At 62.2% G+C, this 56,008-nt stretch carries 56 protein-coding genes and 1 other RNA gene (2 of these 57 cut by a window edge); 45 read left to right on the top strand and 12 right to left on the bottom strand.

Going from position 1 to position 56,008, the window contains the following annotated elements; all coding sequences use genetic code 11:
- The 6 genes from B9Z34_RS05760 to B9Z34_RS05735 form a co-directional block, all read left to right on the top strand.
- Positions 1-121: the final stretch of an ABC transporter ATP-binding protein gene (locus tag B9Z34_RS05760; RefSeq protein ID WP_108427138.1), read on the top strand. 599 nt of this gene lie to the left of the window's left edge; only the last 121 of its 720 coding nucleotides appear in the window; the start codon falls outside the window, past its left edge; it ends in the stop codon at positions 119-121.
- On the top strand, positions 118-822 hold the full coding sequence (locus tag B9Z34_RS05755) for an ABC transporter ATP-binding protein (protein ID WP_108427137.1): 705 nt from the start codon (positions 118-120) through the stop codon (positions 820-822). The genes B9Z34_RS05760 and B9Z34_RS05755 overlap by 4 nt, the downstream gene beginning before the upstream one ends.
- A 71-nt stretch (positions 823-893) precedes the next feature.
- Complete coding sequence (locus B9Z34_RS05750; RefSeq protein ID WP_108427136.1) at positions 894-2,081, top strand: ABC transporter substrate-binding protein; 1,188 nt, start codon at positions 894-896, stop codon at positions 2,079-2,081.
- Positions 2,082-2,181: 100 nt separating this feature from the next.
- On the top strand, positions 2,182-2,703 hold the full coding sequence (locus tag B9Z34_RS05745) for a PaaI family thioesterase (protein WP_108427135.1): 522 nt from the start codon (positions 2,182-2,184) through the stop codon (positions 2,701-2,703).
- Positions 2,704-2,725: 22 nt separating this feature from the next.
- Positions 2,726-3,712: a MaoC family dehydratase N-terminal domain-containing protein gene (locus B9Z34_RS14805; RefSeq protein WP_108427134.1), complete on the top strand. Its 987-nt coding sequence runs from the start codon at positions 2,726-2,728 to the stop codon at positions 3,710-3,712.
- Positions 3,713-3,790: 78 nt separating this feature from the next.
- Positions 3,791-4,246 carry an SET domain-containing protein gene (locus B9Z34_RS05735; RefSeq protein WP_233249427.1) on the top strand — a complete coding sequence of 152 codons (456 nt, stop codon included), beginning with the start codon at positions 3,791-3,793 and terminating at the stop codon, positions 4,244-4,246.
- Between the two features lie 66 nt (positions 4,247-4,312).
- Here the strand turns inward: B9Z34_RS05735 and B9Z34_RS05730 are convergent, their stop codons facing one another.
- Together B9Z34_RS05730 and B9Z34_RS05725 are read right to left on the bottom strand one after the other, a co-directional pair.
- A complete protein-coding gene (locus tag B9Z34_RS05730; RefSeq protein WP_108427132.1) occupies positions 4,313-4,639 on the bottom strand; it encodes a DUF883 family protein in 327 nt (108 codons plus the stop codon).
- A 94-nt stretch (positions 4,640-4,733) separates the two neighbouring features.
- Positions 4,734-4,988, bottom strand: a complete 255-nt coding sequence (locus tag B9Z34_RS05725; protein ID WP_108427131.1) for a VF530 family DNA-binding protein — start codon at positions 4,986-4,988, stop codon at positions 4,734-4,736.
- Between the two features lie 124 nt (positions 4,989-5,112).
- Between B9Z34_RS05725 and B9Z34_RS05720 the strand changes: the two genes are divergently transcribed.
- The 4 genes from B9Z34_RS05720 to B9Z34_RS05705 all read left to right on the top strand — a co-directional run bounded on the left by B9Z34_RS05720 (position 5,113) and on the right by B9Z34_RS05705 (position 9,600).
- The gene (locus tag B9Z34_RS05720) at positions 5,113-7,581 is read left to right on the top strand and encodes a Lon protease family protein (RefSeq protein WP_108427130.1); all 2,469 of its coding nucleotides are present in this window, start codon (positions 5,113-5,115) and stop codon (positions 7,579-7,581) included.
- Positions 7,582-7,805: 224 nt separating this feature from the next.
- Positions 7,806-8,441: a response regulator transcription factor gene (locus tag B9Z34_RS05715; protein WP_108427175.1), complete on the top strand. Its 636-nt coding sequence runs from the start codon at positions 7,806-7,808 to the stop codon at positions 8,439-8,441.
- Positions 8,442-8,460: 19 nt separating this feature from the next.
- Positions 8,461-8,769, top strand: a complete 309-nt coding sequence (locus B9Z34_RS05710) for a hypothetical protein (RefSeq protein ID WP_108427129.1) — start codon at positions 8,461-8,463, stop codon at positions 8,767-8,769.
- 186 nt (positions 8,770-8,955) lie between these two features.
- On the top strand, positions 8,956-9,600 hold the full coding sequence (locus B9Z34_RS05705) for a response regulator transcription factor (protein ID WP_108427128.1): 645 nt from the start codon (positions 8,956-8,958) through the stop codon (positions 9,598-9,600).
- 26 nt (positions 9,601-9,626) lie between these two features.
- Here B9Z34_RS05705 and B9Z34_RS05700 read toward each other — a convergent pair whose 3' ends face one another.
- Positions 9,627-10,223 carry a Crp/Fnr family transcriptional regulator gene (locus tag B9Z34_RS05700; protein WP_233249425.1) on the bottom strand — a complete coding sequence of 199 codons (597 nt, stop codon included), beginning with the start codon at positions 10,221-10,223 and terminating at the stop codon, positions 9,627-9,629.
- 224 nt (positions 10,224-10,447) lie between these two features.
- Positions 10,448-10,945, bottom strand: a complete 498-nt coding sequence (locus B9Z34_RS05695; protein ID WP_146179623.1) for a Crp/Fnr family transcriptional regulator — start codon at positions 10,943-10,945, stop codon at positions 10,448-10,450.
- Positions 10,946-11,352: 407 nt separating this feature from the next.
- Between B9Z34_RS05695 and B9Z34_RS05690 the strand changes: the two genes are divergently transcribed.
- Positions 11,353-12,003 (top strand): hypothetical protein, encoded by a 651-nt coding sequence (locus B9Z34_RS05690; RefSeq protein WP_108427125.1) that lies wholly within the window; start codon positions 11,353-11,355, stop codon positions 12,001-12,003.
- Between the two features lie 2 nt (positions 12,004-12,005).
- On the opposite strand, the gene B9Z34_RS05685 is transcribed toward B9Z34_RS05690, so the two are convergent.
- Together B9Z34_RS05685 and cysK are read right to left on the bottom strand one after the other, a co-directional pair.
- On the bottom strand, positions 12,006-13,841 hold the full coding sequence (locus B9Z34_RS05685; RefSeq protein WP_108427124.1) for an NAD(P)/FAD-dependent oxidoreductase: 1,836 nt from the start codon (positions 13,839-13,841) through the stop codon (positions 12,006-12,008).
- A 56-nt stretch (positions 13,842-13,897) separates the two neighbouring features.
- Positions 13,898-14,815, bottom strand: a complete 918-nt coding sequence (cysK, locus tag B9Z34_RS05680; protein ID WP_108427123.1) for a cysteine synthase A — start codon at positions 14,813-14,815, stop codon at positions 13,898-13,900.
- Between the two features lie 155 nt (positions 14,816-14,970).
- Between cysK and rnpB the strand changes: the two genes are divergently transcribed.
- An RNA gene (gene rnpB, locus B9Z34_RS05675) (RNase P RNA component class A) lies at positions 14,971-15,290 on the top strand.
- A gap of 61 nt (positions 15,291-15,351) precedes the next feature.
- Here rnpB and B9Z34_RS05670 read toward each other — a convergent pair.
- The 3 genes from B9Z34_RS05670 to B9Z34_RS05660 form a co-directional block, all read right to left on the bottom strand.
- Positions 15,352-15,873: an Rrf2 family transcriptional regulator gene (locus B9Z34_RS05670; protein WP_108427122.1), complete on the bottom strand. Its 522-nt coding sequence runs from the start codon at positions 15,871-15,873 to the stop codon at positions 15,352-15,354.
- Between the two features lie 166 nt (positions 15,874-16,039).
- Positions 16,040-16,735 carry a S4 domain-containing protein gene (locus B9Z34_RS05665; protein WP_108427121.1) on the bottom strand — a complete coding sequence of 232 codons (696 nt, stop codon included), beginning with the start codon at positions 16,733-16,735 and terminating at the stop codon, positions 16,040-16,042.
- A gap of 8 nt (positions 16,736-16,743) precedes the next feature.
- On the bottom strand, positions 16,744-18,390 hold the full coding sequence (locus tag B9Z34_RS05660; protein ID WP_108427120.1) for an MBL fold metallo-hydrolase: 1,647 nt from the start codon (positions 18,388-18,390) through the stop codon (positions 16,744-16,746).
- A 61-nt stretch (positions 18,391-18,451) separates the two neighbouring features.
- Here B9Z34_RS05660 and dapF point away from each other — a divergent pair, with 61 nt between their 5' ends.
- From dapF to B9Z34_RS05640, 4 genes are all read left to right on the top strand, one after another.
- A complete protein-coding gene (dapF, locus tag B9Z34_RS05655; RefSeq protein ID WP_108427119.1) occupies positions 18,452-19,321 on the top strand; it encodes a diaminopimelate epimerase in 870 nt (289 codons plus the stop codon).
- A 24-nt stretch (positions 19,322-19,345) separates the two neighbouring features.
- Positions 19,346-20,032: a DUF484 family protein gene (locus B9Z34_RS05650; protein ID WP_108427118.1), complete on the top strand. Its 687-nt coding sequence runs from the start codon at positions 19,346-19,348 to the stop codon at positions 20,030-20,032.
- A 3-nt stretch (positions 20,033-20,035) separates the two neighbouring features.
- Positions 20,036-21,007 carry a tyrosine recombinase XerC gene (locus B9Z34_RS05645; protein ID WP_108427117.1) on the top strand — a complete coding sequence of 324 codons (972 nt, stop codon included), beginning with the start codon at positions 20,036-20,038 and terminating at the stop codon, positions 21,005-21,007.
- 119 nt (positions 21,008-21,126) lie between these two features.
- Positions 21,127-22,236 (top strand): GTP-binding protein, encoded by a 1,110-nt coding sequence (locus B9Z34_RS05640; protein ID WP_108427116.1) that lies wholly within the window; start codon positions 21,127-21,129, stop codon positions 22,234-22,236.
- A 229-nt stretch (positions 22,237-22,465) separates the two neighbouring features.
- Here the strand turns inward: B9Z34_RS05640 and B9Z34_RS14605 are convergent, their stop codons facing one another.
- Positions 22,466-22,891 (bottom strand): hypothetical protein, encoded by a 426-nt coding sequence (locus B9Z34_RS14605; RefSeq protein WP_108427115.1) that lies wholly within the window; start codon positions 22,889-22,891, stop codon positions 22,466-22,468.
- 28 nt (positions 22,892-22,919) lie between these two features.
- Between B9Z34_RS14605 and dksA the strand changes: the two genes are divergently transcribed.
- The 23 genes from dksA to rodA all read left to right on the top strand — a co-directional run bounded on the left by dksA (position 22,920) and on the right by rodA (position 48,767).
- Positions 22,920-23,612, top strand: coding sequence for an RNA polymerase-binding protein DksA (gene dksA / locus B9Z34_RS05630; protein WP_369907582.1), 693 nt, complete (start codon positions 22,920-22,922; stop codon positions 23,610-23,612).
- Positions 23,613-23,964: 352 nt separating this feature from the next.
- On the top strand, positions 23,965-24,393 hold the full coding sequence (mraZ, locus tag B9Z34_RS05625) for a division/cell wall cluster transcriptional repressor MraZ (RefSeq protein ID WP_108351518.1): 429 nt from the start codon (positions 23,965-23,967) through the stop codon (positions 24,391-24,393).
- A gap of 5 nt (positions 24,394-24,398) precedes the next feature.
- Positions 24,399-25,328: a 16S rRNA (cytosine(1402)-N(4))-methyltransferase RsmH gene (gene rsmH, locus B9Z34_RS05620; RefSeq protein WP_108427114.1), complete on the top strand. Its 930-nt coding sequence runs from the start codon at positions 24,399-24,401 to the stop codon at positions 25,326-25,328.
- Complete coding sequence (gene ftsL, locus B9Z34_RS05615; protein ID WP_108427113.1) at positions 25,325-25,615, top strand: cell division protein FtsL; 291 nt, start codon at positions 25,325-25,327, stop codon at positions 25,613-25,615. Before rsmH ends, ftsL begins: the two co-directional genes overlap by 4 nt.
- Positions 25,612-27,345 (top strand): penicillin-binding protein 2, encoded by a 1,734-nt coding sequence (locus tag B9Z34_RS05610; protein WP_108427112.1) that lies wholly within the window; start codon positions 25,612-25,614, stop codon positions 27,343-27,345. Before ftsL ends, B9Z34_RS05610 begins: the two co-directional genes overlap by 4 nt.
- Entirely contained in the window at positions 27,345-28,877 is a 1,533-nt protein-coding gene (locus B9Z34_RS05605) for a UDP-N-acetylmuramoyl-L-alanyl-D-glutamate--2,6-diaminopimelate ligase (RefSeq protein WP_108427111.1), read from the top strand. Before B9Z34_RS05610 ends, B9Z34_RS05605 begins: the two co-directional genes overlap by 1 nt.
- Entirely contained in the window at positions 28,874-30,328 is a 1,455-nt protein-coding gene (gene murF / locus B9Z34_RS05600) for a UDP-N-acetylmuramoyl-tripeptide--D-alanyl-D-alanine ligase (protein WP_108427110.1), read from the top strand. Before B9Z34_RS05605 ends, murF begins: the two co-directional genes overlap by 4 nt.
- Positions 30,318-31,496 carry a phospho-N-acetylmuramoyl-pentapeptide-transferase gene (mraY, locus tag B9Z34_RS05595; RefSeq protein ID WP_108427109.1) on the top strand — a complete coding sequence of 393 codons (1,179 nt, stop codon included), beginning with the start codon at positions 30,318-30,320 and terminating at the stop codon, positions 31,494-31,496. Before murF ends, mraY begins: the two co-directional genes overlap by 11 nt.
- Before the next feature lie 3 nt (positions 31,497-31,499).
- Entirely contained in the window at positions 31,500-33,254 is a 1,755-nt protein-coding gene (gene murD / locus B9Z34_RS05590; protein ID WP_108427108.1) for a UDP-N-acetylmuramoyl-L-alanine--D-glutamate ligase, read from the top strand.
- A gap of 56 nt (positions 33,255-33,310) precedes the next feature.
- Positions 33,311-34,552: a putative lipid II flippase FtsW gene (gene ftsW, locus B9Z34_RS05585; RefSeq protein ID WP_233249440.1), complete on the top strand. Its 1,242-nt coding sequence runs from the start codon at positions 33,311-33,313 to the stop codon at positions 34,550-34,552.
- Positions 34,549-35,613, top strand: a complete 1,065-nt coding sequence (gene murG / locus B9Z34_RS05580) for an undecaprenyldiphospho-muramoylpentapeptide beta-N-acetylglucosaminyltransferase (RefSeq protein ID WP_108427107.1) — start codon at positions 34,549-34,551, stop codon at positions 35,611-35,613. The genes ftsW and murG overlap by 4 nt, the downstream gene beginning before the upstream one ends.
- Complete coding sequence (gene murC / locus B9Z34_RS05575; RefSeq protein WP_108427106.1) at positions 35,610-37,019, top strand: UDP-N-acetylmuramate--L-alanine ligase; 1,410 nt, start codon at positions 35,610-35,612, stop codon at positions 37,017-37,019. The genes murG and murC overlap by 4 nt, the downstream gene beginning before the upstream one ends.
- Positions 37,016-37,981 carry a D-alanine--D-alanine ligase gene (locus tag B9Z34_RS05570; RefSeq protein WP_108427105.1) on the top strand — a complete coding sequence of 322 codons (966 nt, stop codon included), beginning with the start codon at positions 37,016-37,018 and terminating at the stop codon, positions 37,979-37,981. Before murC ends, B9Z34_RS05570 begins: the two co-directional genes overlap by 4 nt.
- Positions 37,978-38,766: a cell division protein FtsQ/DivIB gene (locus tag B9Z34_RS05565; protein WP_108427104.1), complete on the top strand. Its 789-nt coding sequence runs from the start codon at positions 37,978-37,980 to the stop codon at positions 38,764-38,766. Before B9Z34_RS05570 ends, B9Z34_RS05565 begins: the two co-directional genes overlap by 4 nt.
- Positions 38,767-38,806: 40 nt before the next feature.
- The gene (gene ftsA, locus B9Z34_RS05560) at positions 38,807-40,036 is read left to right on the top strand and encodes a cell division protein FtsA (RefSeq protein ID WP_090044934.1); all 1,230 of its coding nucleotides are present in this window, start codon (positions 38,807-38,809) and stop codon (positions 40,034-40,036) included.
- A 133-nt stretch (positions 40,037-40,169) separates the two neighbouring features.
- The gene (gene ftsZ, locus B9Z34_RS05555) at positions 40,170-41,384 is read left to right on the top strand and encodes a cell division protein FtsZ (protein ID WP_108427103.1); all 1,215 of its coding nucleotides are present in this window, start codon (positions 40,170-40,172) and stop codon (positions 41,382-41,384) included.
- 291 nt (positions 41,385-41,675) lie between these two features.
- Entirely contained in the window at positions 41,676-42,599 is a 924-nt protein-coding gene (lpxC, locus tag B9Z34_RS05550) for a UDP-3-O-acyl-N-acetylglucosamine deacetylase (protein ID WP_108427102.1), read from the top strand.
- On the top strand, positions 42,599-43,186 hold the full coding sequence (locus B9Z34_RS05545; RefSeq protein WP_108427101.1) for a YqiA/YcfP family alpha/beta fold hydrolase: 588 nt from the start codon (positions 42,599-42,601) through the stop codon (positions 43,184-43,186). Before lpxC ends, B9Z34_RS05545 begins: the two co-directional genes overlap by 1 nt.
- A gap of 44 nt (positions 43,187-43,230) precedes the next feature.
- Positions 43,231-45,285, top strand: a complete 2,055-nt coding sequence (locus B9Z34_RS05540) for a ribonuclease catalytic domain-containing protein (protein WP_108427100.1) — start codon at positions 43,231-43,233, stop codon at positions 45,283-45,285.
- A 28-nt stretch (positions 45,286-45,313) separates the two neighbouring features.
- Positions 45,314-46,198 (top strand): energy transducer TonB, encoded by an 885-nt coding sequence (locus tag B9Z34_RS05535; protein WP_108427172.1) that lies wholly within the window; start codon positions 45,314-45,316, stop codon positions 46,196-46,198.
- Positions 46,199-46,240: 42 nt separating this feature from the next.
- Positions 46,241-46,975 carry a monofunctional biosynthetic peptidoglycan transglycosylase gene (mtgA, locus tag B9Z34_RS05530; RefSeq protein WP_108427099.1) on the top strand — a complete coding sequence of 245 codons (735 nt, stop codon included), beginning with the start codon at positions 46,241-46,243 and terminating at the stop codon, positions 46,973-46,975.
- Positions 46,976-47,004: 29 nt separating this feature from the next.
- Entirely contained in the window at positions 47,005-47,553 is a 549-nt protein-coding gene (ruvC, locus tag B9Z34_RS05525) for a crossover junction endodeoxyribonuclease RuvC (protein ID WP_108427171.1), read from the top strand.
- A gap of 59 nt (positions 47,554-47,612) precedes the next feature.
- Positions 47,613-48,767, top strand: coding sequence for a rod shape-determining protein RodA (gene rodA / locus B9Z34_RS05520; protein WP_108427098.1), 1,155 nt, complete (start codon positions 47,613-47,615; stop codon positions 48,765-48,767).
- A gap of 43 nt (positions 48,768-48,810) precedes the next feature.
- Here rodA and B9Z34_RS05515 read toward each other — a convergent pair whose 3' ends face one another.
- Entirely contained in the window at positions 48,811-49,140 is a 330-nt protein-coding gene (locus tag B9Z34_RS05515; RefSeq protein WP_108427097.1) for a cytochrome C, read from the bottom strand.
- Positions 49,141-49,305: 165 nt separating this feature from the next.
- On the opposite strand from B9Z34_RS05515, the gene tldD reads away from it, so the two are divergent.
- Complete coding sequence (gene tldD, locus B9Z34_RS05510; protein WP_108427096.1) at positions 49,306-50,766, top strand: metalloprotease TldD; 1,461 nt, start codon at positions 49,306-49,308, stop codon at positions 50,764-50,766.
- A gap of 231 nt (positions 50,767-50,997) precedes the next feature.
- Positions 50,998-52,119: a 3-deoxy-7-phosphoheptulonate synthase gene (locus B9Z34_RS05505; protein ID WP_108427095.1), complete on the top strand. Its 1,122-nt coding sequence runs from the start codon at positions 50,998-51,000 to the stop codon at positions 52,117-52,119.
- A gap of 102 nt (positions 52,120-52,221) precedes the next feature.
- On the opposite strand, the gene mpl is transcribed toward B9Z34_RS05505, so the two are convergent.
- Positions 52,222-53,601 (bottom strand): UDP-N-acetylmuramate:L-alanyl-gamma-D-glutamyl-meso-diaminopimelate ligase, encoded by a 1,380-nt coding sequence (gene mpl, locus B9Z34_RS05500; protein WP_108427094.1) that lies wholly within the window; start codon positions 53,599-53,601, stop codon positions 52,222-52,224.
- A gap of 75 nt (positions 53,602-53,676) precedes the next feature.
- On the opposite strand from mpl, the gene B9Z34_RS05495 reads away from it, so the two are divergent.
- The 4 genes from B9Z34_RS05495 to accC form a co-directional block, all read left to right on the top strand.
- Positions 53,677-54,261, top strand: coding sequence for a hypothetical protein (locus tag B9Z34_RS05495; RefSeq protein WP_108427093.1), 585 nt, complete (start codon positions 53,677-53,679; stop codon positions 54,259-54,261).
- A complete protein-coding gene (locus B9Z34_RS05490) occupies positions 54,258-54,818 on the top strand; it encodes a TlpA disulfide reductase family protein (RefSeq protein WP_108427092.1) in 561 nt (186 codons plus the stop codon). Before B9Z34_RS05495 ends, B9Z34_RS05490 begins: the two co-directional genes overlap by 4 nt.
- A gap of 161 nt (positions 54,819-54,979) precedes the next feature.
- Positions 54,980-55,429, top strand: a complete 450-nt coding sequence (gene accB / locus B9Z34_RS05485; protein WP_108427091.1) for an acetyl-CoA carboxylase biotin carboxyl carrier protein — start codon at positions 54,980-54,982, stop codon at positions 55,427-55,429.
- A 14-nt stretch (positions 55,430-55,443) separates the two neighbouring features.
- On the top strand, positions 55,444-56,008 hold the 5' portion of the coding sequence (accC, locus tag B9Z34_RS05480; protein WP_108427090.1) for an acetyl-CoA carboxylase biotin carboxylase subunit. 785 nt of this gene lie beyond the right edge of the window; the window shows 565 of its 1,350 coding nt (coding positions 1-565); its start codon is at positions 55,444-55,446; the stop codon falls past the right edge of the window.

The following is a 56,008-nucleotide window of genomic DNA, read 5'->3' as shown; positions in this document are numbered from 1 at the left end:
GTTCGGCATCTCGGATGCCGTCACCGTTTTTGAGTTGGGCCGCGTCATCGCCAGTGGCGAGCCAGCCCAGGTGCGCGCCGACCCCCGTGTGCGCGAAGCTTATCTGGGAAGCGCAGCATGACCCGACTCCTCGACCTTCACAACGTCAATGCCTTTTATGGCTCGGCCCACATCCTGCACGGCCTCAGTCTGCATGTGAACGCAGGCGAACGCGTGGCCCTGATCGGTCGCAATGGCGTGGGCAAGACCACGGTGGTCAACACCATCCTGGGCCTGGCCCAAATGAAAGGTGGCCACATTCGCATGGGCAGCCAGGAAATCACTCGACCGCGACCCTACACCGCCGCCCAGCACGGCATGACCGTGGTCCCGCAAGGCCGTCGCATCGTGGCCAACCTGACGGTGGAAGAAAACCTGCTGCTGGGCGCCGCCACCGGCCGCAAAGGGCCCTGGAATGTGCCCGAGATCTACAAGCTGTTCCCTATCCTGCAAGAGCGTGCCCACACCCCGGGCACGGCGCTCTCTGGCGGGCAGCAGCAGATGTTGGCGGTGGGCCGTGCGCTCATGGCCAACCCGGACCTGATCTTGCTGGACGAACCGACCGAAGGCCTGGCCCCGGTCATCGTGGACCAGCTGGCCGACATCTTCAAGCGCGTGGCCGACCAGGGCACGGCCTTGTTGCTGATCGAACAAAACCTCAGCCTGGTGGTGCGTGTGGCGCATCGCTACCTGGCCATGGCCAAGGGCAACGTGATTGCGCAAGGCCAGGTCGAGAACACCCCGCAAGGGCTCAAGGACATCGAACAACACGTTTTGGTGTGAAGCCCGTACTTCCGGGCATCGTGTGTAAGCAGTGAAGCCATTTTTGGCATTTTTTAAATCAAGGAGACATCATGTTCAAACCCACTCGAATCCAACAACTCGTGGCCATTGCCACCCTGGCTGCCGCGTTGCCCCTGGCCGCCCAGGCGCAGGGTAAGGACCCAGTGCGCGTGGCGCTGATCACGTCCAAATCGGGCGGCTTTGCCACCATGGGCGCTGACGTGGCCAACGGCATCCGCTTTGCGGTGGAAGAGGCCAACGCCCGTGGCGGCGTGGATGGCCGCAAGGTGATCCTGGCCGAAGGCGATGACGAGAGCACGCCCGATGCCGGTCGCCGTGCCGCCGAGAAACTTTCGCGCGAAGGCCACAACCTGATCATCGGCCCTATCACTTCGGGCATCTCGCTGACCATCAGCCAGAACCTGGCGCGCTGGGACGCCGCCCTGATCGGCACCATCAGCAAGGCCGATCGCCTGACAGGGGACGCCTGCAACACCCGCTTCATCCGCACCAACCACTCTGATGCGATGGACCTGGCCATGATCAACGACTGGCTCAAAGGCATTCCGGGCAACAACTTCGCCATCATGGCGGCCGACTACATCTGGGGCCAGGACTCGGCCAAGTCCTTTGAACAGGCCGTGACCGCACAGGGCAAGAAAGTGTCGCTCAAGCTGATGGTGCCCATGGGCACCAAGGACTACGCGCCCTACATCCAGCAGCTCAAGGCCGCCAAGGTGGACGCCATCTGGACTGCCGAAGTGGCCGGTGCCATCGCCTTCACCAAGCAGGCGGCCGACTTTGGCCTGATCCCCCAGACCCCACTGATTGGTCATGCCTTGCTGTCGAACTTCGTGATCAACGCCACCGGCAATGCGCTGACCAATGTGCCGGGCAACGTGGGCTTCACCCCTGACATCGACACGCCCCAGACCAAGGCCTTCGTGAACGCTTTCAAGGCCAAGTTCAACCGTCTGCCCTCTGACACCGAAGGCCAGGCCTACAACGGCGCCATGGTGTTGTTCCAAGGTGTGACTTTGGCCAAGAGCGTCAAGCCCGAAGACGTCACCAAAGCCCTGCGCGGTGCCACGGTGGACACGCTGTACGGCAAGGCCCCCGTGCGCGCTGCCGACAACCAGATGGTGATCCCCAACTATGTGGCGCGAGTTAAAACTGCCGATGGCGTTCTGCGCCCTGTCATCGAGCGTTCGTTCCCGGCTTCGATCACACCCGCCGCATCGCCTGCCTGCAAGATGTAAGACACAGAGCCACCCTCAGGTGGCTCTGGCCACTTGTGCCCGCCTGCCCCCGAACTCTGGGGTGTTGGCGGCACAAGTTTTGCGACGAAAGGATTGGCGCATGACCGACGTGACGCTGTCATTGCAAGAACGCGCTGCACCCCAAATGCAGTGCTTTTGCTGCGGTCCGGCGCACCCCACGGGGCTGCGCATCCGCAGTTTCTGGGACGACTCGGGCGAATTCGTTCTCATGCGCCATACACCGCGCCCGGAGTTCCTCGGCTTTCCGGGTCTGGTCTATGGGGGGCTGCTGGCCATGCTGGTGGACTGCCACAGCGGTTGGACCGCGATGGCTTGGCATTACCGTCAGGAGCAACGCCCACCCGAGAGCAGCCCCGCCATCCAGTGTGTGACGGGCAACATGAACATCGATTACCTCAAGCCCACGCCCATGGGCGTGGAATTGCAGCTCAAGGCCTGGGTTGATGGGCCTGTGACGCGTAAATCACGCGTGCTTTGCGAGATCTGGGCCGGTGATGTGATGACCGTTCGGGCTGACACGCTGTTTGTGCGTGCCGACACCGACCGCTTGCGCGCCCAAGCGCACTTGCCCTCAAGTTTGGTCAGCAGCTTGGGTCGCTGACCGTTGAAGCCCTTTACTGATCATGCTGGACAAAAGCCTTGAAGGCAGTGCTTTGAGCCCGTTTTCGGTGCCGGTCGACCCGGCCCTGCTGCAGGCTTTTGCACGGGCCACCGGTCAGACCGAGCCGCAGTACCTGGACGTTGCCGCTGCGCGTGCCTACGGACATCCGGACTTGCCCATCCCGCCCACGTTTTATTTCTGCCTGGAAATGGACGCGCCCCAGCCGATGGAGCTGTACGAGCGCTTGGGTGTGGACTATGCGCGGGTATTGCACGGCGAGCAGCATTTTCAATACCACCGCATGGCCTTTGCCGGTGAACGCTTGCGCTTTTTGCCACGCATCACAGCGCTGTACGCTCGAAAAGGCGGCGCGCTGGAATTCATCGTGCGTGACACGCGCGTCGAAACGGCGGGCGGCGAGTGTGTCGCCGATCTGCGAAGCGTGCTGGTGGTGAACAACGCCCTGGTCGAAGGCCGCAGCGCGCAGGCTTCTCGCGCGGCACATCCAGGGTTCCCTCAGGCGATGGCATCATCCACCTCCGGCCTGGACCTCCGCCTGGCCACCGAGCACGATGACCTGGCTGACATGTCAGGCACACGCCTGCCGGCACTGGTCATGCCGCCCATCACGCGCGAGACGCTGGTGCGCTACGCCGCCGCCTCGGGCGACGACAACCCGCTGCACATCGACCCGGCCTACGCCCGCCAAGCCGGTCACCCTGATGTGTTCGCCCATGGCATGTTGTCGGCCGCCTACTTGGCAAGGATGTTGACCGACTGGGTGGATCAGGTGGCTATTCGCCGCCTGCAATTGCGCTTTGTGGCCATTACCCGCTTGGGCGATGCCGTCCGTGGTCAGGCCCAAGTGCTGGAGGCCCCGATGCAAGCCGCAGGTCCACGAGCGGGAGTGCCAGGAGATGACAACAGCGCTGCGCACAGGACACTGTCCTTGCAAGCGCATAACCAGGCACATCAGGTCAAGGTTACCGGAACAGCCGTCGTGGGCTAACCACGCGCTTGAATGGGCCGAGACGCAGCGCAGAGCGTCGGTAAAATCCGTGGCTCCAACCATGGCCAATTTGTACCTGTGACCTCCAGCCTCGGCAGCCCGATTTGGGTGCATTCTTCTGCCGTGCACGGCCAAGGCGTGTTCGCTACGCGCCACATCGCTGCAGGCGAGACGGTCATCGAGTACGTGGGCGAGGTCATCACCATGGCTGAGGCGATCGCTCGCCACCCGCACGACGCGGCCAACCCCGACCACACGTTTTATTTCCATCTGGACGATGGTCGGGTGATCGATGCACTCGCGCACGGCAACGCTTCCAAGTGGATCAACCATTCGTGCGGACCCAACTGTGTGCCTGATGAGGTTCAGGGGCGCATCTTCATCCAGACGCGCAGGCCCGTGTTCAAGGGGGAAGAGCTGACCTTTGACTATGGGCTGTTCAGCGACGAGCCCATGAGCGAAGCCCTGAAGGCCCGTTATGCCTGCCGCTGCGGGGCCAAAAAGTGCCGAGGCACGATGCTGGCCTTGCGTTGACAGATACCGGGCTTCAGGCAGCTTGTCGCTTGGCGGGGTGTTCAGGCCCCGCGTGATGGCCAAATCTCAATGGTCGCGCGGGCGCATCAGCCAGCTCACCAGCGTGGCCGCCACCGCGCCTACCCCGACGGCAATGAACACGGATTTGAAGGGTGCCTGCTGGATGCAGTGTTCGGCCGTGGAGGTGGCTTGCTTGGTTTTTTGCGCCAACAATTGGCGGGTTTCAATTGCCGTGTCGCGGCTGTGCTGTGCCATATCGCTGATGCTGTCCGAGAGCCGTTCGGCCAAACGCTCGAAGGCAGGTTTGGCTTCGTGTGCGGCCTCTTGCACAGAGGCCGAAACGCCAGCAGCGACGGTGGCCATTTTGTCGATGGGGCTTTGAGGGTCGGTCATGTGCGCTCGCTTTCTGGGTGGGTGAAGAACAGGGCTTCACCATAAAAGCGGCCAAAGCGTTTGTCTGTGGTCTGCCGCACCCGTCTCAGGGCGCTCACATTTCCTGGCGTTTGATCTCCCGAAGCATGAAGAGGTAAAGGCTCTCTACTTTGTCCCGTGCCCAGGGCGTCTTGCGCAGAAATTTCAGACTGGAGCCCACACTGGGCTCATGGGTGAAGCAGCGGATCGGGATGCGCACACCCAGATCGGCCCAGCCGTAATGGTCGGCCAATCGGGTGACGATGGTCTCCAGGGTCAGACCATGCAGCGGGTTGCGTGGTTGGGGGTTGTCGTGGGCAGAGTTGGGCATGACCCGATTGTCTACTGATTTGGGCAGGGTGCTGCAGCGCACAGAAGACTGTGCATCGGCCGCCTAGATTGGGGGAGGCTGAGCGCAGCTGGTTTGGCTGCGGGTCGCTCACGGAGAACTTTTCATGCACCCTGCAACGTCGGGGCCGACAGGTCCCTGGGCCGAGTTGACCGCCGATCAGCTGCGCAAAACGGTCGATGCGGCCACGCTCGGCTTTGCGGACACGTCCGAGTTGTTGCATAAGTCCTTGCCATGGATAGGGCAGGAGCGTGCCCAACAAGCGGCCGAATTCGGCATGGCCATGACCGAGGCGGATTACAACCTGTTTGTCTTGGGTGAGGTGGGCAGTGGCCGAACCACACTGCTGTGCCAGTTGATGTATGCACAGGCGGAACACCGTCCCGTCCCGCCAGACCTGTGTTACCTGCACAACTTTGACGAGCCGGGCCGGCCCAGGGCCTTGCGCCTGAAGGCGGGGCAGGGGCGTGTGTTGCGCCTGAGCATGCTGGAGCTGGCCAAGCGGCTGCAAAGCGAAGTGCCCAAGCGTTTGGCCCAAGACGATTACAAGGCCGAGAGCAAACGGATTGAGGCCACCTACAAAAGCGAAGAAGACCGAGGCTACCTGGCCCTGAGCGCCTATGCCGAGGCCCACCACTTTGCCTTGATGCGCGATCAGGGGCACATGGTGTTCACTCTGAAAGACGCGCAAGGTGAGCCCGTGACGGCGGGCAAGGCCCTGACCTTGAGCCGGGAGCAACGTGCCCAGATCGATGAAAGCGAAGAGGCGCTGCGCGCAGAGATCAGCCGTTATCTGGAGAAAACGCGGGCGTTGGAGCGCGTGATGAACGAGGGCCTGTCGGCTTTGCGCAGACAGACCCTCAAACCCATGCTCGTGCACGAGATGCAGTCGATCTCCCATGTGCTGGGGCAGCCCGTGACCGACAAGGTCAAGCTGGCTGCGTTTCTCGAGCAGGTCCAGCAATGTGTGCTGGACAACGTGGAGTTGTTCGAGCCCAGTGAAGAGGAGGATGTGCGGCTGGAGGCGCTGGCGTCTGTTTTGAGCCTGTTTCGTGTGAATGTGGTGGTGGACAACCATGGACTGCAGGGCGCGCCCGTGTTGGTGGAGGACAACCCCTTGTTCAGGATGCTGTTTGGCAGCATCGAATACGCCGCGGACGAAGGCGAGCTGGTGACCGATTTTTCGCGCATCCGTGCAGGCAGCTTGCTCAAGGCGCATGGCGGGTTCTTGATGCTGCACCTGCGGGATTTGCTGGCCGACCCCCATGTCTGGGAAAAGCTGCGCCGGTTCATGCGCAATGGTCGCCTGCAGATCGAGGAGCCCGGCATGATGTACGCGCCCATGGCTGCCGAGTCCCTGGAGCCCGAGGCGGTGGCGGTGGATGTGAAGCTGGTGCTGGTGGCGTCGGTGGACGAGTACTACGCGGTGCAGGAAGCGGACCCCGAATTTGCACGGCGTTTTCGCTGCAAGGTGGACTTTGCCGAAAGCTTTGCAGCGACCGCCGCATCGGCCGAGGCCACCGCCATTTTTGTGGGGCACACCTGCCAGAAACGGCAGTTGCCGCATTTTTCTGCGCAAGCCGTGGCGGCTTTGATCGAAGAGACACACCGCGAAGCCGATGACCAGCATCGGCAAAGCGCCATCTTTGCACGGCTGGAGGCCTTGGTGATCGAGAGTGCGGCGCGGGCCAGGCAGCAGGGCAAAGCCACGGTGGCGCTGGCCGATGTGCAGGGTGCCAAACAGGCCCGGCTTCACCGACACAACTACCCCGAGCAACGGTTGCAGGAAACCCTGCTCGATGGCGAACGCTTGCTTCAGGTCAGCGGTGAGCAGGTGGCGCAGGTCAATGGCCTCACGGTGGTGGACCTGGGGGACTACCGCTTCGGGTTTCCGGTGCGGGTGACGGCTTGCACCTATGCCGGAGAAGAAGGCTTGCTCAACATCGAACGTGAGGTGGAGCTGTCAGGCCCGATCCACGACAAAGGCGTGCTGATTTTGCACAGCTATCTGTCAGCGCTTTTTGCCCACCTGGCACCTTTGGCCATGAATGCGGCGGTGGTGTTTGAGCAGGAATACAGCGGTGTCGAAGGCGATTCGGCTTCGTGCGCCGAGTTCTACGCTTTGCTGTCGAGCTTGTCAGGTATGCCGCTCAAGCAAGGCATCGCCGTGACGGGCGCAGTGAACCAGCATGGTGAACTGTTACCGGTGGGCGGCATCAACGAAAAGATTGAAGGCTTCTTTCGCAGCTGTGAAAACCTGGGCCTGGATGGTCATCAAGGCGTGTTGATGCCCCGACGGAACTGCCGGCATTTGATGCTGGACGCACGTGTGGTCGAGGCGGTGGCTGCCGGGCGTTTCCATATCCATGTGGCCGATACAGCCGCCGAGGGCATGGTGCTTTTGACGGGTGTGAAGTTTGGCACCCTGGGGGTGGGGGGCTACGAGGCGGGCAGCGTGTTGGGGCGTGCGCAAAAAACATTGCAGCGCTTTCGCCATGCGTGTGAGCACCTGGGCAACAAGCCGACGCTCAAGCCGAACCACTTGCGACACCTCAAGCACAGCGTTTTGCGCTGAGCCTGCAGGCATTGTGTGTGGGCGCATGTGCGGATCAGCCATTGAAATATGCCGATGGTGTTACCGGTTTTTGTGGGCTTACTGGTTTGGATGTAGTGCGCCTCACTAATTCTGAGGATGCCGCAGTCAACCGCTGAGGCCTATTCTGATGGCAGCGATCAGGTCATGGTTTTGAGAGGTCGATATGGACCTTGGGCCTGGTAAAAATGAAAAGGATCTCATTCATGTGCATCGATCTCGTGCTGGCCGATCCGTATCCTGTGATGCTGGAAGGGCTCACCCATGTCTTCCAGGATTCCTCCGACTTTTCAGTCAAGTCTTGCGTCCGCAACGGGGATGAGGCCTTGCAGGCCTTGCAACAGTTTCAGCCCCACATCCTGGTGATGGACTTGTCCTTGTCGCAAAGAAATGGCCTGGCCTTGCTCGAAGAAATCAAGGCGCAGAACTTGCCCACACGCCCTGTGGTGTTCACGGGCGCACCGATTGGTGAGGTCATGCGGGCGCTGGATCTGGACGTTCCGGGTTTGGTGTCGAAAGAAAAATCACGCCAAATTTTGACCCGTTGCATCAAGTCGGTGCACGAGGGTGGCAAGTGGCTGGACCGTGACCTGTCGGTCAGGACCATGTCGCTTCTGCTGGAACAGCAAAAGAAAAAAGCGAATGCCTCACAGCTGTTGACGCCACGTGAATTGACGGTGGCGCGCATGGTCACCGAGGGCTGGCCCAATAAAAAAATCGCCAGCAAGCTGTTCATCAGCGAGGGCACGGCCAAGCTGCACTTGCACCACATCTATCAAAAACTCAACTGTCCCGGGCGCATGTCACTGCAGCGCTACATGCAGGAGCATGGCTTGCTTTGAGGGTCTGCAATGTATTGAAATGAACGAACAAGGAAACTCGATGTCACAGGAAAATCAAATTCTCGAAAAAGCATATGCAGAGCACATTGGTGAGCATTACCGACGTGCATCGGATGAGCTTTTGCACGCCTATCAGCGCAACAAGGAGGCTGGCAGACACCACGAGGCGGGTGCATTCAAGGCCGCCCTGCACCATGCTCAGCTGTCCAAGCACCACGCCTTCAATGCCCACGAGCATTTGAAGGAGGTGTTGGTGATGCACGAAAAAATGAAAGCCACGCAGACGACTGCGTTGCCGGCTTCATTGGGGGGTGATTTGCTTCAGTGATGCAGAAGTTAAAAATTGATTGAGTTTATTTTTGATATGTGCCGTACCGCACAGACTGTCAAGCAGGGTGTGAATAGACTGTTTCAACAACCGTCAGCGCAATGGTTGTGAAGCAGGGGGAGCCCGAAGTGAGTGGTTTGTCTTGGTCAATGAAGGGCCTTGGTGCCCCTATCTGGAGACGTTGATATGTCAATTCGAGTCCTGCTTTCTTCCAAACACAAAGTCGTGTCTGAGGGCATCGCTGCCGTGTTACGAACACACCATGACATGGATGTTGTGGGGGTGTCCGACCATTCCGAGAAGACAAATGCCTTGTGCGACGAGGTGGACCCTGATGTGGTGTTGATCGGCATGCAGGCCAATGATGCGCAAGACCTGAGGCTGATGCAACAGATTGCTCACCACCAGCCTTCCAAGAACATGGTGGCTTTTTCAAGCGATACCGATCGCCATTCGATCATCGAAATTCTGGATGCGGGTGCCAAAGCCTATGTGTCCACCACCAGCAGCATGGACGAGTTGATGTCTGCGATCCGTGCGGCAGCGGCTGGGCGGGTCTATCTGTGTCAGGCAGCAGCCTCAGAGATGATGGAGAGCGTGCGCAAGGCACGCTCAGGTGACATCACTGTCAAAGGCCATCTGGGTGGGCGTGAAGAGCAGGTGCTGCGTTTGATTGCCGATGGTTTTTCTTCCAAGGAAATCGCCCGCAACTTGCAGATTGCCCCCAGTACGGTCGAGGTGCACCGGCGCAACATCATGCGCAAGATCGGTTTGCATAAGGTGGCCGATCTCACGCGCTACGCCATCCGCAATCAGATGGTGTCGGTCTAGCCTTCAGACCGGTTGCTTGCCGTCTTTCATGGCGTGAGCAACCGGCGTTCTTCGTCTCGGATGACCCCGTAGCATTCGCAGGCACGTTGTGCCAACGCCGATCGGTTCAGCACCGTGATGCGGCCTCGGCTGTAGCTGAGGATGCCGTCGTCCATCAAGCGCTTGGCCGCTTGGGTCACACCTTCCCGCCGCACCCCCAACAGATTGGCCATCGATTCATGCGTCAGTCCGATGCTGTCGTCGTCCTGTCTATCCAGCATGAGCAGCAGCATGCTGCACAGTTGTCGCTCCAGCGTATGGTGCCGATGGCACACAGCGCCTTGCGACATTTGCGTGATCAAGGTTTGTGTGTAACGCAAGAAAAGCTGTTGTACCGGGTTACCTTGGTTGAAGCTGCCCAGCACCACGCTGAGCCTCAGGCGCAGAGCGGTGCCTGCTTTTTGGACCACGGCACGGTTGCGTGTGTGCGCCGCGCCCATCAGCAGGTAAACGCCGATGACCCCTTCCTTGCCGGTCATGGCGACTTGCGTGGCATCGCCGTTTTCCAGAAGGCGAATCCAGGAGACGATGGCGGTGAGCGGAAAGTGCAAATGACTCACGATGCGGCCAGGTTCGTGGAGCACCTGCCCCAGCTTCAAATCAACCCACTCCAAATGCGGTGTCCACTCCTTGAAAATATCTGACGGTAATAAATCAATAATCTTATTTAATTTGTAATTAATTTTCATAAATTTCATTTTTTACAATCGATGCCCATGAAATTTAGCAAATATTCGGAGTGTTTCTGTACGGCACCGAACACAACTATCCCCAATCAGGGATTTAATTTCTGTAACCTTGATCCACGTCAGACGTGCGCTGAAAGCATGGCCTGTTGGGGGTGTGCACATTCGCGCAAACCGGCCATGTCCAGGATGTTGACCACGCCTCTTTGGTAATCGATCAAACCCTTGGTTTTGAGATCACCGGCAGCCAAAGTGATGCTGACGCGTCGAACACCGAGCATCTGCGCCAGGTGCTCGTGGGTCAGAGGCAAGCGGACGCTTTGCGCGCGTTCGGCAGACAACACCAGCCAATGGGCCAATCGGGTGCCGATGTCATCGAACTGGACAGAGGCCGACATCGTGGCCACATGCTCGGCCAGTTGCCACAGGTATTGAGAAATCACCCACAGCATGCCGGGCCGCTGGTGCAGCAGCATGGCCAGATCATGGCTGTTGGCCGCCCAGGCGCTGCCACCGGTTTGGACCCGGCAGCGCAAACGGCCGGGAACCGGACTCAGCACCGAGCCCAGGCCAATGGCCCCCTCTGATCCGACCAAGCCCACAGCCAGTGTGTGCTGCACAGGGCTTTCGACCAGCAGTGCGACCGAGGCACCGGTTAAAAAATAGATTTTTGAATGGCCGTCTGCACAGGGCAGGCCCAGTGACTGACCTGCTTTGAGTGCCACCGGTTGGCAAATGCTTTGCACCCGGTTCTGATCTTCCCTGGCCAGTTGAAAGATGAGTCCGTTTGTCGAGAGCGTCACTGAAAATTACCCGGTTGCACGGTGGTCAAAAAGTGTTCCAGCGTTGAAAAAAGCCAGCGAAAAATGAGGATTTTTTGAGTTCGCAAAGTATATGTCGCGCGTTCATCAAGTGGATCACAGTAAAAATGGCTTGTGTGTTCGACAAAGAACATAAAATCAACAAAATGCCCAGAAGGCATCCGGAGCGCACCCATTTGTCTACACAAAAGATTGAGAACTCATCCTTGGCCCTGATGCTGGCCAGTGGCCCCAGGGTCGGCAATGTGAACCGTGCGCTCGTGTATTTGCAGGCAGGCCCCTTGGTTCGGGAGGCCGGAGATGCTGGTGTCTGGGCTTATTTCCCGGTGGATGCGCTCATTGGCCTGGTGCCGGTGCATTCGGCAGCGGCTGCCGTGGCCTTGGTGGGGCGGCATGGTTGTATCGTCTGGCCCGATGCGGCGGCTGCGTCTGTGCAGGCACATGTCGTATCGCCGGGGCGGGCGTACCGCCTCGACTGGGCGACGGTGAAAGAAGACCCGGACCGTTTTGCGCCCTGGCTGTGGCACGCCGCCGCCGCCGCACAAAGCCTGATCGGCCAAATGGCCCAGTGGTCATTTTGTGCGCAGCATCACAGCCCATCGCAGCACCTGGCCAGTTGGCTGCTGTATGGCTTGGCCCAATCGCCCAACGCCGAGTTGACCATCCGTTTGCAGGGCTTGCCGCCGATCATTCGGCAGCAGCTGGCCGCATCGGTCCTGGCTGTACCAGAGGTCTTGGCTTCATCCGCTTATGTTTTGGATGGCGACGTTTTGTGCATCACCGACCCAGAGCAGCTGGCGGCAGGGGCTTGCTCGTGTCACGCACGCATGGCCCATCCGAAGCTTGCCCAGCCCTGAGCTCAGGCTTGTGCGCTGGGGCTCCATCCGGCGGTGATGTCCCGAGCCAATGACTCGGCCACCTTGATGCCGTCTACACCTGCCGACAAAATGCCGCCCGCATAACTCGCGCCTTCGCCTGCCGGGTAAAGGCCGCGGGTGTTGGTGCTCTGGTGGTCGTCACCTCGCGGGATACGCAGGGGCGAAGAGGTGCGTGTCTCCACCCCGGTCATCACCGCGTCCGCCATGTCGTAGCCCTTGATCTTGCGGCCGAATGCGGGCAAGGCTTCGCGCATCGCGGCCACCGCGTAGTCGGGCAGCACGTTGGCCAGGTCGGTCAGTTTCACGCCGGGTTTGTAGGAGGGCAACACACTGCCCCAGGTGGTGGAGGGGCGCTGTGCCAGAAAGTCGCCCACCAGCTGGCCGGGCGCTTCGTAGTTGCTGCCACCCACTTCGAAGGCGCGGGTTTCGAGTTGGCGTTGCAACACGATGCCGGACAGGGGGTGCGCTTGGGGAGGTTGTTGCGCGGCCAAAGCGTGCGCTTCCTGTGCGAGCTGGGTGCCGTCTTGCTCGCCAAAGGCGGCCTGCCAGGCGGCGGTGTCCAAGGGGTAATCTGGCGGGTCGATGGCCACCACCATGCCCGCGTTGGCATTGCGTTCGTTGCGCGAGTACTGGCTCATGCCGTTGGTCACCACGCGGCCCGGCTCGCTGGTGGCGGCCACCACGGTGCCGCCGGGGCACATGCAAAAGCTGTAGACAGCCCGGCCGTTTTGCGCGTGGTGCACCAGCTTGTAATCGGCCGCGCCCAGCAAGGGGTGGCCTGCATGGCGGCCCCAGCGGGCCTGGTCGATCACGCTTTGCGGGTGCTCGATGCGCACACCAATGGAAAACGCCTTGGCCTGCATGGCCACGCCACGGCGGTGCAGCATGACAAAGGTGTCGCGCGAACTGTGGCCCAGCGCCATGACGGCGTGGCGTGTGTGCAGGGTGTGGTGTTCGCCCGTGCGCAGGTCTTGCACCTGCAGCCCGGTGAGTTGCTGGCCACCAGCGGCGGGCGAAAGCAGCACGTCGCTCACGCGTTGCTCAAAGCGGATCTCGCCGCCCAACGCGATGATCTGTTCGCGGATGTGTTCCACCACTTTGACCAGCTTGAAGGTGCCGATGTGCGGGTGTGCGGCGTACAGGATGTCGGCGGGTGCGCCTGCATGGACGAATTCATCAATGACCTTGCGGCCCAGGTGGCGTGGGTCCTTGATCTGGCTGTAGAGCTTGCCGTCAGAGAAGGTGCCCGCACCGCCTTCGCCAAACTGCACATTGCTCTCAGGGTTGAGCACCTTTTTGCGCCACAGGCCCCAGGTGTCCTTGGTGCGTTCACGCACGGGCTTGCCACGCTCCAGCACGATGGGCTTGAAACCCATTTGCGCCAGCGCCAGGGCAGCGAACATACCGCACGGCCCAAAGCCCACCACCACAGGACGCTCGCCTGGCGTTGCACCAAAATTGGCGGGGGCCTGGCAGGGCGGGTGCCAGGTCATGTCGGGGGTGGGCTGGATGTGGGGATGCTTGTCAAACTGCTGCAGCAGCGCTGTCTCGGTTTGCGCATTGTTGAGCGCCAGGTCCACGATGTAGACCGCGCGCAGATCGGCCTTGCGGGCATCGAAGCTGCGTTTGAAAACGTTCAGTGTGGCGATGTCGGCAGTGCGGATGCCCAGCGCTTGCGCAGCCATTTGGCGCAGGGCGTCGATGGGGTGCGGCGTGGGCAGGCGGTCTTCGTCGGTTTCGGACGGCGCGTCGGCCGCGCGGCGCGTCTCGACTGGCAGGGCCGAGAGAGGGAGTTTGAGTTCTGAAATCCGGATCATGGCAACCTCTGTGGCTTGTGGTTATCAAGCAAGAAGCGGTGATTATCGCCGTGCGATCAGGTGGGCAAGAACCCCTCGACCGACAAATAGCGCTCGCCCGTGTCGTAGTTGAAGCCCAATACGGTGGCCCCGGCAGGCAGTTCGGGCAGTTTTTGGGCAATGGCGGCCAAAGTAGCGCCCGAGGAAATGCCGACCAGCATGCCCTCTTCACGGGCCGAGCGGCGGGCGTATTCGCGGGCGACTTCGGCATCGACCTGGATCACGCCGTCCAGCAACGAGGTGTCGAGGTTTTGGGGGATGAAGCCTGCGCCAATGCCTTGAATCGGGTGGGGCGCGGGGGTGCCGCCTGAGATGACGGGTGAAGCCGCAGGCTCGACCGCGAACACCTTGAGATGGGGAAACTTGGCTTTGAGCACGCGGGCGGTGCCCGTCAGGTGGCCGCCTGTGCCCACGCCGGTGATGAGGGCGTCGATGCCATCGGGGAAGTCGGTCAGGATTTCCTGCGCGGTGGTGCGCACGTGCACGTCGATGTTGGCGGGGTTTTCAAATTGCTGGGGCATCCAGGCACCGGGGGTGCTGGCCACCAGTTCCTGGGCGCGGGCAATTGCCCCCTTCATGCCTTTTTCGCGCGGTGTCAGGTCAAAGCTGGCGCCATAGGCCAGCATCAGCCGACGGCGCTCAATGCTCATGCTGTCGGGCATGACCAGCACCAGCTTGTAGCCTTTCACGGCGGCTACCATGGCCAGGCCAATCCCGGTGTTGCCCGAGGTGGGCTCGACGATGCTGCCGCCGGGCTTCAAGGCCCCCGACTTTTCGGCGGCTTCGACCATGGCCAGTGCGATGCGGTCCTTGACCGAGCCGCCCGGGTTGCTGCGTTCGGATTTGATCCAGACATTTGCACCCGTGCCAAACAGGCGCTGGATGCGCACATGGGGCGTGTGGCCGATGGTGTCGAGGATGGTGTGGGCTTTCATGAGGGATTCCTGTCTCGGTGGTGTGTGGACGCCGCGCCCTCGCGGCGAATGTGGGCAATCTGAAAAGGCATTATCGCGAGGAGGGCCTCGCGCCCACAAAAATTCAGTGTCCCATTTCGCCATGTGCGCAAGCCCACAGGCGATAATCGCCCGGTGAAGCTCGCCAGACCGTCGCTGGTGCAATCTCCGAAAGGAGGCACTGGAGGAACGTCCGGACTGCACAGGACAGCGTAGGAGGCAACGCCTCTCCACCGTGAGGTGAGGATCAGAGCAACAGAGACGAGCCGATTGAGTTCGGGTGAAACGGGCAATCTCTACGCGCAGCAATACCAAGTAGGCCAGCGTTGATGTGGTTCCGCAGAGCTGGCGGGTAGGTAGCATCGAGCCGGGTGGGCGACCCCCGGCCCAGAGTAATGGCGGTCACACAGCGGGCAACTGCTGTGCACAGAATCCGGCTTATCGGCGAGCTTCACACTTTTTCAACCCATGAAAAAACCCGCCGAAGCGGGTTTTTTGGTCAGCGGCTCAAAAGCCCATCAGCCGCGTGAAGGCATCAAGGTGCCCGCCAGCGCAAACACCGAATTGGGGGCGGTGATCTTCAAGGTGCTTTTGGGCTTGGCAAACACACCGCGCTTGACGGCGGGTGCAGGCGCTGGCTCGACGGTGACGCCTTTGGTGCGCTGCTCGGCCACCAGTTGGCGCAGGCTGATCGACTGAAGATGTGTCAGCATTTTTTCGTTGAGGCTGGCCCACAGCTCGCTGTTCATCCAGCTGCCGTCGGCTGCGGTTTCGTCATCGGAAGGGGCGTCCACGGCACCCACGATGTCGGCCATGGTGATCTTTTCGGCGCTGCGCGACAGCGAATAACCGCCGCCCGGGCCACGCGTGCTCTCAACCAGGCCTTGCTGGCGCAGCTTGCTGAACAGCTGTTCCAGATAGGACAGCGAAATTTGGTGGCGCACGCTGATGGCGGCCAGCGACACAGGGCCGCGGTCTTCGCGCAGGGCGACGTCGATCATGGCGGTGACGGCAAATCGGCTCTTGGTGCTCAAACGCATGGTGTGCTCCTTTCTGCGTTGGACAAACCCTCATGGGCATTGCCCGGGTCAAGACTGCGTGGTTTGCAGTGGTGACTGAACGGTCATTTTCTCAGACTCATGACACAGTTGGGCATTACCCGTTCCATTTCAAGGGTAAATCCTGTGTATTTTTGTCGGAAATCAACTAAAAGCGCTCGTGGCCAGCCAGTTGCCGCCATTGGCCGGGCTCCAGCGGGGCCACGCTCAAACGGCCCACGCGTTGGCGGCGCAGGTCTTGTAGCGGGCATTGTTCGTCCAGCCAGCGGCCCAGCTCCAGCCCGTCGATGTCTTTGCCCGCGATGCGCAGCACCGTGACTTGCTCGGTCTGGCGGTTGATGCTGGCGCGGATGCCCGGGCCGTTCAGGGCTTTGACCAGGCCGCCTGGCACTTCGCCGCTCACGGTGGCCATCCATTCCTGCTCCATCGGGCTGCGGCGGTCTTCCAGGTGGCGCAATACGCCCACATCGTCCGAAAAAATACACAGCCCGCTGGCGGGTTTGGCCAGCGGCAGGGGCATCTCCATTTTGGCCAAGCGTGCCGGACCCCACAGGCCGGGCTGGGGGGCTTTCAGGCCCACGGTGTCTTCCAGCCAGGCCAGGTTGGCCACCCGGTGCGCGGGTTTGAACAGCACCAAGGTCAGCGGGGCCAGTGCGGCCATGGACACCAGGCGGTTGACTTGAACGGTTTGCTCCTCGCGGACACGCCGGGCCGGGTCGGTCACGACTTTGCCTGCCACCTGCACACCACTGGCCACGATCAGGGCTTCGGCTTCGCGGCGCGAGCAGTTTTGCTCGGCGGCCACGCGCTTGGCCAGGCGGATGCCTTCTTCAGAGGGGATCATCAAATCTTTCAGGACAGGGTTTGTTCGCGGATGTGGTCCACATGCGCTTGCAGCGAGCGGGCCGCCACCGGCCACAGGCGGGGCGGCACGTCGTCGTAGGCTTTTTCCACCCACTCTTGCAAGCTGCCTTGGGGCTGGGCCTGCATGGCGGCGGCGATTTTGGCCTCGCGCTTCAAGCGATGCGCCTTCAGATGCGTGATGGCCTGGTGGGCAAAGCCCAGCACATGGCCGTGCGCGGGCAGGATGAACTCAATCCCCTCGGCCTCGCAAGCGGCGGCCAGTTTGTCCAGCGAGTCGAGGTAGTCGCCCATGTGGCCATCAGGCGGGTCGATCACGGTGGTGCTGCCGTTGAGCACATGGTCGCCCGAGAACAGCAGGCCGTCTTCTTCGAGCACCAGGCACAGGTGGTTGGCCGCGTGGCCGGGGGTGTGCACCACGCGCAGGGTGTGGGTGATCTCGCCTTGGACGCCGATGCCTTGCAGCACCAGTTTTTCGCCATCTTCCAGCTCGCGCTCCGGGGTGAAGCGGCTGTTGGCGCGGGCGGTGGGCTTGGAGGCCAGGCCCAGAATCGGCGGCTTGTTCGTGCACAGGGCCTGCAAGAGGGGCGCGCCGGGGGAATGGTCCGGGTGCGAGTGGGTGCACACAATGGCTTTGATTTGCCCGCCTGCGGCACGCCACAGTCGCTGCAGGTGCTCGTCGTCGGCGGGGCCCGGGTCGATGGCGATGTAGCCGGTGTCCGGGTCACCCACCAAATAACTGTTGGTGCCGGGGCCGGTCATCACCCCGGGGTTGGGGGCCGTGAGGCGCTGCACGTTCTTGAGCAAGGGGACGGGCTGGTCGGTCTGCCAGTCCAGGTGGTGGTGGATTTGCCCGTCGGGCGTGACCAGGGCCAGCTCGCCAAACGGGGCTTCGTGCTCCATGTAACGCGCTTCGTTGCCCGCCAGCCAGCCGGCACGGGGGCAGCTGGTCCACAGCGGTTCGTCATTGACGGCGCAGGCTTGCAACACCGCGTCCACGTTGGCAAAGGCTTTGAGGCGTTCCAGCGTGCGGATGGTCGGGTAGACCATGAAGAAATCCCCCGCTTCGTGCCGGGCCAGCGCGTCAGCCGGGCGCACCCAGACCGGCTCGAACTGCTCGGATTCGTCGGCCACCGGGGTTTGGCCTTCGGGCATGCGGGCCACCAAAAAAGGCACGTCAAAGCGCCGCGGCAGGTCGCGGTCGGTGATCCAGTGGGCCAGCACAAAGACTTGCTCAGCGGCCAGCGTCAGGCCTCGGGCCTGGCATTGGGCGGCAAAAGGGCTTTGTCGGTCGATGGCGGCGATGTCGTCGTGGTTGGCCCAGTGCCCGTCTGCATGGCGGGCGAACAAGACGCCCAGCTCTTCAAAGCTCTCCCGGATGGCCGCAATCGCTTGTGTCAGGTGCAAGTCGCTTTGTGTGGGGCGGCGTTGCGCCAGGCTATGCGCCTGGGCATCGGCGGAGTCGATGCCGCCACCCGGGAACACATAGGCACCGGGCGCGAAACTGGCCGTCATCGAGCGGCGGGTCATCAGCACTTCGATGCCTTGCGGCCCGTCGCGCAGCAGCAGCACGGTGGCGGCGGGGCGCAGAGGGGCGGGTTCACGTTGGGGATAGAGGAGTTGGGAGGTGCGTGCCATGCCCCATTATCGGGGGACAGGAGGCCTGTTCCGGTGTGGGCCAAAGGTGATAATCGCGGCCATGCACATCCGCTTTACCAAGATGCAAGGGGCCGGCAACGACTTTGTCGTGCTCGACGAGACGCAAGGCCGCTTGGGCCTGAGCGCGGCCCAATACCGTTTTTTGGCCGACCGCCACTTTGGCGTGGGGGCCGACCAGATCCTCACGGTGCGGCCCTCGCCCGCGCCCGGGCTGGATTTTGAATACGTGATCCACAACGCCGATGGCGGTGAGGTGGAGCATTGCGGCAACGGGGCCCGCTGCTTTGTGCGCTATGTGCGCGACAAGGGCCTGACCGACAAAAGCACGGTGCGCGTCAAGGTGCAGCAGGGCGAGATTGAACTGCGCATGAACCCCGATGGCCGTGTCACGGTGGACATGGGGGCACCCATCTTTGATTGGGAACGCGTGCCCTTCAACCCCATTGGGCTCATCAGCGACCAGGTCAACGGCTGGCCCGTGTTCGATTTGGCGCTGGGCGAGCTGGGCATTGCCCGGGTGGGTGTGGTGTCCATGGGCAACCCGCATGCGGTGCAGCGCGTGGACGATGTGGACACCTTTCCGGTGCTGGCCCAGGGCCCGCTGATTGAAAACCACCCGGCTTTCCCCAAACGCGTGAACGCAGGTTTCATGCAGGTCGTCTCACGCCGCCAGATCAAGCTGCGCGTGTACGAGCGGGGCGCGGGCGAGACGCTGGCCTGCGGCACGGGCGCTTGTGCGGCGGTGGTCGCGGGCATTCGCCAGGGTTGGCTGGACGCGCGTGTGGATGTGCAGACCCACGGCGGTGTGCTCACCATCGAGTGGGCTGGTCAGGTCGACAGCCCGGTGCTGATGACCGGCCCGGCCACCTCTGTTTTTGAGGGCAGCATCGATGTGCCTGACTCGCTTTGACCTTTTGAATTTCTGGAGCCCCGCATGACCACGCCTGAACCCATGAGCCCGATCACCGAAGACGACATCGCCGACTATCTGGTGAACACGCCGGACTTTTTCGAGCGCCACGCCTCGCTCCTGGCCACGGTGCAGCTGACGCACCCCCAAAGCCACCGCACGGTGGGCCTGCAAGAGCGCCAGGCGCAAATGTTGCGCGACAAGATCAAGGGGCTGGAGCACCGCATCATGGACATGATCCGGCACGGCAACGAGAACATGATCCTCACCGACAAGCTGCACCGCTGGTCGTGTGAGTTGTTGGTGACGCCGCAGGACCAGCTGGCCGCGTCGGCGGTGGACAACATCCGTGAACTGTTTCAGGTGCCGCAAGTGGCTTTGCGCCTGTGGTCGCTGCAGGGTGCGCACGCGCAGGCGGCATATGCCCAGGGCGTGACCGAGGCCGTGCAGACGCTGGCTACCTCGCTGGACCGGCCTTATGTCGGGCTGAACTCGGGTTACGAAGCTGTGCAGTGGCTGGACGAGCCCACCCAGGCGGCTTCTTTGGCGCTGCTTGCTTTGCGTGCGGCACCAGGCCAGCCCGCTTTTGGCTTGCTGGTGCTGGCGTCTCCTGACGCCCAGCGCTTCAACAGCCAGATGGGCACCGACCTGCTCGAGCGCCTGGCTGAGTTGGCGGGTGCGGCCTTGTCGGTCTTGCGTCAGCAGGCTTGAGCTGTGTCGGACACGGCCACCGACCCGCTGGTGTCCCGTTATCTGGACCATGTGCGCTTTGAAAAGCGCCTGGCTGAACGCACCTGCACCCTGTACCAGCTGGATTTGACGCGCCTGGCCGAGATGGCGGCGGTCTCCCAAGTGCCCTTGTTGCAGGTGCAAAGCGGCCATGTGCGCCGCTGGGTGGCGCAGATGCACAGCGCCGGGCGCAGCGGGCGCGGCATTGCGCTCATCTTGTCGGGCTGGCGCGGGTTCTACACCTGGTTGGGACGCGAGGGTCTCGTGCCGCACAACCCGGTGGCCGATGTGCGGGCCCCGCGTGTGGCCAAGCCCTTGCCCAAAGCGTTGGGTGTGGACGAAGCGCTGCAATTGGCCGAGCACGAAGAGGACAACGATGACCCCTGGCTGGAAGCGCGCGATGTGGCCATGGTGGAGCTGCTGTACGGCTGCGGCCTGCGCATTGCCGAGCTGACCGGCTTGGACGTGGTGGCCAGCGCCGAAGCAGCCCACGCCGGGCGCGGCTGGATCGACCTGCCCAATGCCGAGGTGCAAGTGCAAGGCAAAGGCAGCAAGCGCCGCACCGTGCCTTTGGGACGCGCGGCCATTGAGGCGCTGAAGCACTGGCTGGCTGTGCGGCCGCAGTTGCCGGGCATGCTGACACAAGCCACCAAAGGGGCGTCCGCTTTGGCGCTGGCGCTGTTTCCCGGGCGGCATGGCACACGCCTCACGCCCCGCGGTGTGGCGCAGCGCCTCAAGCGCCGCAGCCTGTTGGCGGGTCTGGCCACCCCGGTGCACCCGCACATGCTGCGCCATTCTTTTGCCAGCCATGTGCTGCAGTCCAGCGGCGACTTGCGGGCGGTGCAAGAGTTGCTGGGCCACGCCAACATCAGCACCACCCAGGTCTACACGCGGCTGGATTTTCAGCACCTGGCCAGAACCTACGACGCCGCCCACCCCCGCGCCAAACGCAAATGAAGTCCCGCCCGGGCTGCTCGGTTGCGGCGTAAGGCCATGCCCGGTGGGCAGGTGCGGCGCTTGAATTCATCGCTACACTCCCCAACTCTTGTTTTCTTGTCCTGAACTGGAACCGCGCCATGTCCCTGATCTCCACCACCATCCTGACCGGCTTTCTGGGCTCGGGCAAAACCACCTTGCTCAAGCGCGTGCTGACCGAGGCCCACGGTCAAAAGATTGCCGTGATCGAGAACGAGTTTGGCGAAGAAAACATCGACAACGACATCCTGGTCTCGGACACCGATGAGCAGATCATCCAGATGAGCAACGGCTGCATTTGCTGCACAATCCGCGAAGACCTGCGCGTGACCTTGCAGCTGCTGGCCGCCAAGCGCCGCAAGGGCTTGCTCAGCTTTGACCGCATCGTGATCGAGACCACAGGCTTGGCCGACCCCGGTCCTGTGGCGCAGACCTTCTTCATGGACGACGAGATTGCCGAGACTTTTTTGCTCGATTCCATCTTGACCCTGGTGGACGCCAAGCACGCGGCCCAGCAGCTCAACGACCGCCAGGAAGCCCGCCGTCAGGTGGGCTTTGCCGACCAGATATTCATCAGCAAGGCCGATCTGGTCTCGCCCGAGGAGCTGGACGCCTTGCAGCACCGCCTGAAACACATGAACCCGCGCGCCCCACAAAAAGTGGTGCATTTTGGTGAGGTGGCTTTGTCCGAGGTGTTCGACCTCAAAGGCTTCAACCTGAACGCCAAACTGGACATCGACCCGGACTTCCTGAAAGACGATGCCCATGACCATGTGCATGGAGAGCATTGCGACCACCCATCCCACCAACATGATCATGACCATGAACATGACCATGAACACGGTGAGCACTGCGACCACCCCTCTCACCAGCATGACCATGCGCACGGCCACGGGCACCACCATCACCACGACGATGACGTGAAAAGCTTTGTGTTCCGCTCGGACAAAGCCTTTGATCCGGCCAAGCTGGAGGATTTTCTGGGGGCCATCGTCAACATTTATGGCCCGCGCATGCTGCGCTACAAGGGTGTGTTGAACATGCGCGGTACCGAGCGCAAGGTGATTTTCCAGGGCGTGCACCAGCTCATGGGCAGCGATTTGGGCCCGATGTGGGCCGATGGCGAAGCCAAAACGAGCAAGATGGTATTCATTGGTATCGATTTGCCCAAGGACATCTTGCTGCAGGGCCTGGAGCAGTGTTTGGTCTGAGCCAGCTCGTGGCCTCTTGTCGGTCTGCGGGTCCACAGACTTGAACTTGTCTTTAATCGGCTACGCTGCATTTTTTGATCGTTCTTATCGCTACAATCGCCCGCCTGAAGCCCCCCCTTTCCGGGCGGGTTGGTGAACCCCATAAGGTCTATAACAAGGGTTTGGAATGCAAATGAACAGGTTTTTCAATCGGTTGCTGCAGTGTGGCAAGAGGTTTGGGCCTGCCCTTTCACACGGCTAGGAGACAAGACGTGAAGACCGCGAACAAAAAAGTGGCCACCCGAGTGACCGCCAGCGCCGCCAAGGCGGCACCGGCCAAAAAACCAGTGCCCGCCAAGAAGACCACGCCCGCCAAAAAAGCAGCACCGGCCAGAAAGGCCGCACCCGCCAAAAAAACAGTGCCGGTGAAAAAGTCGGCCCCCGCCAAATCGGCCAGCCCTGTGAAATCCAAACCCAAAGCTGCAGCGCCCCTGGCCCAGAAGGGCAAAACGGTGGCGGCACCTGCCAAGACTGTGAAGGCGGCCAAACCCGCTGCGACGGCCAAAGTGGCTGCAGCCAAGACCCCTGCCAAAGCGGCTCCCCCCACACGCGCCGCAGCTTCCAAGCCAAGCCCGGCCCCCAAGGCCCCAGTGGCTGCGAAGCCGGCTCCCTCCAAGATGATTTCCGTACCTGAAGCGAAACCTATGACTGTTAAAAAAGTGGCGACACCGACTCCTGAGGTCGCCCAAGCTGCCGCACCGTCTGCTGTGCCTGTAGCGGCTGCTGCCCCCGATCAATTGGTGCGTGCCACCCGGCCTTCTGCCCGTCTGGCGCAGATCACGGTGCCGTCCTTGCCACAGGCGGTGGCCTCCACGGCCGCCAAAGCCAGTTTCATGCCCAGCGCCCCTGTGGCAGCGGTCGCTGCGCCTTTTGCCCCCATCAAGAAAGACCCCAAGCTGGCCAACAACTGGCAGAGTAAACCGGTGGAAGCCTTGAGCGATGCCGAAATTCTGGCCATGCCCGACGACGAGTACATGAACAGCGTGCAGATGGCTTATTTCCGCCGCAAGCTGACCCTCCTGAAGCAGGACATCCTGAACAGCGCCGGGGCCACGACCGAGCATTTGCGCGAGGACACCGTGGTGGTGCCCGATCCGGCCGACCGTGCCACGATCGAAGAAGAGCACGCCTTGGAGCTGCGCACCCGTGACCGCGAGCGAAAGCTGCTCAAGAAAATCGAACAGTCGATTGGCTTGATCGATGCGGGTGACTACGGCTACTGCGATGAGACGGGCGAACCCATCGGTGTGGGCCGTCTGTTGGCCCGTCCAACCGCCACCCTGTCGCTGGAAGCCCAGCAGCGGCGCGAATTGAAGCAAAAGATGTTTGGTGACTGAAGCGACAGGTTCTCTGTCCATGGCACGAAAAAGCCCCTGACCAGGGGCTTTTTCATGTCTGCAGCGGCGCAGGCCGTGCTGGAAACCGTTCATCGGGTTTTCATGCATTTGTTATTTTTGATTTTTTAAAATCCTTCACAGGTTACTTTCATTGCCACTTGTAAGTGCCTAATCTACAAAGAAATTCTGCTTCCGTCTGGCTTCAAATTCAGCGCTAAGCCATTGATTTCATTGAAAAAAATCGATCTACACCTGTTGAGTTGCACCGAATTCCTGATACAGTGCAAAAAAGTGCAATTAAGTGGGGAAAAGTGTCTCCGCTGGCGCGTTTCAACTGGAAAAGGTCGTTGCTGTGTTTCAAGGGGCTTCATCGCTGAGTCTGGATGCCAAAGGGCGGTTGTCTGTACCGACCCGGCACCGTGACGTCCTGAGCGCGACAGCCCAAGGCCAGCTGACCATCACCAAGCACCCGCACGGCTGCCTGATGGTGTTTCCCCGCCCCGAGTGGGAAAAGTTCCGTGAGCGCATTGCCCAGCTCCCCATGTCCGCGCAGTGGTGGAAACGCATTTTTTTGGGCAACGCCATGGATGTGGAGATGGACGGCACCGGTCGCGTGCTGATCTCGCCCGAACTGCGTCAAGCAGCGGGCATCTCCAAGGACACCATGCTGCTGGGCATGGGCAACCACTTCGAGCTGTGGGACAAAACCACTTACGACGCGCAGGAAGCGCAGGCCATGCAGGGCGAGATGCCCGATGTGTTCAAGGATTTTTCGTTCTGAACGCGATGACCGAAGCTGCACTGACCCACACCACCGTGCTCCTGAACGAGGCCGTGGACGAATTGCTCCGGGCCTCTGCAGGTGCTGACGGCACTTATGTGGACGCCACCTTTGGCCGCGGTGGGCACTCGCGCTTGATTTTGTCCCGCCTCTCGGCCCAAGGCCGTTTGCAGGCTTTTGACAAAGACCCGGAGGCCATTGCCGAAGCCGGACGCATGGCAGACAGCCGGTTTTCGATCCGGCACGAAGGCTTTTCGCACCTGGGTGAGCTGCCGCCCGGCAGCGTCGATGGTGTGCTGATGGACCTGGGCATCAGCTCCCCCCAGATTGACAGCCCCGAGAGGGGTTTTTCTTTTCGTTTTGAGGGCCCGCTTGACATGCGCATGGACACCACGCGCGGCGAGAGCGTGGCCGATTGGCTGGCAACGGCCACGGTGGATCAAATCACGGAGGTGATACGTGACTATGGCGAGGAACGGTTTGCTTTTCAGATTGCAAAGGCGCTTGTGGCTCGCCGACAAGAGCGGGGCCCAATTTCAACCACCACCGATCTGGCCCAGCTCGTGGCTGACACGGTCAAAACCCGCGAGCCGGGTCAGAACCCTGCAACGCGGACATTTCAGGCTTTTCGGATTTTCATCAACGCCGAGCTTGAAGAGCTCGAACAGGCGCTAGAAGCCAGCTTGAAGGTGTTGTCGCCCGGCGGGCGTTTGGTGGTCATCAGTTTCCATTCGCTGGAAGACCGCATCGTCAAGCAGTTCATCGCCAAGCACTCCAAAGAAGTGGTGGACCGCCGGGTGCCATTTGCTGCCCCCGTGAAGATGCGTCTGAAAGCCTGTGGCCGCGTGCGGCCCAGCGAGGACGAGGTGCGCGGCAACCCACGCTCACGCAGCGCGATCATGCGCATGGCCGAGCGCACCGAGGTGCCGGCATGACCCGCCTGAGCATCTTGCTGCTGATGGCTGTGCTGGCCAGCGCGCTGGTGTTGGTGCACAGCCAGTACGAGACGCGCCGTTTGTTCATGGCGCTGGAGTCGGCCAAAAAAGAGGCCAAGCGTCTGCAAGTGGACCACGACCGCCTGCAGGTGGAGCGCCGCGCGCAGGCTACGCCTTTGCGGGTGGAGCAAATTGCGCGTCAGCAGTTGCAAATGCGCGCGGCTTCACCGGCCATCACCCAATACGTCTCGACCCAGGGTGCCGCAGCACAGGAGGCTCGCCCATGAGCCGCAGCGTCCAGCTGTCGTCGAGCCCCTTGCTGGCCAGCAAGACCCCGGTCTGGCGCAGCAAATTGATTGTGGCGGCCATTGCGCTGGGCTTCACGGGCTTGATCGCTCGTGCGGCCTATGTGCAGGTGTTTGCCAACGACTTTTTCTTGCGCCAAGGCGAAGTTCGTTTTGCCCGGACGCTGACCTTGCCCGCCAACCGGGGGCGCGTGCTCGACCGCAACGGCATGCTGCTGGCGTCGAGCGTGCCCGCGCCCAGCATTTGGGCCAACCCGGAAGACATCGAGCGCGATCCGGCCAAGTTGCGCGAGCTGGCACGCTTGCTGGATATGAGCCCCGCCGAGCTGGACAAGAAACTCAAGGACGACGAAAAGACCTTTGTCTGGTTGCGCAGGCAGCTCGACGAGCCGGTCGTCAAGCAGATCCTGGCGCTGGGCATCAAGGGCGTGTACGACATCAAGGAGTACAAGCGTTTGTACCCCGAGGGTGAAGCGGCGGCCCACATCGTGGGCTTCACCAATGTGGAAGACCAGGGCCAGGAAGGCGTGGAGCTGGTGTTCCAGAAGCAGCTGTCCGGCAAGCCCGGTTCACGCCGTGTCATCAAGGACCGTCTGGGTCGGGTGGTCGAAGACGTGGGCGAGACGGTGCCCCCTGTCGATGGCGAGGACCTGCAGCTGAGCATTGACAGCAAAGTTCAGTTTTTCGCCTACCAGAAGCTGCGCGAAGCGGTGCTGGAGCATAAAGCCAAAGCCGGCAGTGTGGTGGTGCTCGACGCCCAGTCGGGCGAGGTCCTGGCCTTGGCCAATTACCCCAGTTATTCGCCCGACAAGCGCGTCAACCTGAGCGGTGAGCAGTTGCGCAACCGCGCCTTGACCGACACCTTCGAGCCCGGCTCCACCATGAAGCCGTTTGCGGTGGCCTTGGCGCTGGAAAAAGGGCTGGTCAAGCCGGAGACCCCGATCCAGACCGCGCCCGGCCGTATCACCATCACCGGCTCGACCATCACCGATGCCCACCCGCATGGCGTGCTCAGCGTCAATGAAGTGATCCAGAAGTCGAGCAACGTGGGCACCGTGAAGTTGGCCATGCAGATGCAGCCCCGCGAGATGTGGGAGATGTTTGCCCAGGTCGGTTTTGGACAAAAACCGCAGCTCCCATTTCCGGGGGTGGTCAGCGGGCGTTTGCGTCCTTACAAAACCTGGCGGCCGATCGAGCAGGCTACCATGAGCTACGGCTACGGCATTTCAGGCAGCCTGTTCCAAGTGGCCAGGGCCTACACCGTGTTCGCCCGCGACGGTGAGGTGGTGCCTGCCACCTTGATGAAGGCCGAGCAACAGGTCACGGGCGTGCGCGTCATCAGCGCAGACAACGCCAAAGCGATGCGCAAGATGCTGCAGATGGCCGCAGGCCCCGGCGGTACGGCGCAAAAAGCCCAGACCATGGGTTACTCCGTTGGCGGCAAGACCGGTACGGCGCACAAACAAGAGGGCAAGGGTTACGCGGGCAAAAAATACCGCGGCTTCTTTGTCGGCATGGCCCCCATTGAGGCACCCCGCATCGTGGTGGCGGTGATGATCGATGAGCCCAGCAACGGCCGCTACTACGGTGGCGATGTGGCTGCGCCCGTGTTCAGCCAGACGGTGCAGCAAACGCTGCGCCTGATGGGTGTGCAGCCCGACATGGCGGTCAAACCCCAAATTGTGGCCAAGTCGGTCGAGGAGTCGTTCTGATGCAGATGCTGCACAACGCCTCCGAAGCGGCCCGCTGGTTGCGCACGCATGTGACGGGCGAGCTGCGCACCAACAGCCGCTTGGTGCAGGCGGGCGACGGCTTCATCGCTTGGCCGGGTGCCGCCACCGATGGACGGCGTTACCTCGCTGCAGCGCTGGCACAGGGGGCTACAGCTTGCCTGATGGAGGCGCAGGACCATGCGCCTTGGTTGCAGGGTCTGCAGGCCGAGGCCACCCCCAAGCTGGCAGGTATGGCAGGGCTCAAGGCGCAGACGGGGCTGGTGGCCGATGCCTACTACGAACACCCCAGCCAGGCCTTGAAGGTGCTGGCGGTCACAGGCACCAACGGCAAAACATCCACAGCCTGGTGGCTGGCGCAGGCGCTGTCTTCGCCTGTGCTGCAGCAAGCCTGCGGGCTGGTAGGCACCTTGGGCGTAGGCCGCTTGCCGCACCTGGTGTCCACAGGCATGACCACGCCCGACCCGGTGCTGCTGCAGCGGCAATTCAGACAGTTCGTGGATGAGGGCGTCACGCATTGCGCCATCGAAGCCTCGTCCATTGGCCTGGCCGAGCACCGCCTGGATGGCACACGCATCTGCGTGGCCGTGTTCACCAATTTCACGCAGGACCACCTGGACTACCACGGTGACATGGCCCGCTATTGGTCGGCCAAGGCCGCTTTGTTTGACTGGCCTGGCCTGCAGTCCGCCGTCGTCAACATCGATGACGCGCAAGGCGCGTTGCTGGCCCAGCAGTTGCAAGGCGGCCCGCTCGATGTCTGGACCTGTTCGCGCCGTGGCCCGGCGCGTCTGCAAGCGCGGGCCTTGCCCGGCGGTCAGGGCTTGGCTTTTGAGGTGATCGAGGGCCACGCCGCGCACACCTTGCAAACGGGTTTGATCGGCGACTACAACATGGACAACCTGCTGGGCGTGATCGGCAGTTTGCGGGCCCTGGGTTTCGATTTGGCGCAAGCGGTGCAAGCTTGTGCACAGTTGACGGCGGTGCCCGGCCGCATGGAGCGCGTGCGGGGTGATGCGCCTGGCGCAGCGAATGAATGGTCATGGCCACTGGTGGTGGTGGACTATGCCCACACGCCCGATGCCATCACCCAGGCGCTGAGCGCACTGCGCTCGCAAGCCCAGGCCCGTGGGGGGCGCCTGTGGTGTGTGTTGGGCTGCGGTGGTGACCGCGATGCCAGCAAGCGCCCCTTGATGGCCGCAGCGGCCGAAGCGGCGGCCGACCACGTGGTGCTGACCAGCGACAACCCCCGCAGCGAATCGCCCGAGGCCATTGTGACCGCCATGGTCAAGGGTTTGAAGCGCCCGCAGTCGGTCCGGATTGAATTGGACCGCGCTCTGGCCATTGCCCAGGCGGTGGCGCAAGCGCAGGCGCAAGACGTGGTGCTGGTGGCGGGCAAAGGCCACGAAAGCGAACAAGAGATCATGGGCGTGCGCCACCCGTTTTCGGATGTGGCCCAGGCCCGCATGGCTTTGCAGCAACGCGCTGCACAGCCGCAAGGGGCGGCCGCATGAACGCCGTGAACAGCGCCATGCATCTGAAGCTGACGCAGGCCCTCGGCTGGCTGAGTCAGGCACGCGGCGTGGGTCTACAGGATGTGGTGGTCGACCGGGTGCACACCGACAGCCGCAGCCTGCAAGCGGGCGATTTGTTTTTGGCCTTGCGCGGCGAGCGTTTTGATGGCAACCAGTTCATCGCCCAGGCCAAGGCACAGGGTGCCGTCGCGGTGGTGTGCGAGGCCTCTGGCGAAGCCCAGGCGCTGGCGCAGGGCTTGCCTGCCCTGGTGGTGCCCGATGCGCGCATCGCTTTGGGTGAGCTGGCTGCAGGCTGGCGTGCGCAGTTCAGCTTGCCGTTGATTGCGGTGACCGGCAGCAACGGCAAAACCACCGTGACGCAAATGATCGCGTCCATCTTGCGTGCCCATGCCGGGGACGACGCTTTGTCCACCCAGGGCAACCTGAACAACGACATTGGCGTGCCCTTGACCCTGTTCAATTTGCGTGCCCACCACCGCATCGCCGTGGTCGAGTTGGGCATGAACCACCCCGGCGAGATCGCCTACTTGTCTCAATTGGCCCGGCCGACTGTGGCCTTGGTGAACAACGCGCAGCGCGAGCACCAGGAATTCATGGGGACGGTCGAAGCTGTGGCCCATGAAAACGGTGCGGTGCTGCAGGCCCTGCCGCCGGAAGGCGTGGCCGTGTTCCCGGTCGACGATGCCTACACCCCGATCTGGCAGGGTTTGTCGGATGGGCGCTTGCAGCGCGGTTTTGCCATGGCGTCCACCTCAGACGCCGATGTGCGGGCCGCTGTGGTGGTCTGGCAGTCGGGCGCCTGGCAGTTCACCCTCAAGACCCCCGAGGGCACCGCGCCTGTGCGTTTGCACATTGCCGGGCGTCACAACGTCAAAAACGCTTTGGCAGCGAGCGCCTGCGCCTTGGCAGCAGGGGTGCCCTTGGCCGCCGTGGTCCAGGGCCTGGTGGCTTTTGAGCCGGTCAAGGGGCGCTCGCGTGCGCTGCTGCTGCACAGCGGTGGTGCGGACATCACCGTGATCGATGACAGCTACAACGCCAACCCCGATTCGGTGCGTGCTGCGATTGACGTGTTGGCCGAGCTGCCTGCGCCGCGTTTGCTGGTGCTGGGCGACATGGGTGAAGTGGGCAACCAAGGCCCCGAGTTCCATGCCGAGGTGGGCGCTTATGCGGCCGAGCGCGGCATCGAGGCGCTCTACACCCTGGGTGACTTGTGCGTGCACAGCGCGCAGGCTTTTGGTGCGGCCCGGCACTTCGCAGGCATCGACAGTTTGCTGGGTGTGGTGACAGGGCAGCTGGGTGAATTCAACAGCGTGGTGGTCAAAGGTTCGCGCTTCATGAAGATGGAGCGCGTGGTCCAGGCGCTGCTGACGCGCAGCGAAGACCAGCATAACCACAACAACGATAAAAAAGAGGAGCCCCATGCTGCTTAGCCTGGCCCAATGGTTGCAAACCTTGTCCCCGGAGTGGGGCTTTTTGCGTGTGTTCCAGTACATCACCTTCCGTGCGGTGATGGCCGCGATGACGGCGCTCTTGATCGGTCTGGCCGCAGGCCCCTGGGTCATCCGCCGCCTGACTTCGCTCAAGATCGGCCAGCCCATCCGTGGCTACGGCATGGAGTCGCACCTGTCCAAAAGCGGCACACCCACCATGGGTGGCGTGCTGATTTTGTTGTCGATTGCCGTGTCGACGGTGCTCTGGTTTGACTTGTCCAACCGCTTCGTGTGGATCGTGCTGATCGTGACCTTGGGCTTTGGTGCGATTGGCTGGGTGGATGACTGGCGCAAGGTGGTCAACAAAGACCCCGAAGGCATGCGCTCGCGCGAAAAGTATTTCTGGCAATCGGTCATCGGCTTGGTGGCTGCCTTGTACCTGGTGTTCAGCATTTCCGAAGTCTCCAACCTGCGCGTGCTGGACCTGTTCGGGAAATGGGTGATGTCGGGTTTTGACGTGAACCTCCCCCCCAAGGCCGGCTTGCAGGTGCCGTTTTTCAAGGAAATCAACTACCCGCTGGGCGTGCTGGGCTTTGTGGTCCTGACCTATCTGGTCATCGTCGGGGCCAGCAATGCGGTCAATTTGACCGACGGTTTGGATGGTCTGGCCATCATGCCGGTGGTCATGGTGGGTTCGGCACTGGGCGTGTTCGCCTATGTGACGGGCAGCTCGGTGTACTCCAAGTACCTGTTCTTCCCGCACATTCCGGGTTCGGGCGAGTTGTTGATTTTTTGCGCCGCCATGGCGGGGGCGGGCCTGGCCTTTTTGTGGTTCAACACGCATCCAGCCCAGGTGTTCATGGGTGACGTGGGGGCGCTGGCGCTGGGTGCGGCGCTGGGCACCATTGCCGTGATCGTGCGCCAGGAAATCGTGCTGGCCATCATGGGCGGCATCTTCGTGGTCGAGGCCTTGTCGGTGATGGCGCAGGTCACGTACTTCAAATACACCAAGAAAAAATACGGCGAGGGTCGGCGCATCCTGAAGATGGCGCCCTTGCACCACCATTTTGAAAAGAGCGGCTGGAAGGAAACGCAAGTCGTGGTGCGTTTCTGGATCATCACCATGCTGCTGTGTCTGGTCGGCTTGTCGACCCTGAAGCTGAGGTAAGCCATGCAGCTCCAAGGTCAACACGTTCTGATTCTCGGTTTGGGTGCTTCGGGCCTGGCGATGGCCCGCTGGTGCGCGCATGCCGGGGCGGACGTGACCGTGGCCGACACCCGTGACACGCCGCCCCAGTTGGCCGCTTTGCAGTCCGAGTGGCCTGCGGTGCGTTTTGTGTCCGGGCCATTTGTGGCCAGTCTGGTGGAGGGCACTTCGGTGCGTGCGGTGTTCCGCAGCCCGGGTCTCGCGCCCGACGTGGTGGCCCCGGTGGTGGACGCCGCCCGAGCCATGGGCTTGTGGCAAGGCAGTGAGCTGAGCTTGTTTGCCGCTGGCTTGCAGGATTTGAAAGCACGCTTTGGGTATGCCCCGCAGGTGCTGGCCATCACGGGCACCAACGGCAAGACCACGGTCACATCGCTCACCGGGCAGCTGGTGGCGCGTGCGGGCAAAACCGTGAAAGTGGCGGGCAACATTGGCCCCACGTTGCTGGACACCTTGACCGAAGCCATGGCCCAAGCGCAAGCGCAGGTCGAGCAAGAAGCAGCCGAGCGCGCCGCCGCCGAGCTTGAGAAGGCAGATGCGAACAGTGAGCCGCCAACGGTGACAGCAGCCCAGGAGGCGGTCATCCCCGCACCACAGCAGGATGAGTCGACCAGCGAGCTGGCCGATACAGACGAAACGCTGGACCGCCTGGAGGGCGAGAGCGACGCGGAACTGCCGCTGCCCGTTCCTCCTGCCGTGCAGGACCCCATGGCCCAGGCGCTGCCTCAGGTGTGGGTGCTGGAGCTGTCGAGCTTCCAGCTCGACAGCAGCGAGGGCTTTGAGCCGACCGCTGCGACGGTATTGAACCTCTCGCAAGACCACCTGGACTGGCACGGCAGCATGGCCGCCTATGCCGCTGCCAAAGCCCGCATTTTTGGCGCTCAAGGCCTGATGGTGCTCAACCGCGAAGACGCGCAGGTCATGGCCATGCGGCCCGAGCCTGTGCGCGTGAAGTTGCAAAAGCCTGTCGAGCGCGCTTGTGTGCTGTTTGGGGGCGACATGCCTCAGCGCCCAGGCGACTTTGGTATCGAAGTCACACACGGCATGACGTGGTTGGTGCGCGCCCTGGAGGCCGATGAAACACGACGCCGCCGCAAGGATGCGGCCGAAGAGTTGCACATCCAGCGCCTGATGCCTGCCGACGCGCTGCGCATTCGTGGCCGCCACAACGCGGTCAATGCGCTCGCTGCCCTGGCGCTGGCCAGCAGTGCCGGTTGCGCCTTGGGCCCCATGCTGTATGGCCTGCGCGAATACCGGGGCGAGCCCCATCGGGTGGAGCCGGTCGCCATCGTGGGCGAGGTGGAGTATTTTGACGACAGCAAGGGCACCAATGTGGGGGCCACCGTGGCTGCCCTGCAAGGCTTGGGCGCAGACCGCCGCGTGGTGCTCATTTTGGGGGGCGATGGCAAAGGCCAGGACTTCACGCCCTTGGTCGATCCCGTGTCGCGTTTTGCCCGGGGGGTGGTCTTGATCGGCCGCGATGCACCTGTCATCCGCGAAGCGCTGCAAGACACGGACGTGCCGCTGCACGATGCCGCCGACATGCATGCGGCCGTGGCGCAGGCCGCCGCCATCGCCCGCAGTGGCGACGCGGTTTTGATGTCGCCCGCTTGTGCCAGCTTTGACATGTTTGACAACTACGGCCACCGCGCCGAGGTGTTTGTGCAGGCCGTGGCCGGTTTGGCCGAAGCGGCGGGTGTGGCCATGGAGGGCGGGTTGTGAGCGAAGCGCTGTCATTCCCGCAACGTCTGCAGGCAGGCCTGGCCCATTGGGGGCAGGTGCTCACAGGCCGTGCATCGCGTGGCCATACTGCGGGTACACAGGGTTTGCCTGTCAATCTGGGCAGCTACGATTTCGCCCGCAACAGCGCAGGCTCAGCCCACCGCTTGCAGAGCGTGGACCAGGCACTTGTCTGGGTGGTGGTCGCCTTGCTCATGTGGGGCATGGTCATGGTGTATTCAGCGTCGATCGCCATGCCGGACAACCCCCGTTTTTCGCGCTACACACAAACCCATTTTTTGACGCGGCATCTGATCTCCATGGTGGTGGGCAGTGTCATGGCCTTGCTGGCCTTCCAGGTGTCCACCGAGACCTGGGAAAAAGTGGCCAGGCCTTTGTTTGTGGTGTCTCTGGTGTTGCTGGCGCTGGTGTTGATTCCCTTCATCGGCAAGGGCGTCAACGGTGCGCGGCGCTGGATTTCCTTTGGCATCATGAATTTCCAGCCCTCCGAGTTGGCCAAATTCGCGACCATCATTTATGCGGCCGACTACATGGTGCGCAAGATGGAGGTGAAAGAGCGCTTCTTCCGTGCGGTCTTGCCCATGGGTGCTGCGGTGGCTTTGGCCGGGGTGTTTTTGCTGGCCGAGCCTGACATGGGCGCTTTCATGGTGATCGCCATCATCGCCATGGGCATCCTGTTTCTGGGCGGTGTCAATGCCCGCATGTTCTTCCTGATTTTTGCGGTGCTGGTGGGCGCGTTTGTGGTGATGATTGCCGCATCCCCTTGGCGCCGTGACCGCATCTTTGCTTATCTGGACCCCTTCAGTGCCGAGCACGCTTTGGGCAAGGGGTACCAGCTCTCGCATTCCCTGATCGCCATCGGCCGGGGTGAGGTGTGGGGCGTAGGTTTGGGCGGCAGCGTGGAAAAACTGCACTGGTTGCCCGAAGCCCACACCGACTTTTTGCTGGCCGTGATCGGTGAAGAGTTTGGTTTGGTGGGTGTGTCTTTGGTCATTGTGATGTTCCTGTGGCTCAGCCGCCGCATCATGGTGATTGGCCGTCAGGCCATCGCCCTCGACAAGGTGTTCTCCGGTCTGGTGGCCCAGGGCGTGGGCATCTGGATTGGTTTTCAGGCCTTCATCAACATGGGTGTGAATTTGGGCGCTTTGCCCACCAAGGGCCTGACACTGCCTTTGATGAGCTACGGCGGTTCGGCCATCATGATGAACCTGATCGCCATCGCGGTGGTGCTGCGCATCGACGCCGAGAACAAACAGATGATGCGCGGAGGCAGGGCATGACGCAAAAATGCGCACTGGTCATGGCGGGTGGCACAGGGGGGCACATCTTCCCGGGTCTGGCCGTGGCAGAAGCCCTGCGCGAGGCGGGTTGGCGCGTGCACTGGTTGGGCGCACCGGACAGCATGGAAAGCCAGCTGGTGCCGCCGCGTGGCTTCGCCTTTGAAACGGTGGCCTTTGGCGGTGTGCGCGGCAAAGGTTTCGCAACATTGGCCTTCTTGCCACTCAAGCTGCTGCGCGCTTTTTGGCAAAGCCTGCAGGTGGTGCGCCGGGTCCAGCCCGATGTGGTGCTGGGGCTGGGCGGCTACATCACGTTCCCCGGCGGCATGATGGCCAGCTTGTGGGGCAAGCCTTTGGTGCTGCACGAACAAAATTCGGTAGCGGGCCTGGCCAACAAGGTGCTGGCGCAAGTGGCCGACCGGGTGTTCACCGCCTTCCCCGGCGTTTTCAAAACCGGGCAATGGGTGGGCAACCCTTTGCGCCAGGCCTTCACCCAACAAGCCTCGCCAGCCGAGCGTTTTGCCGGGCGAACAGGCCCTTTGCGTGTACTGGTGGTGGGCGGCAGCCTGGGGGCCAAGGCCCTGAACGACATCGTGCCGCAGGCCTTGGCCTTGATGCCAGAGGCCACACGCCCGCAAGTCATCCACCAAAGCGGTGCCAAACAAATCGAAGCCCTGCGGGCCAACTACGCGGCCGCAGGCGTGCAGGCCGAGTTGACGCCTTTCATCGACGACACCGCCGCCGCCTTTGCGCAAGCCGATCTGGTGATCTGCCGCGCAGGCGCCAGCACCGTGACTGAGCTGGCGGCCGTGGGTGTGGCCGCCTTGTTTGTGCCCTTCCCGTTTGCGGTCGACGACCACCAGACCACCAATGCGCAGTTTTTGGTGGCCTCCGGTGGCGGCTGGCTGGTGCCGCAGGCGGAGTTGACCGCGCAGAACCTGGTCGAGCGCCTGACGGCCTTGAGCCGCGACACATTGCAAGACGTGGCACAAAAAGCCCACGCACAGAAAAAAACAAATGCGACCAGGGAGGTTGTGATGGCTTGTGAGGAGTTGGCGGCATGAAACACGCCATCCGAAAAATTCATTTCATCGGTGTGGGCGGCTCGGGCATGAGCGGCATTGCCGAAGTGTTGCTCAATCTGGGTTACCAGATTTCCGGCTCCGATTTGTCCGACAGCGCCACGCTGCGTCGCCTGGCGGCTTTGGGCATTGCCACGCATGTGGGGCATTCGGCCGACAACGTCCAAGACGCCGATGCGGTGGTCACCTCCACCGCCGTCAAAGCCGACAACCCTGAGGTGCTGGCCGCGCGCGAGCGCCACATCCCCATCGTGCCGCGCGCTGTCATGCTGGCCGAGCTGATGCGCATGAAGCAGGGCGTCGCTATTGCTGGCACACACGGCAAAACCACCACCACCAGCCTGGTGGCCAGTGTGTTGGCCGAGGCTGGGTTGGACCCCACCTTTGTGATTGGCGGACGCCTCAACAGCGCAGGGGCGAACGCCAAGCTGGGCACGGGCGACTACATCGTGGTCGAGGCCGACGAGTCCGACGCCTCCTTCCTGAACCTGTTGCCTGTGATGGCGGTGGTCACCAACATCGACGCCGACCACATGGAGACCTACGGTCACGACCTGGCCCGTTTGAAAGCCGCGTTCGTGGAGTTTTTGCACCGCATGCCTTTTTACGGCACCGCGATTGTCTGTGTGGACGATCCGGGTGTGCAGTCCATCGTGCAGGACATTGCCCGGCCTGTCACCAGCTATGGCCTGAGCGAAGGTGCCCAAGTGCGGGCCGTGGATGTGCGGGCGGTGCAGGGGCAGATGCATTTCACGGTGCAGCGGCGCAATGGCGTGACCTTGCCCGATTTGCCCCTGGTGCTGAATTTGCCGGGCTTGCACAACGTGCTCAACGCCTTGGCGGCTGTGGCCGTCGCGGTGGAGTTGGGAGTGGATGATGCGGCTGTGCAGCGGGCGTTGGCCAATTTCAAGGGCGTGGGACGCCGTTTTCAGCGCTATGGCGAGGTGCGCGTGCCCGGAGGCGCTGGGCGCTTCACGGTCATTGACGATTACGGGCACCACCCGGTCGAGATGGCGGCCACGCTGGCTGCCGCCCGCGGGGCGTTCCCGGGTCGCCGGCTGGTGTTGGCGTTCCAGCCCCACCGCTACAGCCGCACGCGCGATTGCTTTGAAGACTTTGTGAAAGTCATTGGCCAAGGCTGCGACAGCGTGCTGCTGTCCGAGGTGTACGCCGCAGGCGAAGCCCCCATCGTGGCCGCCGATGGCCGTTCGCTGGCCCGCGCCTTGCGTGTGGCGGGCAAGGTCGAGCCGGTTTTTGTCGATGCGATCGCCGACATGCCACAAGCCGTGCTCAGCAACGCCCGTGACGGCGATGTGGTGATTTGCATGGGCGCCGGCTCCATCGGGGCCGTGCCTGCCCAAGTGGTCGAGTTGGGAGGTGCCGCATGACTGCCTTGAATCTGGGCAAGGTGGCCGTGCTCATGGGCGGTCGATCGGCCGAACGCGAAGTGTCCTTGATGTCGGGTCAGGGCGTGCTGAACGCCTTGCGCGCATCGGGCGTGGATGCCCATGCGTTCGATCCGGCCGAGCGGGAATTGAGCGAACTCAAGCGCGCAGGTTTTTCGCGTTGCTTCATTGCCTTGCATGGCCGTTATGGCGAAGACGGCACGGTGCAGGGTGCTTTGGAGTTGCTGGGCATCCCCTACACCGGCTCGGGTGTGATGGCGTCCAGCATCGCCATGGACAAGACCATGACCAAACGCGTCTGGTTGGCCGAAGGCCTGCCCACCCCTGCTTATGTGCTGGTGCGGCGGGATCAGCTGGGCAGTGTGTCGATGGAGACGCTGATCCAGACCTTGGGCTTGCCGATGATCGTCAAGCCAGCCCGAGAAGGCTCCTCGATCGGGGTGACCAAGGTCACGCAGGCTCAGGACCTGCCTGCTGCGCTGGCCGCGGCCGCGCAGTGCGACGCCGACATCCTGTGCGAAAAGTGCATTGTGGGTGACGAAGTCACTTGCCCGGTGCTGGGCCCGGCAGAGGCCGCCAAGGCACTGCCAGTGATTCGCATCGTGGCCCCCGAGGGCAATTACGACTACCAGAACAAGTATTTCACCGACGACACCCAGTACCTGGTGCCCAGTGGCCTGCCCGCTGCAGAAGAGGCCGCCATCGAGGCCCTGGTGGTCAAGGCCTACCAGGTCTTGGGTTGCCGGGGCTGGGGACGCCTGGATGTGATGATCGATGCGACCACACGCAAGCCCTACCTGCTGGAAATCAACACCTCGCCCGGCATGACCGGTCACTCGTTGGTGCCCATGTCGGCCAAAGCCGCAGGCATTCCTTACGAGGCGCTGTGCTGCCAGTTGTTGGCCGCTGCCACGCTGGACCATGTGCAGGAGGTGCGTGGGTGAAAACGACGATGGCTTTGCCGCTGGACATCCGCCTCATGAACATGGCTGCAGCCTTGCTTACAGCAGTGTTCGTGCTGCTGGTGCTGGGCGGTGGGGCCTGGTGGCTGCTGCGGCATCCGGCGTTTGCGATCCAAGCGATCACGGTGCAAGGCGAGGTCACGCGCAACAACGCGGTGACCTTGCGGGCCAATGTCGTGCCGCAGCTCAGTGGCAATTTTTTCACCATGGATCTGAAGCGCACACGCGACGCCTTCGAGGCCGTGCCCTGGGTTCGGGAGGCCGTGGTGCACCGTGATTTCCCCAATCGCCTGAAAGCGGTGTTGAAGGAGCACGAACCCATGGCGCTGTGGGGCGATGACAGCGCCAACAAGATGGTGAACCAGCAAAGCCGCGTGTTCGAGGCCAACATCGAAGAAGTGGATGTGGAAAACCTGCCACGCCTCAAAGGCCCGGATGCGCAGTCGCAGACCGTGGTGCAGCTGTACCGCCTTTTGTTGCCGATGTTCGAGGCGATGGACATGGGCATTGAGCAGTTGGAGTTGACCCCCCGAGGCAGCTGGCGTGTGGTGACCGACAGCGGTGCGCTGCTGGAGCTGGGGCGGGGCACAGAGGCGGAGATCACCGCCCAGCTGAAAGTATTTTTCAGGACGCTGTCGCAAGTGACGGCCCGCTATGGCCGCACGCCGACCGCTTTGGCCGGGGCGGATTTGCGTCACAAGGATGGCTATGCCTTGCGCCTGCGGGGTGTGACCACGCTGGAAGCAGACGGCAAGAAAAAGCTTTGACGGGTCAAGACACAAGAATGAAACGGAAACGGTGATTCAAATGGCAAAAGAGTACAAAGATCTGGTGGTGGGCTTGGACATCGGCACTTCCAAAGTGATGGCGGTGGTGGCCGAGGTGATGCCCGATGGCGAACTCAAGATCGCGGGTTTGGGCATTGCGCCGGGCAATGGCCTCAAGCGCGGTGTGGTGGTCAACATCGACGCCACGGTGCAAAGCATCCAGCAGGCCCTCAAGGAAGCCGAGTTGATGGCCGATTGCAAGATCACCCGCGTCAATGTGGGCATCACGGGCAGCCATATCCGGGGCATCAACTCCAGCGGCATGGTGGCGATCAAGGACAAGGAAGTCACGCAAGCCGATGTGGCCCGCGTGATGGAAACTGCACGAGCGATCAACATTTCGACCGACCAGCGCTTGTTGTTGGTGGCACCACAGGAGTTTGTGATCGACGGCCAGGAAGTCAAAGAGCCGATCGGCATGAGCGGCATGCGCCTGGAAGCCAAGGTCCACATCGTCACAGGTGCACAAAGTGCAGCCGAAAACATCATCAAGTGCGTGCGCCGCTGCGGCCTGGAGGTTGACCAGCTGTTGCTCAACCCGCAGTCGTCCAGTTTGGCTGTGCTGTCAGAAGACGAGCGCGAGCTGGGTGTGGTGTGCGTGGACATTGGCGCTGGCACCACCGATGTGGCGATTTTTGCCAACGGCTCGATCCGCCACACCGCCGTGATTCCGATTGCCGGTGACCTGATCACCAGCGACATTGCCATGGCTTTGCGCACGCCAACGAAGGACGCCGAGGACATCAAAGTCGAAAGTGGTTACGCCAAGCAACTGCTGGCCGACCCCGATGCGCAAGTCGAGGTGCCGGGTTTGGGCGACCGGGGGCCGCGCATGCTCAGTCGCCAGGCTTTGGCGGGTGTGATCGAGCCGCGCATCGAAGAAATTTTCTCGCTGGTGCATCAGGTCATCCGCGAGTCAGGTTACGAAGAGGTTTTGTCGTCGGGCATTGTGCTGACGGGCGGCAGCGCCGTCATGCCCGGCATGGTCGAGCTGGGCGAGGACATCTTCCTCAAGCCCGTGCGCCGTGGCCTGCCCAAATATGCAGGCGGCCTGGCCGACATGGTCAGCCAGCCCCGTGCCGCCACCGTGATGGGCCTCTTGGAAGAAGCCCGCTTGGCCCGCCTGCGGGGCTACAAGGTCACCCAAAAGAAGAGTTCGGTGAACAACGCTTTTGGCCGCTTCAAGGACTTCATTGTGGGGAACTTCTGATGAACTGGAAAAAGAGATTTCTGGCTAGAAGCAGCCCGCCGGTTTCGCGACCGTGTCGATGTTGACACTTTGACCCACCCCAGCATTCACAAAAAAATTTTCGGCAACTGCAAACAAATTTAGGAGTAGCACCATGACCATTGAAATGATCCAAACCGAAGAGTTCAACCAAGGCACCCAGATCAAAGTGATCGGGGTTGGCGGTGGCGGCGGCAACGCTGTGGAGCACATGATCGAGCGCCAGGTCCAGGGCGTTGAATTCGTGTGCGCCAACACCGATGCGCAGGCCTTGGCCCGCAGCGCGGCTCACCGTTTCATTCAGCTCGGTCAGACTGGTCTGGGCGCGGGCAGCAAGCCTGAAAAAGGCCGCGAAGCCGCTGAAAGCGCCGAAGCCGACATCCGCGCCGCCATCGAGGGCGCGCACATGTTGTTCATCACCGCCGGTATGGGGGGCGGCACAGGCACGGGCGCTGCGCCTGTGATTGCCCGCATCGCCAAAGAGATGGGCATCCTGACGGTGGGTGTGGTGACCAAGCCGTTTGAATTTGAAGGCGGTCGCCGCATGGCGAATGCCGACGTGGGCATGCAGGAACTCGAAGCCAATGTGGATTCGCTGATCGTGGTGCTGAACGAAAAGCTGCTGGAATTGCCCGGCGGTGAAGACATGACGCAAGACGAGGCCTTTGCCCACGCCAACGACGTGTTGAAAAACGCTGTGGGCGGCATTGCCGAGATCATCAATGTGCCCGGCCATGTGAACGTCGACTTTGAAGACGTGCGCACCGTGATGGGTGAGCCCGGCAAGGCCATGATGGGCACCGCCGCCGCCAGCGGCCCTGACCGCGCCCGCATCGCGGCCGAGCAGGCCGTGGCCTGCCCGCTGCTCGAAGGTGTGGACCTGTCGGGTGCCAAGGGTGTGCTGGTGCTGATCAGCGCCGCCAAGGGCTCGCTCAAGCTGTCCGAGTCCAAGCAGGCGATGAACACCATCCGTGCTTACGCCTCCGAAAACGCCCATGTGATCTACGGCACGGCCTATGACGAAAGCTTGGGCGACGAGATCCGCGTGACGGTGGTGGCCACTGGTTTGTCCAAGGTGGGTGCCCGCCGCACAGCCCCACCTCTGCAAGTGCTGCGTACCGGCACCGACAACGTGCCTTTCACCGTGGGTGGGCAAGACGCGGTGGCCGCCTCGGGCAATGCCGCTGCGCCTTTGGCCAACAGTGGTTTGAATGTGCCCGCCTACTGGCGCAGCAACCGTACCCATGCAGCGGCCCGTGTGGACGGCATGGCCAATGCGGGCATGGACGACATCGAGATCCCCGCTTTCCTGCGCAAGCAAGCGGACTGATCGCTTGATCTGAGTTTCATTTCTGGTGCTTTGGGGCCAGACGGGCGCTTGCCTGTCTGGCCCCTTTTTGCGTGAGGTCATGACCAGGTTGGCCGCTGAAGAGGGGCGATGGCGTTTGGCCGTCTCGGCGAGTTGCCCGGTGCCGATGGGCTCGTCGTCGCTTCGCGCCTCAATATCGCCCACCAGCACCGGGCAACCCACCAAGACTGCGTATCCGAGCTGTCTGACTGGGCGGGTTCTCGACTATTCATTGCCCGAACCCCCGCATCTCTCGCCAACTAAAATAGGGCCATGCTCGCTCAACGCACCCTCAAAACCTTGACCAAAGCCGTCGGCGTGGGTTTGCACAGCGGTCAGCGTGTCGAGCTGACCTTGCGCCCCGCAGCGCCGGACACCGGCATCATGTTCCGCCGGATCGATTTGCCCGAGCCCGTGGACATCCCGGTGAACGCCGAGGCGGTGACCGACACCCGGCTGGCCTCCACCATTTCGGTTGGACAAGCCAAGGTCTTGACTGTCGAGCACCTGATGTCGGCGTGTGCAGGCTTGGGCATTGACAACCTGTATGTGGACATCACGGCCGAAGAGGTCCCGATCCTCGATGGTTCGGCGTCTTCGTTTGTCTTTTTGTTGCAAAGCGCCGGTGTCGTGGAGCAGCCTGCTCCCAAACGGTTTGTGCGTGTGCTCGAAACCGTGGAAGTGTCGGAAGGCGAGGGCGAGAACATCAAGTGGGCGCGCCTGGAGCCTTACCACGGCTATAAACTGACCTTTGAGATCGATTTCAGGCACCCCGCTGTGGATTCGACCGGGCAGCAGGTGGTGTTTGACATGTCGGACGGCGTTTATGCCCGTGACATTGCCCGCGCCCGCACCTTTGGCTTCACCAAAGATGTGGAAATGCTGCGTGCCAATGGTTTGGCTTTGGGCGGCGGCTTGGACAATGCCATCGTGATGGACGACTACAAGGTGCTTAACTCGGATGGCTTGCGTTACGACGACGAGTTCGTCAAGCACAAGATCCTGGACGCCATGGGTGATTTGTACATTCTGGGCAAGCCACTGCTGGCCGCCTACAGCGCGTTTCGGTCGGGGCATGCGATGAACAACCGCCTGCTGCGCGAACTCTTGTCACGCCCGAGCGCTTACGAGGTGGTGACCTTTGACAAAGCGCTTGAAGCGCCCCGGGGCTTTGCGGCCCTGCAGCCTGCCTGGTGATGCCGCGCACCAGCCACCTGCTGTACTTGCACGGTTTTCGGTCTTCACCGCAATCCTTCAAGGCCCGAACCCTGGCGGCCCTGGTGCAAAACCAGCACCCTGGTGTGACCTGGTGGTGCCCACAGTTGCCTGCTTCGCCTCGTCAGGCCATGGACGACATCGGGGCCGGGGTGTCGGCTTGGCCCCGGGACAGCATGGCGGTGGTCGGTTCTTCCTTGGGCGGTTTTTATGCCGCCTGCCTGTCGCAACAGCTGGGCTGCCCTGCGGTGCTGCTGAACCCGGCGGTGGAGCCGGCACGGGACCTGGAGGGTTACATCGGCGAGCATCCGGCCTGGCATAACCCCGCGCAAAAGGTTTTTTTCGAAATGGCCCATGTGCAGGAGCTGCGGGCCTTGCAGGCGCAGCCCCCACAGGCCACCCCACGCACATTGGCGGTGATCGCCAAGGGGGACGAGGTGCTGGACTGGCGGGAAATGCTGGCCCGCCATGGGGCAGGCCAGGTGCGCCTGATCGAGGGCAGCGACCACGCCCTGAGCGATTTCGAGCTGTACTTGCCCGAAATCCTCGATTTTCTTCGCCTGGCCTGAGGGCGTGCCCCCAAGCGGGTGGTGCCACGTGGGAAAATCACCCGATGTACGCATTATTTGAAGAAGCCGGCAAATTCATGGCCGGACGCATCCTGTCCGAGGCCGAGGCCTCTGCGCAGGTGGAACTCGACTCCGGCAAGCGGGTCAAAGTCAAGGCGGCGCAAATGCTGCTCAAGTTTGAAAAACCAAGCCCTGCCAGCTTGCTGAGCGAAGCGGCGGCCCTGAGCCAAACCATCGAGCTGGAGCTGGCTTACGAATTCGCCTCCGACGAGGAGTTCGGTTTTGCCGACCTGGCCCGCGACTATTTCAGCGACGGGGCCAGCACCGTGCAGCAGGTGGCCGCATTGCTGCGTTTGCACGAAGCGCCGCACTATTTCCGCCGGGGCGGCAAAGGCCGCTACCGCAAAGCGCCGGCCGAGATCGTGCAGCAAGCCTTGCTCGCCATTGAAAAAAAGAAGCAGGTTCAGGCGCAGATCGAGGCTTGGTCGGCCGAGCTGGTGGCCGGCGTGTGCCCCACACCGATCCGCGAGCAGCTGTACAAGATCCTGTTCCGCCCTGACAAGAACACGCCCGAGTACAAAGCGGTGGTCGAAGCCAGCAAAGCCAGCCAGACCGCGCCACTGGACTTGTTGCAAAAGGCCGGGGCCATCGCGTCGGCCTGGGACTTTCATTGGCAGCGCTTTTTGTTCGACCTGTTCCCCAAGGGCACCGGTTTCCCGGCATTGCAAGCGCCGGCCATCACCGACGAGTTGCCCTTGGCGCCGGTCCAGGCCTTTTCGATTGACGACTCGCACACCACCGAGATCGACGATGCTTTGTCGCTGCAAGGCTTGGGCACGGGCACGGTCACTGTGGGCATCCACATCGCGGCACCTGGCCTGGCCTTGACGCCCGGCAGCCCGATCGACCAATTGGGCCGTCAGCGTCTGTCCACCGTCTACATGCCCGGCTACAAAATCACCATGCTGCCCGACAGCGTGGTGCAGACCTACACCCTGACCGAAGGCCGTGACTGCCCGGCCGTGTCTTTGTATGTGACTTTCAGCGAAGACACGCTGGAGGTGCAAAGCACCGAAACCCGTCTGGAGCGGGTGCCGATCCTGGTCAACCTGCGGCATGACCAGCTGGATGACCGCATCACCCGCGAGTGGCTGGAAGGTGAAGACCAGAGCGACCACACCGATGTGCCGGTGAGCCGGGCGACGTTGGGCTTTTTCTGGCGGTTGGCGCAGACCCTCAAGGCGCGGCGCGAAGTGGTGCGTGGCAAACCCGAGAGCTTCAACCGCCCCGATTACAGCTTCAAGCTCGATCGCCCCCACAACGACACGCCGCCCACGGGCGAAGAGACGGTGTTGATCGGCACCCGCAAGCGCGGTGCGCCGCTGGATTTGATGGTGGCCGAGGCCATGATTTTGGCCAACAGCACCTGGGGTCAGTGGCTGGCCCAGCTGGGCGTGCCTGGCATTTACCGCAGCCAGGCCAGCATGGCCCCCGGCGTCAAGGTGCGCATGGGCACCAAGGCGCTGCCCCATGCGGGCATCGGCGTTCCCAGCTATGCCTGGAGCACCTCGCCCCTGCGCCGCTACACCGATCTGGTCAACCAGTGGCAGATCATTGCGTGCGCCAAGCACGGCGCCACGGCCGCATTGGCCGCGCCCTTCAAGCCCAAAGACGCCGAGTTGTTTTCCATCATCAGCGGTTTCGATGCGGCCTACAGCGCCTACAACAGCGTGCAGTCCAGTATGGAACGTTACTGGACGCTGCGCCATGTGCAGCAGCAAGGCATCGACGAACTCGAAGCCAGTCTGGTCAAGGAAATGGGCGGTGGCGCCTGGCTGGTGCGGGCCGACACCTTGCCCTTGATGTTCAGCGTCATGGGTGCCCAAGGCTTGATGCGAGGCGCCCGTGTGCGCGTCAAATTGGGCGCCGTGGATTTGATGGCGCTGGACGTGGGCGGCACGGTGGTGGCGCATCTGGACGCGCCTTTGGCGGCAGAGGGTCAGGAAGTCGACGAAGCAGAAGAGGACGAGGCCATGGCGGCTGGCCCGCTCACCATTGCCGTCGATTTGAACGACAGCACCCAAAGCGATGGGGCCTGAAAGCGCTCAGCGCAGTTTGGCCGGGCCGATGACCTGGCTCCAACAGGCGTTTCACCGCCACACCCTGTGGTGGACTTTGGGTATTTCGCTGTTGTTGCATGCGGCCCTGATCGCCTGGCGCTTTGCCGATCCGCACAGCTTCAACCGGGTTTTTGAAGACACCGCCTTGGAGGTGGTGCTCGTGAATGCCCGCAGCGACAAGGCACCCGAGCGCGCCCAGGCCATGGCCCAGGTGAACTTGGCGGGAGGTGGGCAAGGTGCGGCAGAGGCACACGCCAGCTCGCCTTTGCCGCCTTCTTTGCTGGACGAATCGGGCACCGACATCGGGGCCATGCAGCGGCAGATTGAAGCCCTCCAGCGGCAGCAAACGCGCTTGCTCACCCAGCTGCAGCAAGCGTTGCTGGCCCAGGCGCCAGACCCCTCTGGTGAAACGGCCCAGGCACCCGAGCGGCAGGCCCAACAAGAGCGACAGAGCCAGCTGACCCGAGAATTGGCCCAAATCGAGCAACAGGTGCAAAGAACGCAAGGCGGCCCTCGCAAGCGTTTCATCAGCCCCGCTACCCGTGAAGCGGTGTACGCCCTCTATTACGACAAGCTGCGGCGCACCATCGAGACGCGCGGCACGCTCAATTTCCCGCAGGTGGGGGGGCAAAAGCTCTATGGCCAGTTGACCATGGTGATCACCGTGGATGCCCGGGGCCGTCTGGTGCAGACCGAGGTGGCGAAGACTTCAGGCCAGCCTTTGCTGGACCAGCGGGCGGTGGCGATTGTGCGCAGTGCCGCCCCTTTTGACGTGTTCAGCGCTAACATGCGGCGGCAGGCCGATCAGATCGTGGTGGTCACGCGTTTTCAGTTTTCCAAAGAGGGCACGCTGGACATGCGCATGTTGACGCCGGATACCCCACCGCCCTGAGTGGCCTGGCGAACTCATGATCCCTGAAGACAAAGGATATTGATGCGTGCTTTTGGTCGTTGGTGTGGGCTGGTCTTGTTGGCAGGCCTGGGTTTGCAGCTTTTTTTTGCGCTGCGCATCGCCAGCATGGGTGTGCTGGCGCCGGAATCCACCAGTTTTGAGCGCTCGCAAATCTGGCAGATCGTGACGCGGCAGGGGCGCTTGCCCTGGCGGCAGGAATGGGTGGATCGCCAACGCATTGCCACCAGCTTGCAACGTGCGGTGATCGCTTCCGAAGACACGGTATTTGCCCAGCATGGCGGGGTCTGGTGGGAGTCTCTGGAGAAGGCCTGGGAGAAAAACGCCAAGGCCAAAGCCCAGGCCGAGCTGCGGGCCCAGCGTCGCCCCGACGCCAAGACGCCCCCGGTCAAAATTGTGGGCGGCTCGACCATCACCCAGCAGCTGGCGAAAAACCTCTTTCTGTCTGGCGAGCGCACCTTGCTGCGCAAAGGCCAGGAAATGCTGATCACCCTCACGCTGGAGGCTTTCTTGTCCAAACAGCGCATTCTGGAGATTTACCTCAACAGCGTGGAGTGGGGCGAGGGTGTCTTTGGCGCCGAGGCTGCGGCGCAGCATTACTTCAGGAAGAGTGCGGCCCGTCTGAACGACTGGGAAGCGGCGCGTCTGGCGGTCATGTTGCCCCGCCCCCGGTATTTCGAGCAAAGGGCGCAATCGGCCTACCTGGCCAGCCGGGCTGAAACCATCATGGCCCGCATGGGTGCCGTGGAGCTGCCATGACTACTTTGACCACGGCCGCGCCGCAAACCGTGCGCATCCTGGGCATTGACCCGGGGTTGCAAACCACCGGTTTCGGGGTGGTGGACATGACCGGCGCCCGCCTGCAGTACGTGGCCAGTGGGGTGATCGAGACGACGCGGGGTGACATGGGCAATTTGCCTGCCCGGCTGAAGGTGATTTACGACGGCGTGCGTGAAATCCATGCCCGCTACCAGCCGGATGTGGCCTCGGTCGAGATCGTTTTTGTGAACGTCAACCCCCAGGCGACCTTGTTGCTGGGTCAGGCTCGGGGTTGCTGCGTCACGGCTTTGGTGTCGTGCGATTTGCAGGTGGCCGAATACACCGCCTTGCAGATGAAGCAATCGGTCACCGGCCATGGGCGGGCCGCCAAGTCGCAGGTTCAGGAAATGGTCAAACGCTTGCTGCAGTTGCCCGTGGTGCCGCGCCAGGATGCGGCAGATGCTTTGGGCATGGCAATCACGCATGCACACGCCAGCCCGTCCATGAACAAGCTGGCCGCCCAAGGGGTGCTCAACCGCAAAACCCACGGCATGTTCCGCAGCGGACGCAGCCATTGACCGGGGGATTGGCCCGCCCGGTCCTCTCTGGGTCGCGTTGGCCTGAGATAATCGCGCCCATGGGTTCAGTGATTCAAAAACCGACGCTGTGGCAGCGCCTGAAGTATTTGCTCAAGGGCTTCGACGGCCCTTTGGCTTTTGCGGTGTTCATGCTTGCCTGCGCCGGATTGCTGATCATGTTTTCATCGGGCTATGACCACGGCACCCGCTTTGTGGACCATGGCCGCAACATGCTGCTGGCGGGCTTCATCATGTTCGTGGTGGCCCAAATGCCCCCCCAAAAACTCATGGCCTGGGCAGTGCCCATCTACACCGTGGGCGTGATTTTGCTGGTGGCGGTGGCCATTTTTGGCATCACCAAAAAAGGTGCCCGGCGCTGGATCAATCTGGGCGTGGTGATCCAGCCGAGCGAGATTTTGAAGATTGCCCTGCCTTTGATGCTGGCGGCCTGGTTTCAAAAGCGCGAAGGCCAACTCCGGCCCTTTGACTTTGCAGTGGCTTTGCTGATTTTGGGCGTCCCGGTCGGCTTGATCATGAAGCAGCCTGATCTGGGCACTTCTTTGCTGGTTTTGGCCGCAGGTCTGGCGGTGATCTTCTTTGCCGGACTCAAGTGGCGCTGGATTTTGCCGCCGATGGTGCTGGGCCTCGTGGGCATGGTAGTCCTGGTGATCATGGAGCCCACCTTGTGTGCCGACGGCGTGGACTGGCGAGTGCTGCACGAATACCAGCGCCAGCGCGTGTGCACCTTGCTCGATCCGGCACGGGACCCGTTGGGCAAGGGTTTTCACATCATCCAGGGCATGATCGCCATCGGCTCCGGCGGCTTCTGGGGCAAAGGCTTCATGCAGGGCACCCAAACCCACCTGGAATTCATCCCCGAGCGCACCACCGATTTCATTTTTGCCGCCTATGGTGAAGAGTTCGGCTTTGTGGGGGGCTTGTTCCTGATTTTCTGGTTCTTCTTTCTGGTTTACCGGGCGCTGGTCATCGCGGCCGAGGCCCCCACACTGTTCAGCCGTTTGCTGGCCGGCAGCATGGCCATGATCTTCTTCACTTATGCCTTTGTGAACATGGGCATGGTCAGCGGCATCTTGCCGGTGGTGGGGGTGCCGCTGCCCTTCATCAGTTACGGTGGCACCGCCATGGTCACCTTGGGCCTGGCGCTGGGCATCCTCATGTCGATTGCCAAAGCCAAACAGCTGGTGCAAACCTGACGCAGTCCACGCCTCGCCTGTGCTGGGCTGTGGAGCCCGCTGGCTATTGGCGCATGATCCAGACGAAGATTTGTTGGGCTTCTGCCTCGCTGACCATGGGGCGTTCCCAGGCATCGGGCATGTGGGTGCTGTCGCTCCAATGCTGACCTCCGCCTTCCCGGGTGCCGTTGCGGATGGTGGCGATCAGCATTTTTTCGGCCACCGGGTTGCCATTCCAGCGGTAAGCAATCCGTTTGAATGAGGGGCCGATGAGGTTTTTGTCGACCGCATGGCATTGCAGATATTGCTTTTCCTGCACCAGTGCGTAGTCGGCCAAAGCAGGAGCGCTGGCGCACAGTGCAAGCACGAGGGCGAAGACGGGGCTGGGGGTCATGAGGATCTCCTGGGGTGGTGAAAGGCAGGCCAAACTTAGCAAGTGCGCCCCGGACTCGTCTGTGTGCTGCTTCTCAATTTCAAAGCCGATGCTGGCCGATGCAGGCGGCTGCCCGGCGAAGGAGCATGCCGGCAAGGGGTTTGATCAATCCCTACAATGGCTCCCATGATTTCACGCGAACCCACCATCGAACGTCTGGCCACGGCCCGCTCCCTCTTGCTGGAGCCGTTTGGCCTGGATGAAACCCATTTGAGCCGCGCTTTGGCCGCCATCCAGGCCCATCAAGTGGACGACGCCGACCTGTATTTCCAGTACACCCGCTCCGAAGGCTGGAGCCTGGAAGAGGGCATCGTCAAGACCGGCAGCTTCAGCATCGACCAAGGCGTGGGCGTGCGCGCCGTGTCGGGCGAGAAAACCGCCTTTGCCTACTCGGACGACATCTCCGAAGCCTCCTTGATGGACGCGGCCATGACGGTGCGCACCATCGCGCAGGCCACGCAAAACAAACGCATCAAGGTGCCTGCGCGCAAGATTTCGGCCAGCCGCTCGCTCTACCCCTCGCTCGACCCCATGTCCACGCTGGACAGCACCGCCAAGGTGAACCTGCTCGGCCGCGTGGAAAAAATCGCCCGCGCCAAGGACCCCCGCGTGGTGCAGGTCATGGCCGGTTTGGCCACCGAGTACGACGTGGTCATGGTGGCCCGCGCCGACGGCACGCTGGCGGCCGATGTGCGCCCCTTGATCCGCCTGTCGGTCACGGTGATTGCCGAGCAAAACGGCCGCCGCGAAGTGGGCAGCAGTGGCGGCGGTGGCCGCTTCGGACTGGCTTATTTTGACGACGGCATGGTGGAAAGCTATGTGCAGGAAGCGGTGTCGGCCGCGCTCATCAACCTCGACGCACGCCCTGCACCAGCGGGCGAGATGACGGTGGTGCTCGGCAACGGCTGGCCCGGTGTGTTGTTGCACGAGGCCGTGGGCCACGGCCTGGAAGGCGATTTCAACCGCAAGGGCTCGAGCGCCTTCAGTGGCCGCATCGGCCAGCGTGTGGCGGCCAAAGGCGTCACCGTGCTGGACGACGGCACCATCGCCGACCGCCGGGGCTCGCTGAATGTGGACGACGAAGGCCATGCCAGCCAGAAGAACGTACTGATTGAAGACGGCATCCTGCGCGGCTACATCCAGGACGCGATGAACGCCCGCCTGATGGGTGTCAAGCCCACGGGCAATGGTCGGCGCGAAAGCTACGCCCATGTGCCCATGCCGCGCATGACCAACACCTACATGCTGGGTGGCGATAAGAGCGCCGAAGAAATCGTGGCCAGCATCAAAAAGGGCCTGTACGCCACCAACTTCGCGGGCGGCCAGGTGGACATCACCAGCGGCAAGTTCGTGTTCTCGGCCAGCCAGGCCTACTGGGTGGAAAACGGCAAGATCCAATACCCCGTCAAGGGCGCGACCCTGATCGGCAGCGGTCCCGAGTCGCTCAAGAAGATCAGCATGATCGGCAACGACATGAAGCTCGATTCGGGCGTGGGCACCTGCGGCAAGGAGGGCCAGAGCGTGCCGGTGGGCGTGGGTCAGCCGACCTTGCGCATCGACGGTCTGACGGTGGGGGGCACAGCCTGAATGTGAAGCCTCCGGGTTTGTCCCCGGGCCGGCTTGTCAGGAACTGTCATCCAACTGTGCTACATTGAATCCCATGTCTTCGCGAATCGCTTCTTACTTTTTTTACTTTTGGTTCTCAGTCCCCGGCGGACGAGAGGCGAGCGCATAAGCACCCGAATATCTCGACACACACCGCCGGAGCCCCAAAGCCCGGCGGTTTTTTTTCACCATTTTTCAATTCAGGAGTCCACGATGAACGCCAAAACCGCAGCCCCCGAGAGCTGGTATCCCAATGCCGCAGACCGCACCGGCCAGACCGACGACGAACGCATCAAGGACATCACCGTGCTCCCGCCTCCAGAACATTTGATCCGCTTCTTCCCGATCGCCGGCACGGCGACGGAAGCCCTGATCGCCAAAACCCGCAAAGCCATTCAGAAGATCGTGCACGGCCAGGATGACCGCCTGCTGGTCATCATCGGCCCCTGCTCCATCCACGACCCGGCCGCAGCCCTGGACTACGCCCGCCGCTTGAAGCCCCTGCGCGAGAAGTACGCCGACACGCTGGAAATCGTGATGCGCGTGTACTTCGAAAAGCCCCGCACCACCGTGGGCTGGAAGGGCCTGATCAACGACCCCTACCTGGACGAGAGCTACCGCATCGACGAAGGCCTGCGCATCGCACGCCAGCTGCTCATCGAGATCAACCGCCAGGGGCTGCCCGCAGGCAGCGAGTTTTTGGATGTGATCTCGCCCCAGTACATCGGCGACCTGATCAGCTGGGGCGCCATCGGTGCACGCACCACCGAGAGCCAGGTGCACCGCGAGCTGGCTTCGGGCCTGTCGGCGCCCATCGGTTTCAAGAACGGAACGGACGGCAACATCAAGATCGCGACCGACGCGATCCAGGCCGCAGCCCGTGGCCACCACTTTTTGTCGGTGCACAAAAACGGCCAGGTCGCCATTGTGCAGACCCAGGGCAACCAGGATTGCCACGTGATTTTGCGCGGCGGTAAGGCGCCGAACTACGACGCCGACAGCGTGGCCGCCGCTTGCAAGGAACTCGAAGCCGCCAAGCTGCCCGCCACCTTGATGGTGGACTGCAGCCACGCCAACAGCAGCAAAAAGCACGAGCGCCAGATCGACGTGGCCAAGGACATCGCGGCGCAGATCAGCGGTGGTTCACGCCAGGTGTTTGGCGTCATGGTCGAGAGCCATCTGAAAGACGGCGCCCAGAAGTTCACCCCCGGCAAGGACGACGTGACGAAGCTGGCTTATGGCCAAAGCATCACCGACGCCTGCATCGGCTGGGACGACAGCGAAGGCGTGTTGCAGGTGCTCTCAGACGCGGTCAAGGCGCGTCGGGCGGTTTGATGAGTGTTTTTTGTAGGTCGGACCTTCAGGTCCGACGATGCGGGCTTCGCTGCAGGCGCCAGTCGGGGCTAAAGCCGCGGACCTACAAATACAAGATGGAAATTAGCCAGCCAAGGCTTCCAGCAATTTGGCATGAATCCCGCCAAAGCCGCCGTTGCTCATGCACAGCAGGTGGTCGCCGGGCTGCACTTGCGCCAGCACTTGCGCAATCACCTCGTCTATGTTGGCGCCCACTTGTGCTTTGGTGCCCATGGGTTCCAGCGCGGCTGCGGCGTCCCAGCCCAGTCCGCCCGAGTGGCAAAACGCCAGATCGGCTTCTTCGAGGCTCCAGGGCAGCTGGGCTTTCATGGTACCGAGCTTCATGGTGTTGCTGCGGGGCTCAAAAATCGCCAGGATGCGGGCTTGGCCTACTTGGCGGCGCAGGCCGTTGACGGTGGTGCGGATCGCGGTGGGGTGATGGGCGAAGTCGTCGTAGATGGTGATGCCCCCCCCTTCGCGTTGGACTGTGCCGCGCACTTCCATGCGGCGTTTGACATTCTCAAAAGTGGCCAGGGCTTGCGCCGCCACAGCTGGGCTCACGCCCACATGCTCGGCAGCCGCCATGGCTGCCAGCGCGTTGAGCTGGTTGTGCACACCGCCAATGGCCCATCGCACTTCGGCCACAGGCTGGCCGGCCTGCAACACTTGGAACTGCGAGGGCTCGCCCTCGGCCACAAAGTCGCTGATGGCCGAGCCGAAGGTCCGCACTTCGCTCCAGCAGCCTTGACCCAGCACCCGGGTCAGACTTTCTTCCAGGCCATTGACTACCACGCGGCCTGAGCCGGGCACGGTGCGTACCAGATGGTGGAACTGGCGCTCAATTGCGGCCAGATCGTCAAAGATGTCGGCGTGGTCAAACTCGAGGTTGTTCAGGATGGCGGTGCGCGGGCGGTAGTGCACGAATTTGCTGCGCTTGTCGAAGAAGGCGGTGTCGTATTCGTCCGCTTCGATCACGAAGTACTTGCCCCCGCCGAGCCGGGCCGACACGCCGAAGTTGAGTGGCACGCCACCCACCAAAAAGCCAGGCTCCAGCCCCGTCTGCTCCAGCACCCAGGCTAGCATCGAGGTGGTGGTGGTCTTGCCGTGGGTTCCCGCGACAGCCAGCACATGCTTGCCCTGCAGCACATGCTCTGACAGCCACTGGGGGCCGCTGGTGTAGGGCGCCCCGGCTTCCAAAATCGCTTCCATCAGCGGGAATTTGGGGCTGCCGTCGGCCAGGCGGGCGCGGCTGACCACGTTGCCGATGACGTACAGGTCGGGCTGCAAGGCCATCTGGTCGGCGTCAAAGCCTTCGATCAACTCGATGTCCAAAGCCCGCAGCTGATCGCTCATAGGCGGGTAAACGCCCGCGTCACAGCCGGTGACCCGATGCCCTGCCTCGCGGGCCAGCGCGGCCAGGCCTCCCATGAAAGTGCCACAAATGCCCAGAATATGTATATGCATGCTTCGATTTTAGGGGCCACCGCCTGAGCCCTTGGCTTGGTGCGGTCCGGTCCGATCCGGTCACAATCGGTGCCCATGAACGACCTTGCCCTTGAAATTGCCGCCACCGCTGCCCGTTTGGTGGTGGAAGAAGGCTTGGCCTTTGGCCCGGCCAAGCACCGCGCCCTGAAAGAGTTGGGCCTGCCCGCCCGTACCGCCTTGCCGACCAACGATGTGGTCGAGGCCGAGGTGCGCGACTACATCGCCCTGTTCTGCGCCGACACCCAGCCCGGCGAGCTGCTGGCTTTGCGCGAATTGGCGCGGGTCTGGATGCAACGCCTGGCCGAATTTCGCCCGCATTTGGGCGGTGCGGTCTGGCAAGGTTGGGCCACGCGCCTGTGCGATGTGGACCTGGCCTTGTTTTGTGACGACCCGAAATCGGCCGAGATCGCCTTGATCAACCAGAACCAGCGCTACGAGACGCAAACTGTGCGCGGTCTGCACGGCGACGATGTGGAGGTGCTGAGCTTGCACAGTTTTTGTGAAGCCTTGGACGAAGATGTGGGCGTGCACCTGCGCATTTACGACCTGGACGATTTGCGTGGCGCCTTGCTCCCCGATGCGCAAGGCCGCTCGCCCCGGGGGGATTTGGCGGCTTTGGAGCGCTTGCTGGCGGCATGAAAGACAATTTGGCCATGGACCAACAAAGCGCAGGCGCTTCGCGCCGAAATTTGATTCTGGGTGCCGGGGCGGCGGCTGCCGTCGCCGGTGTGGGTGTGGCTTTGTGGCGTTTTCAGCCGCAAGCCGTCACGGCCGCGGCCAGTCACCCGGTCTGGACTCAGCAGTTCGACACCCCCTCGGGAGAGGGTTTGGCCATGGCCGCCTTCCAGGGCAAGCCCTTGTTGCTGAACTTCTGGGCCACCTGGTGCCCCCCTTGTGTCGATGAACTGCCCATGATCGATGCCTTCTGGCGTGAAAATGTGGCGAAAAATCACCAAGTGGTGGCTTTGGCCATCGACCAGCCCAGCGCAGTGCGGCGTTTTCTGGCGCGTCAGCCTTTGGGTTTCCCGGTCGGTTTGGCTGGTTTGGCGGGGACGGAGCTGGCCAAGTCGCTGGGCAATGCAGCGGGCGGCTTGCCTTTTACGGTTTTTTTCAAGGCAGATGGCAGTATTTGGCGGCAAAAAATGGGGCAATTGACGGCGGATGACCTTATGCAATGGCGCAGTGTTGGCGCCTGAAATCCTCCGATCTTGGGCGTGTTGAGGTTTGGCCCTCTGTTTCGCTAGGTCATGGCTTTTAATTCGTTCCAATTCTGACCAGAAAAGACGATTTCGAGGGTTTTTACTGAAATTTGGTGTAAATTCAATCCATTACGTGTGCTTACAGCAATGGAGGATCTATGGATTTGCGCAAACTGAAAACACTGATTGACCTGGTGTCCGACTCGAACGTGTCGGAGCTGGAAATCACCGAAGCCGAAGGCAAGGTGCGCATCGTCAAGAGCATGGGCGTGGCCGCCCCGGTCGTGATGCAAGCTGCGCCGGTCGCTGCCGCCCCCGTTGTGGCCGCACCCGTCGCTGCCGTGGAGGCACCCGCGCCTGCAGCGGCACCTGCCGGTCATGCGGTCAAGTCACCCATGGTGGGCACGTTCTACCGCGCGTCCAGCCCGGGCGCAGCGCCCTTCATTCAGATCGGTTCGGTGGTCAAAGAGGGCGACACCCTGTGCATCATCGAAGCCATGAAGATCCTCAACGAGATCGAATCCGACAAGTCCGGCACCGTCACGCAGATCCTGTGTGAAAACGGCCAGGCCGTGGAATACGGTCAGCCTTTGTTCATCATCGAATAAGCCACGGGGATTTCATGTTCAAGAAAATCCTGGTCGCCAACCGAGGCGAAATCGCCTTGCGCATCCAGCGCGCTTGTCGCGAATTGGGCGTCAAGGCGGTGATGGTCTATTCCGAGGCCGACAAAGAAGCCAAATACGTGAAGTTGGCCGAAGAAGCGGTGTGCATTGGCCCAGCGGCCTCGCCGCTGAGTTACCTCAACATGCCCGCCATCATTTCGGCCGCCGAAGTGACGGACGCCGAGGCGATCCACCCCGGCTACGGCTTTTTGAGCGAGAACGCCGACTTTGCCGAGCGCGTCGAGAAAAGCGGTTTCCAGTTCATTGGCCCCACGCCCGAATCGATCCGCATCATGGGCGACAAGGTGTCGGCCAAGCAAGCCATGATCCGAGCCGGTGTGCCTTGCGTGCCCGGCTCGGAAGGTGAATTGCCTGACGATCCGGTCCAGATCCGCCGCATTGCCAAGTCGGTGGGTTACCCGGTCATCATCAAGGCCGCAGGCGGTGGCGGTGGTCGCGGCATGCGTGTGGTGCACACCGAAGCAGCGCTGATCAACGCGGTGCAGATGACCAAGGCCGAGG

Source organism: Limnohabitans sp. Hippo3 (genome assembly GCF_003063665.1).
In the GTDB taxonomy this organism is placed as follows: domain Bacteria; phylum Pseudomonadota; class Gammaproteobacteria; order Burkholderiales; family Burkholderiaceae_C; genus Limnohabitans_A.
Note: the sequence above shows the minus strand (reverse complement) of the source record. Positions and strands in the feature narration are given on the sequence as shown.

Bases quoted from the DNA above. Each gene is read 5' to 3' on its own strand.
- B9Z34_RS05755 (WP_108427137.1), top strand. From the start codon at position 118: ATGACCCGACTCCTCGACCTTCACAACGTCAATGCCTTTTATGGCTCG.
- B9Z34_RS05750 (WP_108427136.1), top strand. From the start codon at position 894: ATGTTCAAACCCACTCGAATCCAACAACTCGTGGCCATTGCCACCCTG.
- B9Z34_RS05745 (WP_108427135.1), top strand. From the start codon at position 2,182: ATGACCGACGTGACGCTGTCATTGCAAGAACGCGCTGCACCCCAAATG.
- B9Z34_RS14805 (WP_108427134.1), top strand. From the start codon at position 2,726: ATGCTGGACAAAAGCCTTGAAGGCAGTGCTTTGAGCCCGTTTTCGGTG.
- B9Z34_RS05730 (WP_108427132.1), bottom strand. From the start codon at position 4,639: ATGACCGACCCTCAAAGCCCCATCGACAAAATGGCCACCGTCGCTGCT.
- B9Z34_RS05725 (WP_108427131.1), bottom strand. From the start codon at position 4,988: ATGCCCAACTCTGCCCACGACAACCCCCAACCACGCAACCCGCTGCAT.
- B9Z34_RS05720 (WP_108427130.1), top strand. From the start codon at position 5,113: ATGCACCCTGCAACGTCGGGGCCGACAGGTCCCTGGGCCGAGTTGACC.
- B9Z34_RS05715 (WP_108427175.1), top strand. From the start codon at position 7,806: ATGTGCATCGATCTCGTGCTGGCCGATCCGTATCCTGTGATGCTGGAA.
- B9Z34_RS05710 (WP_108427129.1), top strand. From the start codon at position 8,461: ATGAACGAACAAGGAAACTCGATGTCACAGGAAAATCAAATTCTCGAA.
- B9Z34_RS05705 (WP_108427128.1), top strand. From the start codon at position 8,956: ATGTCAATTCGAGTCCTGCTTTCTTCCAAACACAAAGTCGTGTCTGAG.
- B9Z34_RS05685 (WP_108427124.1), bottom strand. From the start codon at position 13,841: ATGATCCGGATTTCAGAACTCAAACTCCCTCTCTCGGCCCTGCCAGTC.
- cysK (WP_108427123.1), bottom strand. From the start codon at position 14,815: ATGAAAGCCCACACCATCCTCGACACCATCGGCCACACGCCCCATGTG.
- B9Z34_RS05670 (WP_108427122.1), bottom strand. From the start codon at position 15,873: ATGCGTTTGAGCACCAAGAGCCGATTTGCCGTCACCGCCATGATCGAC.
- B9Z34_RS05665 (WP_108427121.1), bottom strand. From the start codon at position 16,735: ATGATCCCCTCTGAAGAAGGCATCCGCCTGGCCAAGCGCGTGGCCGCC.
- B9Z34_RS05660 (WP_108427120.1), bottom strand. From the start codon at position 18,390: ATGGCACGCACCTCCCAACTCCTCTATCCCCAACGTGAACCCGCCCCT.
- dapF (WP_108427119.1), top strand. From the start codon at position 18,452: ATGCACATCCGCTTTACCAAGATGCAAGGGGCCGGCAACGACTTTGTC.
- B9Z34_RS05650 (WP_108427118.1), top strand. From the start codon at position 19,346: ATGACCACGCCTGAACCCATGAGCCCGATCACCGAAGACGACATCGCC.
- B9Z34_RS05640 (WP_108427116.1), top strand. From the start codon at position 21,127: ATGTCCCTGATCTCCACCACCATCCTGACCGGCTTTCTGGGCTCGGGC.
- dksA (WP_369907582.1), top strand. From the start codon at position 22,920: ATGACTGTTAAAAAAGTGGCGACACCGACTCCTGAGGTCGCCCAAGCT.
- rsmH (WP_108427114.1), top strand. From the start codon at position 24,399: ATGACCGAAGCTGCACTGACCCACACCACCGTGCTCCTGAACGAGGCC.
- ftsL (WP_108427113.1), top strand. From the start codon at position 25,325: ATGACCCGCCTGAGCATCTTGCTGCTGATGGCTGTGCTGGCCAGCGCG.
- B9Z34_RS05610 (WP_108427112.1), top strand. From the start codon at position 25,612: ATGAGCCGCAGCGTCCAGCTGTCGTCGAGCCCCTTGCTGGCCAGCAAG.
- B9Z34_RS05605 (WP_108427111.1), top strand. From the start codon at position 27,345: ATGCAGATGCTGCACAACGCCTCCGAAGCGGCCCGCTGGTTGCGCACG.
- murF (WP_108427110.1), top strand. From the start codon at position 28,874: ATGAACGCCGTGAACAGCGCCATGCATCTGAAGCTGACGCAGGCCCTC.
- mraY (WP_108427109.1), top strand. From the start codon at position 30,318: ATGCTGCTTAGCCTGGCCCAATGGTTGCAAACCTTGTCCCCGGAGTGG.
- murD (WP_108427108.1), top strand. From the start codon at position 31,500: ATGCAGCTCCAAGGTCAACACGTTCTGATTCTCGGTTTGGGTGCTTCG.
- murG (WP_108427107.1), top strand. From the start codon at position 34,549: ATGACGCAAAAATGCGCACTGGTCATGGCGGGTGGCACAGGGGGGCAC.
- murC (WP_108427106.1), top strand. From the start codon at position 35,610: ATGAAACACGCCATCCGAAAAATTCATTTCATCGGTGTGGGCGGCTCG.
- B9Z34_RS05570 (WP_108427105.1), top strand. From the start codon at position 37,016: ATGACTGCCTTGAATCTGGGCAAGGTGGCCGTGCTCATGGGCGGTCGA.
- ftsA (WP_090044934.1), top strand. From the start codon at position 38,807: ATGGCAAAAGAGTACAAAGATCTGGTGGTGGGCTTGGACATCGGCACT.
- ftsZ (WP_108427103.1), top strand. From the start codon at position 40,170: ATGACCATTGAAATGATCCAAACCGAAGAGTTCAACCAAGGCACCCAG.
- lpxC (WP_108427102.1), top strand. From the start codon at position 41,676: ATGCTCGCTCAACGCACCCTCAAAACCTTGACCAAAGCCGTCGGCGTG.
- B9Z34_RS05545 (WP_108427101.1), top strand. From the start codon at position 42,599: ATGCCGCGCACCAGCCACCTGCTGTACTTGCACGGTTTTCGGTCTTCA.
- B9Z34_RS05540 (WP_108427100.1), top strand. From the start codon at position 43,231: ATGTACGCATTATTTGAAGAAGCCGGCAAATTCATGGCCGGACGCATC.
- B9Z34_RS05535 (WP_108427172.1), top strand. From the start codon at position 45,314: ATGACCTGGCTCCAACAGGCGTTTCACCGCCACACCCTGTGGTGGACT.
- mtgA (WP_108427099.1), top strand. From the start codon at position 46,241: ATGCGTGCTTTTGGTCGTTGGTGTGGGCTGGTCTTGTTGGCAGGCCTG.
- rodA (WP_108427098.1), top strand. From the start codon at position 47,613: ATGGGTTCAGTGATTCAAAAACCGACGCTGTGGCAGCGCCTGAAGTAT.
- B9Z34_RS05515 (WP_108427097.1), bottom strand. From the start codon at position 49,140: ATGACCCCCAGCCCCGTCTTCGCCCTCGTGCTTGCACTGTGCGCCAGC.
- tldD (WP_108427096.1), top strand. From the start codon at position 49,306: ATGATTTCACGCGAACCCACCATCGAACGTCTGGCCACGGCCCGCTCC.
- B9Z34_RS05505 (WP_108427095.1), top strand. From the start codon at position 50,998: ATGAACGCCAAAACCGCAGCCCCCGAGAGCTGGTATCCCAATGCCGCA.
- mpl (WP_108427094.1), bottom strand. From the start codon at position 53,601: ATGCATATACATATTCTGGGCATTTGTGGCACTTTCATGGGAGGCCTG.
- B9Z34_RS05495 (WP_108427093.1), top strand. From the start codon at position 53,677: ATGAACGACCTTGCCCTTGAAATTGCCGCCACCGCTGCCCGTTTGGTG.
- B9Z34_RS05490 (WP_108427092.1), top strand. From the start codon at position 54,258: ATGAAAGACAATTTGGCCATGGACCAACAAAGCGCAGGCGCTTCGCGC.
- accB (WP_108427091.1), top strand. From the start codon at position 54,980: ATGGATTTGCGCAAACTGAAAACACTGATTGACCTGGTGTCCGACTCG.